We start from the raw sequence: 57,186 nt of genomic DNA on the forward strand, positions 1-57,186 counted from the left end.
TAGTTGTCCTGGGCGAACTTCACCAGATTCTGGTACTTGACCGTATCCAGGTAGGCAATCACGGCTTCCAGCGCCGCTTCTTCCGAGGAGCGCTTGAAATCGTAGTAACGGGAAAGCTTGGCGTAACCCAGGCGGGCCACCTCGTCGCGGGTGGCGAAGCCGTCGAAGAGCATCTGGGTGATGCTGAAGCGGGTGGCGTCGCGGCTGTAATCACCGAAATCTACCAGCGGGGTCTCGCGGTCTTCCCTGCCCCACTCGGAATACAGGTCAGCGCTGGGGAAGTAACCACCGCGCGCACCGCGCTCCGCTTCGCGGCTGGCTTCAAAGTTGTACCAGTCCGCGTTGACCCTGGGGCTGCGCATGACCCCACGGGTAACGGCAGTGTTGAAATCGCCAACGATGCCGGTTTCTGCGGGCGCCTCGCTTTGTCCCCATACGCCCGTAGCAAGCCCCATGGTGGCTGCCAGAACAGCCACCCTCATACGATTCAGTTTCATTCTAATATCCTGTAATTGCCCCGATTCACCAGCCAGGCATGGGTAATAGGCGTGGCTGTACTAATTTCGCACACAAGTTGTTCAGTTTAATATAAGTTGGATGCCCCTTTAGACGTGCTAAAGGTCAGTAAATCTATGAACTACGTCACATTTTGAACTCCCGAACCCACTTCTCCCGGCTGATTTCGGGCTGCCCTGACCTTTTGTATCCTATAAAGTAGTCTAATATTCTCACGCGTCCAGCCCACATTACAGGCGCTGACAGGAAGTCACTTACCCCATCTGAGGCCTTGGTGTTGGCATTGATCGTGCAGGCAAGATATTTCCCACGACCGGTTCTTGCGCTGCTGGCATCCCTTCTCGCCGCCACGCTGGTCTGGGGACAGCTCGACTTCGACCGGATGCGCAGTATTGCCCAGCAGCGCTATGGCACTTCCACCGTAGCGCTGGTGGACGAATGGCACGCCACCATAGACGCCATGCAGTCCATGCCCGAAGCGCAGAAACTGAAAACCGCCAATGACTTTTTCAACCGGCGCATCCGCTGGGTACAGGACCCGGAAGCCTGGGGCCAGGCGGATTACTGGGCAACACCGCTGGAGACCATGGGCAACGGCATGGGCGACTGCGAGGATTTCGCGATTGCCAAGTACACCATGCTCATACTCGGTGGCGTAGACGTCGACCGCCTGCGCATCACCTACGTCAAGGCCCAGATGGGCGGGCCCCAGAGCAGCATTCACGCCGCGCACATGGTGCTGGCCTACTACCCGACACCGAGCGCGGTTCCCGAGATTCTCGACAACCTGATAACCGATATCTACCCGGCCACCAAACGCACTGACCTGACCCCGGTTTACGGCTTTAACAGCAAGGGCCTCTGGGTTGGCGGCAGGGCGGCGCCCGCCACCACCGACCCCGGTGCCAAACTCTCCCGCTGGCGGGACCTGCTGCAGCGCGCGGCCGCCGAAGGGCTGGGTTAAACGATGAGAAACGGAGCCTGAACATGTCTCTACATTCAAAACTCTGGCTGGCGATCATCGGCCTTCTGCTGATTGTTTTCAGTGGCAGCTTCCTGGTGTCCACACTTTCGGCAAAGTCCTATTTACAGCAGCAGATTACGATGAAAAATGCCGACAACGCCGCAGCTCTCGCGCTCTCCCTGACCCAGCAGGGGGCGGACGACGTACTGCTGGAACTGACCCTGTCGGCGCAGTTTGACACCGGCTTCTATGAACTCATCGAGCTGCGCGACCCCGAGGGCAAACTGAAAATCCTGCGCCAGGATGAACATCCCGTCGAAGGCGTACCCGTATGGTTCATGTCCCTGTTCCCGATCAACGTCGAGGACGGCGTGGCCAGCGTGCAGTCCGGCTGGCAACAGGTCGGCACCCTCACCCTGCGCAGCCACTCGAAATTTGCCTATCAGCGGCTGTGGGAAAGCGCGCAGATTCTCGCCGCCATTTTTCTCGCCGCGATGATCGTCTCCGGGCTGATCGGTGGCCAGGTGCTGAAACGCATCCTCAAACCCCTGGATGACGTCGTCAACCAGGCGCGCGCCATCGGCGAGCGCCGCTTCATCAGCATCCCGGAGCCGAGCACCCTGGAATTCAGGCAGGTGGTGCAGGCGATGAACGAGCTCTCCGCGCGCATCAAGCAAATGCTCTCACAGGAGGCCAAGCGCCTGCAGAAATGGCAGCAGGAAGCCCACGTGGACAAGGTAACCGGCCTGAACAACCGCGAACCGTTCATGAAATCAGTAGAAGCTGCACTGGAAAGCGACGACGTCAACGCCACCGGCAGTCTCAGCCTGATACGCCTGACCCGGCTGGCGGAACTCAACCAGCTGTTCGGCCGCGCCACCATGGACAGCGTACTGCGGGCGATCGGCCAGGAACTCAACCGCATTACCATGGCCCACAGCCGCTGGGCCGCCTCGCGCCTGAACGGTTCGGACTTCGCCGTACTGGCGCCCCGTGCCATGGACCCGCTGGATGCCGCCACCCAGGCCCGCGACGCCATTCGCGGGGTACTCGAAAAACACAGTATCGATGACCGGGAAATCCTGCTGCCGACGGCGACCACGATTTACGCCCACGGCGATACCATCCGCAAGATCCTGACGCGCCTGGACGGCGCGCTGCTGTCCAATGAACGCGAAGGCGCCACCAGCATCAGCATCGCCTACGAAGGTGATATCCAGGTGCAGCCGATACGCCAGCAGCTGGAGGACTGGCGTGGCATCCTGACCCAGTCCTTCCGCGAGCGTAATTTCTACCTGGAGTTTTTCCCCCTCGTGGGCCTGAACAACCAGCTGATCCACCAGGAAGGCCTGGCGCGACTCAACTGGAAAGGTAACCATCTCGCGGCCGGGCTCTTCCTGCCCTGGATCAACCGGCTGGAACTGTCCGCCGATCTCGACAAGCAGGTCGTGGAACTCGCCCTGCAGGCCATCCAGTCGCAGGACCAGCCGGTCTGTATCAACCTGTCGGTGGCCGCGGTGGTGGAAGCGGACTTTGTCCCCTGGCTCAACGACCGCCTGGCCGTCAACCGCGACAATGCCCAGCGGCTCTGGCTGGAAGTCCCGGAGGCCATGGCCTTCCGCCATCTCGAGATGTTCAAGCTGCTGTGCACACGGATCAGGAGCCACGGCTGCAAGATTGGTATCGAGCACGTCGGGCACCAGTTAGCCGACCTCGGCAAACTCCACGATATCGGTGTCGACTACCTGAAGATCGATGCCAGCTTCGTGCGTGACCTCGATGCCAACGTGGCCAACCAGACCCTGCTGCGCACCCTGTGCACTGTTGGCCACTCTATCGGCCTGGAGGTCTACGCCGAGGGCGTGCGCTCAGAGGCCGAAAAAGCCAGCCTGCGGGAAGTGGGCGTAGACGGCCTGTCGGGACCGGGCGTCAGTCGCGGCTGATAACACCGCTCGCCTGACTGGAAAGCGAGACCGGATTCGGAACCGGTCTCGTCGAGCTGGCGAAATCGATTAATCGTCGCCCAGCAGGTTGAGGCTGCCCGCGCTGCCGCGGCGCAGTTTCTGGCGCTTGAGAATCTTTTCCTGCGCGGACCCGGGCAATTCGGTGAACAGGAAAACCCCCTTGTCGATCAGCAGGTCCACCACGTCCTCGAGTACACGGATAAAATCCTGGTCGGTGTCTGCCAGCGAGTCATCTGCACTGGCATGACCCAGCAGGGTTACCAGCTCCACTGAGCCCGCCGGCAATTCCTCATCAAAGTCCGCAGCCCACTCCAGGCTCACCGCGACCACCTCTCCCTGGCTGTTGCGTTTCACAAACGGCATGTGTGTTCTCCCTTCGAACGCTGCAATCCATGGTTTCCCGACTGCGATTCAAGTTCCGGCTACTGACACCGGAAAGCAAAAATCCCCGCCACCTTCCGGTGACGGGGATTGATCATACCGCGTAAGCGACTCAATCGGTAATCAGCTGACCGCTGTCCAGCATCTGCTGGATAACTGCGCTGAGTTCGTCCGAGCCCACCAGGTCCACACCTTCGAGGGTAATGGTCTGGTCGACCAGGTCGACGTCGCTGGCCTCGCCGGTGAAAGCGCCGGTGGAGCTGACTTCGATCACCGTGTTGGCACCGTCATAGGTGACATGCAGGTAGCTGGAGATATCCGCATCTGCCGCCTCCTCGCCCACCAGCAGGTCGCGCAGGTCGAGGCTGTCGTTGCCGGACTCGCCGAAGCCGCTGATGGTGACATCCTCCGGTGCCTCGCCGCCCTCGCTGAGCGAGAAGGCGAAGACATCGTCGCCCTCGCTGGCCAGCAGCGGAGTCGGGTCATCGACATGCTCGTCGAATTCAGTGACGCCAGCGTGCTCCATGATCATGTCCTTGACGTGCTGCATGGCGTCCGCTTCGGCAACCGGCGTGTAGCCGTTTTCCAGCAGGATACTCTGCAGTTCTTCTTCGGACACGGTCGCCAGGTCGAAGCTCTCGTCAGAGAAGGCCTCGTGGATACCCTGGGTGATCACGATGCCATTGTAGGCATCGCCATCGCTGTCGAGGGACTGCAGGAACACGGCCATGTTCTCCACGTACTCGTCGTTGAGGTCGCTCAGGCCGACACCGGCGATTTCCTGGAGGAATACCTTGCCGTCGCTCATGGCCTCCGCGGAGAAGGTTCCAATGATCACCGCACCAACGGTAAAGGTGATCATGTCGCCCAGGCGATAGGCGAAACTGCCGTTCTGGTCGGTCATTCCCGACAGGCCGGAGCTGGTGTAATAGCCCATCCCTTCGACAATGCCGTCAACGACCACACCGGTGACGATGTCATCGCCATTCTGGTCGATGCCGATCGTGATGGTGCCAGACGCGGCATCGCCGTCGCCATCGGTACCCGTTACCGGTACCTCCAGGGCGATGTCACTTGGCGTGAACTCGCTGAAGCCCTGCAGGGACACACCGAAGTTCTTGCCGCTGGCATCACCACCGACAGCGATAATCTCGACTTCGTGGTAATTGTCTGGCGTGCTCACCGTAAACGGCTGGTTCACGAAGGTCGCGACATCCCAGTTCCCCCCGTACTGGACCCCATCGACCCACACGGTGAAACTTGCATCACCAGGCTGCAGGTTGTTATCCACACTCGCACCGGGGATGGTGAAGGTGAAATTGTTGATGGAGGTCGGCTCGGGAGTACCGTTAAAACTGGTGCTGTCCACGCTGCCAAACGTCGTCGAGTTCGTATAGAACTGGAGCAAGAGACTTTCACCGGTGTTAATGGACTGGCCGGTGCCCACCCCGTATTCGGAAGTATCAGTATTCACAGTACTTCCGGGAGCGGAAATCACCACGTCTACATCGCTCGCACCACCACCGAGATCGGGAATACCGAAATAGACCTTGTTGCCTCCGGATACAGCCCCACTGCCCGAGGTGAAGTTCACGTTGTCGCCCTGGATCGAGAAGACATCGTCGGCAACCGCGACATCATAGGTACCGTCGTTATTCAGGGTGACGGTCATCGCCACGTTACTGTCGCCATCGACGGCCTGGATCAGGGTATCGCTAACCACATCCCAGCTCAGTGGGCTGAAGCCGGTCGTGAACAGTACCTGGTCACCGCCAATCGTGAGCACGGGCGCACCATCGGTGACATTGAACGAGAAGCCGCTGAGGTTGGCCCCGTCGGCACCCGGGTTGTCGAAGTTGAGCAGAATACCGCTCAATGTATTCTCACCCGGTGCGAGGATGACCTGGTCCGGGTTGAAATCTTCCGGCGTGTCATCATTGATCGCCACGGTGAAGCTCTGGCTGGCATCGAAGCTGCCATCCGCATCCTCAACCCGTACCGTTACAGCGAAAGTCGGGGTGTTGGTCTCGACATCATCTGCATTTACGTCGGCATGGTGACGTACCGGCTGCAGCAACTCCATGGTGTAGTCCGCATCCGTATTGGTCACGTCACCGTCCAGAATGGTGATGGTAAAGACCCTGTCGGCATTCGTCAGGTTGCCAGGATCTGCCGCATCCGCGCGATAACCGGTCAACACACCGCCCTTGCCGTTGTCGTCCCAGCGCGTGAGAACGGCTACGCCATCCAGTGTGACCAGGCCGGTCGCGCCAGTGGAAAGCGTGACACTCGAAACCGGGATATCGCCCATCGTGTACGTCACCGTACCGGACAGTGTGGGGTCGACATCACCATCACCGCCCGGGTTACCGTTGGCACCGACGATGTCATCCTCGTCAGCCACCAGGTCAGACGGATCATTGACCGTCACACCCGAATCCGTCACGGTAATCGTGTGCGAATCTGTCGCCACGTCACCGTCGGTATCGGTGACGGTCGCAGTGAAGGTGAATGTGCCATCAGCGGAGGTGTTGGGCGCCGGGTCGAAGCTCCAGCTGGCATTGCTGCCATCCCAGGCGATCGTCAGCGCGCCGATTACCACACCACCGGAGGTGACGTCCTCGGTGACCGAGGCCGGCGCCGCGCCCAGCGCGAAGCTGATCACAGTCATGGCGTCGTCGCCGCCAACCGTGACCGACAGGGTCGCATCCTGGTCCGCGCCTTCCACGATGGTGATGGCTGCGCCGATCGCAGCATCGACTTCGCCCACTGTATCGAGGTTGTCCGCACCGGCGTCCGCCTCGGCAATCGCCAGGGAAGGCACATCGTCGATGACCGCCAGGTTCACCGTGCCGGTGACAAATTCGCTGTCGCCCGGCTGTTCAGAGGCGATCACGGTCACGTTGCCCAGCGCAATGGTCTGCTCGCCATCGTTGCCAAACAGGTTGTCGAAGTTCTCCGACAGCACCATCTGCACTGTCACCTGGCCGGTGGTTTCCGCCGCAATCGAGGCCGGCGCCACCAGGTTCAGGGTCACTGCCAGCACACCGCCAACCGTACCCGTGATCTGGGTATCGGTGACGCGGGTCCAGACAATGTCGTTGCCCGCTTCGATGCCATTGAGGTCCGTGAGCAGGTTGCCCAGCGGGGCATCCTGGAAGCGGAACGTGGTCAGCGGGTCGGTACCGGCAGTGAAGTCCAGGGTATCCGAGGTGGTCAGCGGTTCCTTGACCGTATCCGAACCGTCGGCCAGGTCGTCCTCGTCCAGGGTCAGGGTAATTGAATTGCCGCCCTGCGGAGCGACATCCTGGGTCACCGTCACGGTGTGGCTGTCGCTCGCCACGTCGCCGTCGGCGTCCGTCACCGTCGCGGTGAAGGTGAAGGTGCCGTCAGCGGAGGTGTTGGGCGCCGGGTCGAAGCTCCAGTTGGCGGTGCTGCCATTCCAGGCGATCGTCAGCGCGCCGATCACTTCGCCACCGGAGGTGACGTCCTCGGTGACCGAGGCCGGCGCCGCGCCCAGCGCGAAGCTGATCTCGGTCATGGCGTCGTCGCCGCCAACCGTGACCGACAGGGTCGCATCCTGGTCCGCGCCTTCGACGATGGTGATGGCGGCGCCGATCGCAGCCGCGTCCTCGCGCACCGTATCGAGGTTGTCCGCACCGGCGTCCGCCTCGGCAATCGCCACGGAGGGCACATCGTCGATGACCGCCAGGTTCACCGTGCCGGTGGCAAATTCGCTGTCGCCCGGCTGTTCAGAGGCGATCACGGTCACGTTGCCCAGCGCAATGGTCTGCTCGCCATCGTTGCCAAACAGGTTGTCGAAGTTCTCCGACAGCACCATCTGCACTGTCACCTGGCCGGTGGTTTCCGCCGCAATCGAGGCCGGCGCCACCAGGTTCAGGGTCACTGCCAGCACACCGCCAACCGTACCCGTGATCTGGGTATCGGTGACGCGGGTCCAGACAATGTCGTTGCCCGCTTCGATGCCATTGAGGTCCGTGAGCAGGTTGCCCAGCGGGGCATCCTGGAAGCGGAACGTGGTCAGCGGGTCGGTACCGGCAGTGAAGTCCAGGGTATCTGAGGTGGTCAGCGGTTCCTTGACCGTATCCGAACCGTCGGCCAGGTCGTCCTCATCCAGGGTCAGGGTAATCGAATTGCCGCCCTGCGGAGCGACATCCTGGGTCACCGTCACGGTGTGGCTGTCGCTCGCCACGTCGCCATCGGCGTCCGTCACCGTCGCGGTGAAGGTGAAGGTGCCGTCAGCGGAGGTGTTGGGCGCCGGGTCGAAGCTCCAGCTGGCGGTGCTGCCATTCCAGGCGATCGTCAGCGCGCCGATCACTTCGCCACCGGAGGTGACGTCCTCGGTGACCGAGGCCGGCGCGGCGCCCAGCGCGAAGCTGATCTCGGTCATTGAGTCGTCGCCGCCAACCGTGACGGACAGGGTGCCATTCTGGTCCGCGCCTTCGACGATAGTGAGCGCGGCGCCGATCGCAGCCGCGTCCTCGCGCACCGTATCGAGGTTGTCGAAACCGGCATCGGCTTCAACGATGGTGATCGAGGGGACGTCGTCGAGCATGCCGAGGCTGACAAGCCCGGTGGCGGTGGAACCATCGATATCCGTGGCAACCACATTCACCGAACCCAGCGCCAGCGTGGTCTCGATGTTGTCGCCATACAGGTTCATCAGGTTGTCGGTCAGGGTCATCCGCACATCGGCGGTACCCGCGGGCACGTTGATGTTTTCCAGGTCCAGCGTGACCGCTTCCTGGGTCAGGCCCGCGTCGAGGTAACCCTTGATCTGGGTCGCGCTCTCGTAGTTCCACCAGATTTCCTGGCCAGCCAGGGTGTCCGTACTGGTCTCCAGGTTGGTCAGGACAGTGGAGAAAGCGATCGAGGCGAATGGATCGGAACCCGCCACGAAGGCCAGGCTCTGTACCGTGGTCACAGGAACAGCCGGGCTGGAGCCGTCCGGCAGGTCGTCCTCGTCCAGGTTCAGCACCACACCCGCGGAGTTCCCGGGAGGCGTGCCATCGTTGACTGTGACGGTGTGTGTATCGACCGCCACATCGCCGTCCGCATCGGTCACGGTGGCAACCATCTGGAAGCTGTCGTCGAGGTCGTTATCCACCGCGATCGGGTCGAAGGACCAGGTCACCGCGCCAGTGCCGCCATCATAGGTGACGGTCAGTGCGCCCAGGTCCTGCACGCCGTTGTTCACGGTGGCCGACTGCTGATCGTCCACGCCATCCAGGTTGAAGGCGATCGGCTGGCTCAGGCTGCCGGTGGTCAGGGTAATAACCAGCGTGCCACCCTGGTCCGCCCCCTCGACCACGGCGATCGAACCGGTTATCGGGCTCACCGCATCCTCGGCAACCGCAGCCGGATCGGCAAGGCCGAAATCGACCGAGGGGCCATCATCGGAGAAGTTGAAGGCGTACACCACGCCACCTTCCTGGCCGGTATCCACACCGGAGGCGAGGTCGACTGTTTCGCTGTCATTGTCGCCCTCGGAATCGAAGACGGTCTGGGTCAGGTTGATCTGGTAGAACACTGAACTCTCGCCTTCCCCAACGCCTTCGCCGGTCAGTGACACGACCTCGTCGAAGTTGTCCGGCGCATCCGGGTGGGCGATAGAGCCGATGCCGGTCTGGGTCAGGGTGACAATGCCGGTGGCGCCATCGACGGCGATGGTGAAGTAGACGTTCGCGCCGACACGCCCCTCGATCACACCGCCGTTGTTGTACAGGCTGATCTGCTGGCCGGCGTCGGCACCGGGGCCGTAGGCTACGAACAGGCCGGACTCGACACCCACGCTGCCGTCAGCGGGCAGGTCACTGCCGCCGGTCGCCAGGCTGACAGAGTAAACGACACTACCGGGGCCATCGGCGCCGAATATCACGTCGTCTTCAGCACCGCCCACGCTGCCGTCAATGTCGTTGGCAAAGAAGGCGCTGAAATCGGCGCTGGACTGGCGGTCGGCGTCAGTATCTTCGGGATTGTCATCCTGTCCGGAGGTTTCGTCCACGATCAGGGTCGGGAATTCACCTTCGAAGATTTCGCTGTTGTTGAGCGCCTCGCCCAGGGCACTGAGCTGTGCATCGGGCACGTCGTCGATCAGGGTAACGGTGTGGACGGCCGAAGCGGTATCGCCCTGGACATCACTGACAACAATCTGGACACCCGCGACAATGGTATCGAGACCGGCCACATCACCGGGCTCACCGCTGGTAACCAGGGTGTTTGACACAGTGCCGGTGAGGGTCGCTGTGTAATTTATCGTGTACTCTCCAGCCGCGTTGGGGCCGGAAATACCGGTAAAGGTGATCACTAGGGGGCCGAGGATCACCGAGTTGCCAGTGAGTGCGGCGTTATCGACAATCGTCACCGGGGCGCCCACTTGCAGTGCTCCGGCAACAATGGCGCCCGCCTGGATGGTAATGGCATCCAGGCCGTCCTCGGCGGTAACGGTGAAGGAACCGTCGCGGGCCAGGAAGTCCGCCTTGTTCGGCAGGAGCGACCGGCCAGTGGGCAGGAACTGCTCGTCACCTTCCGACGCACTGCCCTCGACACCGATGGCGCCGGGTTCCGGGGGCGGCGGCGGCGGGGGCGGGGGCGGCGGCGGGGGTGGCGGCGCATCGTCATCGATGATGGTCACCACGCCCTGCTGATCGGCAATGGTCGCGTTGTTCGCGTTGCTCAGGTTGAGGAACATGTTCTCATCGGGCTCATCTTCCGCGTCATCGAGCGTGACCACGGTAATGATGAGTTCGGTCTGGCCGGGCGCAAAGGTCAATGTGCCGGATGTCCCCAGGTAGTCGCCGTTGACTTCAATTGCGGTGCCATCGGCACTGACAAAATCAACGGTAACCGTTTCTTCCACAGCGCGGGACAGGCTAACCGTGACCTCGGCAGTCTCGCCCTCGAAAACGACGTCGTCGCCAATACTGATGGTGGGTTCTTCATAATCGTCGATGATTTCGACAATGCCCTGCCCATCGGCGATGCCGGCGTTGACCGGGTTGCTCAGGTTGACGTTGAAGAATTCGGTACCTTCGCGCAGGTTGTCCACGTTGGTAGTGAAGGTGATCTGGATTTCAGTGGTACCGGGCGGGAAAGTCACCGTATTGGTGTCGGGGTCGTAGTCACCGCCGACTACCGTGGCGGTGCCGTCCTCGCTTTCAAAGGTAACGGATACGGGCTGGTCCCAGGGCTTGTCCAGGCTGATGGTAACCGTGGCGGTCTCGCCTTCGATAACGATATCGTCGCCGATGCTGATGAGCGGCGGCACGGGTTCTACCACCGGGTTGCCGGTGACCACAACGGTAACCACAGCAACGTCGCCCTGGGAGCCGTCCGGATTGATGGCGAAGTAGGTAAAGGTATCGGTACCGGTGAACCCGGGATTCGGGGTGTAGGTCACCGTATCGTCATCGTTGAGCACCGCGATGCCGTTGCTGGGCTGGGTGATGGAAATGACATCCTCGCCCTCGGCAAAGATGTCATTCTGCTCGATATTGATGGTAACCGGCGTGCCTTCCTCGGTCTCGGCGCTGTCGTCGATAGCGTCGACCGAAGGCAGGGCCTCCTCGAAGGGGGCAACGAGTTCCGTACCCTGGCTTCCGAGCACGCCGCTGAATTCAGAGGTGTTTTCCACAATGCGGCCGAGGCGGATAAAACTGTGTCCGTCATCGGAGAGGCCGGGGGCGGTGCCGGGACCGGCTGCGGTCGGTGCGAGGACATTGCCGAGGTCTTCGCCACTTTCCAGCGCGGCCAGCACCTTGTCTACGGTCTCATCCTGGACCGCGCTTTCGTCGGCGCCCGGTGCGCGGTCGGCAACCATATCGGCGGTCAGCAGCAGTTCCGGAACGTCAGTGACAATCATCGGATTGCCATCGGACATGGACAGTTCAACCCTGGCCCCGTCCGGGGTCACCACGGTTTCCCCTTCCAGCAGTATATCGCCCTGTTGCAGTTCCCGGAGTTCTCCATCAGCGTTGCGGGCATAGGCTTTGCCTGTCACCGCTACCACTGTCGCTATCGCAGTACCTTCCATTGTCTTTCTCCCTACTGGTTCGCCACTTGCCGCGGCGGATTCTGATTGTTGTGAAACTTGGGAGTCTTGATACTAGAACTGCTGCCGGCTACGCACATTGTACCTTTGGACAGGTTTTGCACAGGAATCAGCCAGAAAGCGTGACCCGCCTCACAATTTTGTCGAATAGCGCCCGGAGCGGCCCCGGGGACATGCGCATCACGCTTCCAGCTGGAGCTGTCGCGTCAGCCGGTCCCAGCGGGCTGGTCCGGAACCTCAGTTGACGGTGGTGTAGGTGGGAATATTGTTCATCGCCAGGGCCAGCTGCACGCGATCGCGCACCCCGAGCTTTTCGAAAATCGCGGACAGGTGCGCTTTTACCGTGCGCTCGGTGATCTTCAGCGTGGCAGCGATCTCGCGATTGCTGGCTCCGTGAGCCACCTGTTCCGCGACCATCAGCTCCCGCGAGGTCAGTTCATTCAGCTCGTTGTCGACGGCGACCGGCGGCGGCACCACGCGCAATGACAGCGCCAGGTAACGCTGCATCAGCTCCGGCGGCATCCAGAATCCACCGTGCTCGACGACCAGGGCGATTTCCCGCAGCTGTTCCGGCGCTGCTTCCACGTGGCAGTATCCCCGCGCGCCTTCATTCAGCAACTGGAAAGCCTCCGCCTCCCCCGGCGTCGCCGCCATGATGACTACCGGCCAGCCAAACGCGACCGCGGCACGCACCTCGGCTATGCGCTGTGCCGGCGGCGTGGCGGCCAGGTCCAGCCAGACAATGCCCCGGGGCCCCGCAGTGGAAGCGCCAATGGACGATACTGCTGCGGCAAAACCGGCACGCGGGAACGCCTGGCGCCAGCGCTCCCGCAGTTCGCCACGAGGGCTAACGAATAGCTGTTCCATCAACGCTCCGACAATGCGTACTGCTTGGCCCTGAGCACCGGCTTCATCAGGTAGGCCAGAATGGTTTTCTTGCCGGTCAGGATATCCACTTCCACGGTCATCCCGGGGATGATGGGCTTGTCATCGGCGAGCCCCGCCTCATAGGTACGCACCAGCACTTCGTAGAAGGGATTGCCCTCCTCGTCCATCACCGTGTCCGCCCCGATATGCTCCACTTCCCCGTCGAGGCCGCCATACACCACGAAGTCGTAGGCGGTGAATTTCACCAGCGCTTTCTGCCCAGGCACCAGGAAGGCAATGTCCTTGGGACGGATGCGCACCTCCAGCAGCAGGGTATCGTCCGAGGGCACTACCTCGACGATTTCCTTGCCCGGTAGAACCACGCCGCCGATGGTGTGGAAGTACAACTGCTTGATGGTGCCGTTCACCGGCGAGCGCACCTCGGTCTGCTTGACCCGGTCGGAAAGCCCGGTGCCCGCTTCGCGCAGGCCGTTAATGCGGGTGATGGTTTCGGTGAGTTGCTCGCGCATATCGTTGACGAACTGCAGGTCGACTTCCGACACCTTGCGCTGGGCTTCCTGGATTGCCGACTGCAACCGGTTGATTTGCGCGGCGGCCTGCTTGCGCTCCCCGCTCAGTCGGTTGACCTCGCGCTCCAGGCGCAGTATTTCCACTTCCGAGACAGCACCGGACGCAACCATGGGGCGAGTCAGGTTCATTTCCTGCTGCGCCAGTTGCAGGGAGCGTGCCGCCTGGGCCTCGCGCGCCTGCACCTCGCTCAACTCCTCCCTGCGCTGGCTGAGTTGCTCCGTAGCAATCTGCTGCTCCAGGTTCCACTGTTCGAGGCTGGAATCGTAGAGCGCCTTTTCCTGGGCGATAATACCGGGGACGTATTGCTCCATGTCCGGGTCGGGTTCGAAGGGTGTTTTATCTGCCAGGGCGCGCAACCGCTGCGCCTTGACCGTGAGCGCGCGATACTCGGTCTGGTTCTCGCGCAGCGAAGACTGGGAGCGCGTCTGGTCCAGGCTCACCAGCAGCTGGCCTTTCCTGACCTTGTCGCCCTCCTTCACAAGAATTTCGGTGACCTGGCCGCCGTCCTGGGACTGGATGACTTGCACCTGTTGCGAGGGAATCACCTTGCCCTGCCCGCGGGTAACTTCATCGATACGCGCAAAAGCGGCCCACACCAACAGGCAGACGACTGTCAGCGCAACCACGTAGAGCAGTGCCCGCGCGCGCAGGGGCTGCTGTTCGATATAGGCGTGGTGGGCGTCCTGCCGCCATTCGACCGGCGAGGTATCAACCTCCTTCATCCAAGGCGCAAAAAGTGCATCGACCATGCGCCGGCCGAACCAGCGGCGAGGCCTGGGCTGGTCGACCAGTTCCGGCGGCAGTTGCTTGTTCATTTGGCTTTGCCTATGCGACCCTGCTGCAGGGCCTGGATAACACTGTCACGCGGCCCATCCGCCACCAGTTTGCCGTTGTCGACGACGATAATACGGTCGACCAGTTCCAGCAGCGCATTACGGTGGGTTACCACCAGCCAGGTGCGGCCTTCGACAAACCCTTTCAGGTGCTGCTTGACCGCGACCTCCGTCGAGTGATCCATCGAACCGGTGGGTTCGTCCATCAGCAGGATCGGCGGTTCATGCACGATCGCACGAGCCAGCGCCACCGATTTGCGCTGGCCGCCGGACAGCGATTCACCGCGCTCCCCGATCTGCATGTCGAAACCCTGGGGGTGGCGGTTCACGTATTCGGACAGGTTGGCGATTTCCACAGCCCGTACCAGCGCGCTGTCACTGACATGCGGGTTAGCCAGGGTCAGGTTCTCGCGCAGGCTGCCGAAGAACAGGGTGACGTCCTGCGGCACGTAGCCCACCCGGGAGCGCAGTTCACTGGGGTCGAGCTGGCGCAGGTCGATGCCGTCGATCATGATCGCCCCCCCGGTGGGCTGGTACAGGCCCATGGCGAGCTTGAGCAGGGTCGATTTGCCTGACCCCACCCGCCCCATGATCGCCACCTTCTCGCCCGGGCTGATCTTGAAGGAGACATCGGAGAGCGACTCCAGCCCGCCGTTCGGGTAGCCGAAGGAAACGTTCCTGAACTCGATCTCGCCCTTGAACATCTCCCGCGAAAGGAACTGGGCGCCATCCGGCCGCTCCAGCGGCTTGGCCATCACGTCATCGAGCGTTTTCAGGGCAATCTCTGCGTTGTGATACTGGGTAATCAGGCCGGCGAGCTGGCCGAAGGGGGCCATGACCCGGCTGGTCAGCATCGAGCAGGCAATCAGGCCACCCATACTGAGATCGCCGTTGGTGATCAGGTAGACGCCGGTAATCACCACGAACAGGGTGGCCAGCTGCTGGCCGGACTGGGTCACGTTGACTGTCGACGTGGACAGCATGCGCAACTGGATGCCCACCCGGGCGAGAAAGGCGGTGGTCTCCTCCCAGCGCCGCTGGGTGCGCGATTCTGCGCCCATGGCCTTGATGGTATCCAGACCCACCAGGGATTCGATCAGCGTGGAGTTGCGCAGCGCACCGGCGCGATAGGTGGTTTCCGCCAGCTCCTTGAGTTTGCCCTGAATGGACAGGGCAAAGCCGATGACCAGCAGCAGGCAGAGGAAAATCGGGATCAGCACCGGCCAGGCGATCCAGCCGATCACCAGGATAAATATAAGGGCAAAGGGAATGTCGATAATGGTAGTGATCGAGGCGGAGGTAATGAAGTCCCGCACGGTCTCGAAGGAGCGCAGGGTTACTGCGTAGGAACCGACGGACACCGGCCGGTGTTCCAGGCGGATTCCCAGCACCCGTTCCATGATGCGCGCGGAGAGCCTGATATCCACCCGGCGACTGGCCAGGTCGAGAAAGTACCCGCGCATGCTGCGCAGGGAGATGTCGGCGACGATGATCACGATCACCCCCGCCGCCAGCATCCACAGGGTCTCAACGGCGTAGTTGGGCACCACCCGGTCATAGACATTCATCGTGAACAGCGGCAGTGCGAGGGCGAAAATGTTGATGAAAAACGCCGCCAGCAGGACATCCCGGTAAATGGGCATGTTGGCGCGAATCGCATCCCAGAACCAGTGGCCGCGCTCGGTCGTACCGGTGCGCGGTGCCCGCGCGTCAAAGCGAAAGCGCGGTCGGCAGACAATCGCGTGCCCGGAGTAGGCGCTGCGCAGCTGTTCCAGGGGCACATCCACAACCGCGTCATTGAGTTCCGGATAGATTATCCGCGCGGTGGTCCCGTCCTCCTCCCAGCCCATCAGCAGGCAGGCCCGCTCGCCCTTCAGCAACAGCACGGCGGGCAGCAAGGCAGGCGAGATGTCGGCTATGTCGCGGGGCATCAGGCGGCTGCTGAGCCCCACCCGGCTGGCCGCGCGCTCGAACAGCGAGGGAGTGAGCCTGCCGTCGCTGATCGGCAGGCCGCTGACCAACGCTTCCGCAGTCGACGTCGTGCCGTGGTAGCGGCACAGCGCCAACAGGCACTGCAGGAGCGGGTCTTCCGCGCGGTTTACGGTATTCATCGCCTGTCGAGTATCTCGTTTGTGTCCTTCGTTTCAGGGGGGGCCGGTGGGGACATACACCCCCGCGAACAGAACACTGCCCCACCCGGACCTCCAGAATAGGCCGGGACAAGGAAATAAACTATGCTGGTTATGTGCTTTCCGTCACAAAGCCGGCGCAAGACCGGGGCGAGACAGTGTGCGACGCGCCCCGCTGGAAGGATTTTTCCCAGGCCAATTCTGCCAGGTAAGGCAATGCTGCCGCCTGCAGGCGGTGGGCTCAATAGAGTTGAAGGCACATTCTGTGAAGCAGTTCACATCCCGGGACGAATATAGACGATACAGGGTTATCTGGCACTAACATAGAGAGAAATACCCGGACGGCACACAGATGCCGGGCAAGGATAATTTAGGCAAATGATGGACCACGCAAGCTCGAGAGGATACGGACATGGGTGACAAGGCCATATTCGAGGTCAGGGACCTGGATCCCGGCACCAGTAGCGCTGAAGTCAAGGATGGCAAGAAATACATGGGGATCGAACGCCGCAAGCAGAATCGCCGCAGCGGCATGGATCGGCGTACTGATGTTCGCTACGAACCGGGCAAGGACGACCGGCGCAAGGACCACGGGCGTCGCCACGACGACAACGGCCCGCAGTTCTGGTAACCCTCAGCGGGGAGACTCACGCAGCGCGTGCGCTGTAAACAGCACCGCACTCAGCAACAACACCGCGCCGCCCTGGTGGGCGGCCGCCAGCCAAACCGGCACATGCAACAGCAAGGTACTGATCCCCAGGCAGACCTGCAGCCACAGTGCCGCCAGCATCAACCCGAGTCCAAGCAACGCACGTGGGCTGACTCCCTTGCGCCAGGCCTGGAAGGCGAATCCATGCAGCAGGGCAAACAGGGTGTAGGCGAATATCCGGTGGTTGAACTGGATCGTCGTTATATCCTCGAACGCCGCCAGCCAGGCCGGGTCTGTGGCGTAGAGTCCGGGCGGCACAAATGAGCTGCCCATCAGTGGCCAGGTGCTGAAGGCGAAACCGGCCCGGGTACCCGCAACCAGCCCGCCACTCAGGATCATCAGGTAAACAAGGCCGGCCATTGCCGCGCCCGCGCGCGCCGGACGCCCGGCACCGCGCCGCGGGAACAGCAGGTCCAGCGCCACCCAGAGCAGCGCCCCATAGATCAGCACCGCCAGGCCGAGGTGCGCGGTCAGGCGGTACTGGCTGACCCGCGGGTTATCCACCAGCCCGCTCTTGACCATGAACCAGCCGAGCAGGCCCTGCATGCCGCCGAGCACGAACAGCATCCAGAGTTTGGGCATGACGCCCGCCCGGACCCAGCCGCGGAAGGCGAAAAACACCATGGGGAAGAAAAACAGCACGCCGATCATGCGGCCGAGCAGCCGGTGCAGGTACTCGAACATGAAAATGGCCTTGAAGCCGTCCAGGTCCATGCCCCGGTTGACCTTCTGGTATTCCGGGAACTGCTTGTACTTGCTGAAGGTTTCCTGCCAGGCCTCCTCGGTGATGGGAGGTATGGCTCCCATCAGCGGTTTCCACTCCACCATCGACAGGCCCGAGTTGGTCAGGCGGGTCACACCGCCGAGAATGATCATCCCGAAGACTACGGCGGCACAGAGCAATAGCCAGGTGGCGATGGCGCGGTCGTGGCCGCGGTCCCTGTCCCTGGTCAGCGGCATGTGTTTACCCTCACTGCGCGGTTCCTGTTGTAATCCTGCTTCATTATTGACTGGCTCCAGACCGGGTCTCCCGGGCAACTCGCGGGAGCGCAACTCTACCAGAAGGCAGCGGCGAGGTCAGGCGCTGGCGAGTCAGGGACGCTTGGCGTAGACTGCGCCCCCTCCCACCACAGAACCTTGCACCATGCCACTGTTTCGACTTGACCGCGCCAGCCTGCACTACGGCCCCCAGGTGCTTCTCGACGGTGTCGACCTGCAACTGGGCCGCGGCGAGCGCCTCGGCCTGCTCGGCCGCAACGGCGCCGGTAAAAGCACCCTGATGCGGATCATCGCCGGCGAACAGTCGCTCGACAGCGGCGAGCGCTGGCTGCGCCCGGGCGTGAAGATCGCCCGCCTGGAACAGGACCTGCCGGAAGCCGGCGAGCAAAGTGTGTTCGAGGTCGTCGCCAGCGGCCTGGCCGAGGCCGGCACCCTGCTGGCCCGCTACCACGAACTGGTCCGCGGCGAGGACATGGCGGCGCTGGCCGCGGTCCAGCAGCAGCTGGAGGCCGTGGACGGCTGGAACCTGCAGACCCGGGTGGAAACCACCCTCAGCCAGTTACAGCTGCCCGCGGACACCCCGATGTCCGAACTCTCCGGCGGCTGGCGCCGGCGGGTCGCTCTGGCCCGGGCCCTGGTCAGCGACCCGGACATCCTCCTCCTCGACGAACCCACCAACCACCTCGACCTGCCGACCATCAGCTGGCTGGAGTCCCAGATCGCAACTTTCCGCGGTTCTGTCGTGCTGATCACCCACGACCGGCGCTTCCTGCAGAACGTGGTCAACCACATCGCCGAACTGGACCGCGGCAAGCTGCGCCTGTGGCGTGGTGATTACCGCGGCTACCTGAACTTCCGCGAGGAAGCGCTGGCCGCCGAACAACGCGCCAACGAACTGTTCGACAAGAAGCTCTCCGAGGAGGAGGCCTGGATCCGCCAGGGCATCAAGGCCCGGCGCACCCGCAATGAAGGTCGCGTAAGGGCCCTGAAAGCGCTGCGCGAGGAGCGCAGCCAGCGGCGCGAAGTCCAGGGGCGGGCCAACTTCAATATCGACGACGCCGACCGCTCCGGCAAACTGGTCGCCGAGGTGGAGCATGTCAGCCAGCGCTTCGGCGATCGCGACATCCTGCGCGACTTCTCGACCATCATCCAGCGCGGTGATCGCATCGGCATTGTCGGCCCCAACGGCGCCGGCAAATCGACCCTGGTGAAAATCCTGCTGGGTGAACTCACGCCGGACAGCGGCAAAGTCACCCTGGGCACCAAACTGGAAATCGCCTACTCCGACCAGCTGCGCGGCCAGCTCGACCCGGAGAAAAACCTGATCGACAACATCTGCGGCGGCCAGGACTTCATCGAGATCGGCGGCAAGCGCCGCCACGCCATCAGCTACCTCGGGGATTTCCTGTTCAGTCCCGAGCGCGCCCGCACGCCGGCGAAAGCGCTCTCCGGGGGCGAGCAGAACCGGGCCATCCTGGCGCGCCTGTTCAGCAAGCCCGCCAACCTGCTGGTGCTGGACGAACCCACCAATGACCTCGACATCGAGACCCTCGAGCTGCTGGAGGAAATCCTGCTGGATTTCGCCGGCACGGTATTATTGGTCAGCCACGACCGCGAATTCATGGACAACGTGGTCACCAGCCTGCTGGTCATTCGCGGCGACGGCACGGTCGAGGAACAGGCCGGCAGCTACAGCGACTGGGAGGCCCGCGGCGGTCGCCTCAGCCCCCCCGCCCGCGAGTCGGGCAAAAGTGGCGGCAAGCCGGCGGAGACTGCGCCAATACCGGAAAAGGACGCCGCCGCCAAGGCCCCCGCGGCCAAACCGCGCAAGCTGTCCTACAAGGACCAGCGTGAGCTGGAAGCGCTGCCGGCAAAAATTGAAACCCTGGAAACCCGGATCGGAGAGCTGGAGACCCGCGTCTCAGACCCCGGCTTTTACCAGGGCGAGCGCGCGGAAATAGAAAAAACCACAGCCGAGCTGGCGCGACTGCACGGGGAACTGGAGAGCGCCTTCGAGCGCTGGTCCGAGCTCGAAGGCGAGTAGGCGCCGCGCCGGGTCAATCGCCGAGAACGGCGGCGACAGAAGCTGCCAGATATTCCACGTTGCCCGCGTTCACCCCGGCCACATTGATACGCGACGAGTCGAGCATGTAGACGCTGTGCTCGCGGCGCAGTCGCTGGGCCTGCTCCGCGCTCAGGCCGAGGAAGGAAAACATGCCCTTTTCCCTTTCGATAAAGGCGTAGTCGCGGCCGGTCGCGGATTCCAGGGCGCTGCGCAGGGACACCCGCAGGCCGTTGATACGCGTACACATCCCCTCCAGTTCGGCCCGCCAGGCAGACTCCAGTCGCGTATCAGCGAGGATTCGCCCGCCGATCAGGGCGCCGTGGGCCGGCGGCATGGAGTAGCAACGGCGCGCCGCCGCGAGTGCGTGTCCGGTGCTGTTGGCGGCGTGGCTGGCATCCTCGCAGACGAACAGCACGGCGCCGGTGCGCTCGCGGTAGAGCCCCATATTCTTCGAGCTCGAAGCCGCGATGATCACTTCCGGCAGGCGCTCCACCAGCAGGCGCAGGCCCGCCGCATCGTTTTCCAGGCCGTCGCCGAGCCCCTGGTAGGCGATATCCACCATTGGGGTAAAACCCTGCAAGTCCGCCATGCGGGCGATTTCCGCCCACTGCGCCAGGGACAGGTCGGCGCCGCAGGGATTATGGCAGCAGCCGTGCAACAGCACGACGTCACCGGGCCGGGCCTTTTTCAGGTCCGCCGTCATCGCGTCGAAGTCGACGTCGTGGCTGGCGGGGTCGTAATAGCGGTAAGTGGCGAACTCCAGCCCGACACTGCCGAGCAGGGGAATGTGCACCGGCCAGGTGGGGTCGCTGACCCAGACCCGCGCCCCGGGTGACGCCGCGCGCACCACTTCCGAACCCAGGCGCAGCGCGCCACAACCGCCCGGTGTCTGTACCGTGCTGACGCGTCCCTCTGCCAGGACGCGGCTATCCCCGCCGAGCAGCAGCCTGCGCATGCCCGTGTTATAGGCCTCGTCTCCCGCTGGCGGCATATACACCTTGGTCTGCTCTTCCGCGACCAGCGCCTGCTGGGCCTCGCGCACCGCGGCAAATACCGGGCACAGGCCATCCTCGTCCATGTAGACGCCCAGGGTCAGGTCAACTTTTTCGGGATTGCTATCGGCACGTGCCTCGGCGGCCAGTCCCAGGACCGGGTCGGTCGGCAGCGCTTGCAAATGTTCCAGCATGGTATTTACCTCGTATCAGATTTCCGCGAGCAGGGCTGTCAGGAATTGCCAGAAGGGTGCGACAGTATCAATTTTCAGGCGCTCGGTGGGGGAATGCGCGCCGCGTATGGTAGGCCCGAATGAGAGGATATCCAAATCCGGTTTGGCGCCCTTGAGAATGCCGCATTCGAGGCCCGCGTGAATGGCCTTCACCGCAGGCACCGAGGCGAACAGGCGTTCGTGCAGCGCGCTGGCCCGGGCCAGCAGGGCGCTGTCGAAATCCGGTTTCCAGCCGGGGTAGCCCACGGTTTCCTCGACGTCGAGGGCAAAGGCACGGGTCAGCGCCATCAGGGTATGGCGCAGGGGAAGGGACTGGCCGGCGTCGAAAAAGCGGAAGCTGGTCTCGACGAACAGCGTGCCCTGCGTCAGTTGCAGCACCGCGAGGTTGATACTGAGGTCCACCAGTTCAGCCCGCTGCTCCAGGTTGTAGGCCTGTGCGCCGTGGGGCAGCGCGGCAATCAGGTCCAGCACCTGGCGCGAATCGCGCGCCTCCAGCGCGCTGTCCGTGGCGACCGCCTGCAGCGTGAGTTCCAGCTGCGCATCCACCGCGGGCAGGTAGTCCAGCCAGCGCTGGCGAATTACGGGCAGGCGCTGTGCCAGCGCCTCCGCCTGTTCCGGTGAACAGGAAAAGCTCACCCTGCCCTCACGGGGGATCACGTTATGCGCGAGGCCCGCGTCGAAAGCCTGCAGGCGCAGTCCCTGGACATCCTCCAGGCATTCGCCGAGCAGTTTGATTGCATTGCCCAGTTGTTCGTGGATCTGGATGCCGGAATGCCCGCCGCTCAAGCCACCGATACGCAATTCCCAGCTGCCGGCGCCGCTGTCCACCGGGGCGGTGCTGTAGGATTTGGTAAACTCCATCCCGGCACCGCCCGCGCAACCCACATAGAGCTCGTTCCAGTCCTCGGTATCGAGGTTGAGCATCAGCGAGCCGCTGAGCATGCCGGCGTCGAGGTTGAGGGCACCACCAAGGCCGGTTTCCTCGTCGACCGTAAACAGCAGTTCCAGGGGCGGGTGATCCACGCCGGAGGCCGTCATCAGCGCCGCGGCGGCAGCGCAGCCGATACCGTTATCCGCGCCCAGGGTCGTGCCGGTCGCACCCAGCCAGCCATCGCGCACCGCCAGTTGCAGGGGATCGACCAGGAAATCGTGGGGGCTGTCGGCCTTCTTTACCGTGACCATGTCCAGGTGGTTCTGGATCACCACCGTGGGGTGCCCCTCGCGGCCCGGGCTGGCGGGCACCCGGACCAGCAGATTGCCGGCCTCATCACAGGTATGGCCAAAACCCCGGGCATCGGCCTGGCCTATCAGGTAATCGCGTACCGCTGCCTCGTGCTTCGAGGGCCGGGGAATCTGGGTAATGCGGTAGAAGTGTTCCCAGAGGTCGGCGGGCTGCTGTGGGTAATCGTGTGGTTTCATCGGTCGCTCGGGAAGCCTGGAAGCTCGGCAAAGTGGCAGAGTCGGGAGCCGCGCATTATAGCGCCGCGGGTGATATTTCACATAAATCGCAGGCATTTTTTACGCCCAATCGCCCAGGGCGAAGCCTAGACTGGAAGCGAGTCGATACACCTCCCCATAGTCAATTCGGGTGACCGCAGTATGAAGCGTAAAGACGATGGCAAGACCAGCCTGGTGGAGTTCCTGTCCAGCATCAGGTTTTCGCGCAAATCCAGCCGGACGGATGAAGGTGCCGGCCTGGGGCAGTTCGCCGCATTCGACCAGCAGGTGTGCCCGGCGCGCCTGCGCAACCACGAAGACCAGTTCCTGGTGCGCAGCGCCAACTGATCCGCCCCACCATCGCGGGTGATCGTATTCGCCCGCGCGCAACACCGGCGTGGTAGAATCCGGGCCCGCAGCATACCTCTGCCTGGATTCCTGCCATGAGCGATTCCCGCGATACCATCTACGCCAACCCCCTGCAAACTGCCGGCCTGTTCAGCTTTGACGCCCGGGTTGCCGAGGTATTCCCGGACATGATCCAGCGCTCGGTACCGGGCTATACCAATATCGTCGCCATGACCGGACTACTGGCCCAGCGTTTCGCCACACCCGGCAGCAATCTCTACGACCTCGGCTGCTCCCTCGGCGCCTCCTCCCTGGCAATGCGCAGGAATATCGACAGCGACGACTGCCGGATCATCGGCGTGGACAATTCGCCGGCGATGCTCGCACGCTGCCGGGAAATCGTCGATGCGGATGATACGGCGACCCCGGTGGAACTGCTCTGCGCGGACCTCGCCGACGTGGCTATCGAGAACGCCTCGGTGGTAGTGCTCAACTTCACCCTGCAGTTCGTACCGCAGGGCCAGCGCAACGCCGTGATCGAGCGCATCTACCAGGGCCTGCGCCCCGGAGGCATCCTGGTGCTCTCGGAGAAGGTGGTTTTCGAGAATCCGCACCTGGATGCGCTCAACATCGAGCTGCACCACGAGTTCAAGCGCGCCAACGGCTACAGCGACCTGGAAATCGCGCAAAAGCGCGCCGCGCTGGAAAACGTGCTGGTTCCCGAAAGCCTCGCTCACCACAAACAGCGCATGCAGGGCGCGGGCTTCGGCGCCTGCGATGTCTGGTTCCAGTGCTTCAACTTCGCGTCCATGATCGCCCTGAAATGATCGACTACCAGCCCCTGATCGACAGCTGGCGGGACACCGCGCTGGCCGCGTGGGCGGAGCGCCTGCCAGGGCAACTGCAGCGCGGCATGTCCCTCGAGCGCTACGGCGACCTGCCGCGCTGGCTCAGGGTGCTGGACGCCCTGCCGGATATCCCGGTGACCACGACCGACATGGCTACTTCCAGGGTCGGCGCGCATACCAGCCCCCCCCTGCCCGCCGCGGAGCGCGAGCACCTCAGGGAAACGCTGATGGGACTGCACCCCTGGCGCAAGGGCCCCTTCGACCTGTTCGGCGTACACATCGACACCGAGTGGCGTTCGGACTGGAAATGGGACCGCCTCGTCAAGGACATTGCCCCACTCGAAGGCCGCCGGGTATTGGACGTGGGTTGCGGCAATGGCTACCACTGCTGGCGGATGACCGGCGCCGGCGCGGCCGAGGTCATCGGCATCGACCCGACCCCGCTGTTCGTGGTGCAATTCTGGGCCCTGCAGCGCTACCTGCGCCAGCCGGACACCTGGGTGCTGCCCTTGGGCATCGAAGCCGTACCCGAGAAGCTGCAGGCCTTCGACAGCGTTTTTTCCATGGGCGTCCTCTATCACCGGCGCTCGCCGATGGACCACCTGATCGCCCTGCGCGACTGCCTGCGCCCGGGTGGCCAGCTGGTACTGGAAACCCTGGTCATAGAGGGCAGCGCCGGCGCAGTGCTGGTTCCCGAGGGGCGCTATGCGCGTATGGGCAACGTATGGTTCCTGCCCAGCTGCGACACCCTGCTCAGCTGGTTGCGCAAGGTCGGATTTTGCCATCCGCGGGTGATCTCGGACGCCGTCACCGGCACCGATGAGCAGCGCGCCACGGACTGGATGACCTTCCACTCCCTGGCCCAGTTCCTCGACCCCGACGACAGGAGCCGGACCATCGAGGGTTATCCCGCGCCGCGACGCGCCGTGGTCCTGGCGGAAACCCCGGGGGCGTGAACTCTCCCCTAATCTGACTGTACTCGCCTGTGGGCCGGGGCTAAACTTGTCCGCGCCCACACGCATATCGCGGGAGCCCGACGCCTGGCGGGCCACGCCACCGCACTACCCGACAAGGAGCTCGAATTGGCTTCCCGATTGCAACAGCAGCTCGCGGCACTGGTCGCGCCACAACATCAACACCTTTTGCGCGATATCTGCCGCGGTATTGAAAAGGAGAGCCTGCGGGTCAGCCCCGCGGGGCGGCTGGCGCAGACCCCGCACCCGCAGGTGCTCGGTTCCGCCCTGACCCACAACTGGATCACCACCGACTTCTCCGAGGCGTTGCTGGAATTCATCACCCCGGTCAACAACGTGGTCGGCCAGAGCCTGCAGAAACTCGAGGACATCCACCGCTTCGTCTACAGCCAGCTGGGCGAGGAGATGCTGTGGACCACTTCCATGCCCTGCGTCATGGGTATCGACGATGAAATCCCGGTTGCGCTCTACGGCTCATCGAATGTCGCCCGGATGAAAACCACCTATCGCCACGGCCTGAGCCATCGTTACGGCCGGGTGATGCAGACCATCGCCGGTATTCACTACAATTTTTCCATGCCGCTGGAGTTCTGGGACCAGGCCTGGGCGGCGGACGGCCACCAGCAGGAACTGGTGGACTACATTACCGAGCGCTACCTCGGCCTGATCCGCAATTTCCGTCGCCACGTATGGCTGCTGGTCTACCTGTTCGGCGCCTCTCCGGCACTCTGCGCCAGCTTCCTCCGCGGTCGCGACAACCACAACCTGGAACAATTCGACAACAGCGGCAAAACGCTCTACCTGCCCCACGCGACCTCACTGCGCATGGGCGACCTCGGCTACAACAGCGCCGCGCAGAAAAACCTCCGCGTCTGCTATAACTCGCTGGCCAGCTACGTGGAAGCACTGCGCAGCGCCATCATGCGCCCGCACCCCGACTACGCCGCGTTTTCCCATGGGGAAAACGGCGAATACCAGCAGTTGAACGACAGCCTGCTGCAAATCGAAAACGAGTTCTACAGCCCGATTCGGCCCAAGCGCGTGACCCGTTCCGGCGAGACCCCGCTGCACGCACTCACCGAACGCGGTATCGAATACATCGAAGTCCGCTGTATCGACGTCAGCCCCTTTAGCCCCCTGGGCATCGACAGCGAGCAGATCAGGTTCATGGATTGCTTCCTGCTGCACTGCCTGTTATCCGACAGCCCGGCCTGCGATGAACACGAGCAGGACAGCATCGCCGCAAACCTGGCGTCCGTGGTGAACCGCGGCCGGGAGCCCGGACTGCAGTTGCAGCGCAATGGCGGGGAAGTCCCGTTCAGCACATGGGCGGAACAGCTCATAGGTGAGATAGCCGGGGTAGCGGAGGCCTTTGACAGGGCCCAGGGCTGCCGGGATTACAGCGCCAGTGTAGAGCTGCAACGACAGAAAATTGCCGACCCGGAGCGCACACCTTCGGCCAGGGTGCTGCGGGAGATGCGCGAGCAGGACCAGTCCTTCTTCCAGTTCGGGCTTGGCTACAGCACCCGCTGGGCCGAGCAGTTCCGCGCGAAGCCCCTGCCCCGCGACAAGCAAGCGGTCTTCCAGCACGAGGCGCAGCGCTCCCTGCAGGCGCAGCGGGACATCGAGGCCGCCGACCAGGTCAGCTTCGAGCAGTACCTCGCCGATTTCTACGGCCAGTACGACTCGCTGCCGGTGAATTGAATTATCTCGCGCACTTCCACCTGGCCTGGCCGGACCCGGGACTAATTGCCGGCGCCCTCGAGGGCGACTATCGCAAGGGTCCCCTGCGCGGCGAACTGCCCGCCCCGGTGGAACGCGGGATACGCCTGCACCGGGCGGTTGACGCCTATACCGACAGTCACCCGCTGATTGAGACGCTGCGCCGCCAGTTCCCCGACGGCCTGCGCCGCTACGCCGGCATCCTGATAGACCTCAGCTTCGACCACTTCCTGTGCCGGCACTGGCAGCGCTTTAACGACCTGCCCCGCGCCAGCTTTAACCAGTTGGTATACCGGGAACTGGCCGGCGCGCAGGCCGATCTCAGCCCACCGGCCCGGCGCATGGCGCAACGGATGAGCGACATCGACCTGCTGGATCACTACGCCCGCTGGGACACCATTCCCGCCAGCGCGGCGCGCATTGGCGAGCGACTGAAGCGCGGCAACCCCTTCCTCGACGCCGAACGGGACCTGGCGCCACACCGGGACGCCATCGAACAGGCGTTCCTGGCGTTCTACCCGCAACTGTTCGAATTCGCCCGCAGTCATCACCTGCCTTGAACTTCTGTACTCGCGCAGGCTCCAATACCCGGCATTGCGCCAGCTATCGGTCGCGCCCACTGCGCCGCGGCGGGCAGATGCGTTAAACTGGACGGCGACCCGGGGCGACAGGATTGCCCGGACCCTGACCCGACAATCAAAAAATGCGGACCACCCGACACTCCGCCAAGGAACAAGCTACATGCTCAAGGCTCTCTCCCCCCGCACGGTTTTCGCTGGACTGGTTGCCCTCGCAGCCGTTTCCATGCTGTTCGCCGTGTTTTACCTGCAACGGCACCTGAACCTGCCACCCTGTCCGCTGTGCATGACCCAGCGGGTGTTTGTGGTCGGCTGGGGGCTGATCGCGCTGATTGCGGTGATCCATAACCCGGCGGGCGTGGGGAGACGGATATATGGCGCACTCTGCGCCATCAGTGCCGTACTCGGCGGAGCGGTGGCGGCGCGCCATGTCTGGTTGCAGTACCTGCCGGAAGACCAGGTCCCCGCCTGCGGCCCGAGCCTGGAATACATGCTGCAAACCCTGCCATTCAGCGAGACCCTGGAACTGGTGCTGATGGGGGACGGCAACTGTGCCGACGTGCAGTGGACCTTCCTCGGGCTCAGCATTCCCGAACAGACACTCGCCGTTTTCGTCGTGGCGGCCCTTGTCAGCCTGTGGCAAACTCTGCGGAGCTACCCGCCGAGGACCTGAAATGCCGCAAAGCCATCGCGACACGACGCAGCAGTTTGACGATGTAGAGGATTTACTCGGCCGCTGGCTGAAGGAACGTCGCGTACTGCTGGCGCGCTACACCCAGGTGGCGACCATTGTGAGCGCTCAGCTCAGCCTGGACGGCCTGGCGCGCAGCCAGCGCGAGTTCTGTGAAGTGCTGGTGGATTACATTTCCGCGGGGCATTTCGAGGTCTACCTGAAACTGCTCGACGAGGCGGAAAGCTACGGGGACGGCAGCGACGCCCTGGCCGTTGCACTGATACCGGCGATTACCGATACCACGGAATTCATACTCGCCTACGAAGAGAAATACGCGCCGGACTTCGATGACACGATCAACCTGGATCGCGACCTGTCCGCGCTGGGTGAGATGCTGGAATCGCGCTTCACCCTGGAAGACCAGCTGATCGCCGGCCTGCACAACAGCCACCGGCGCCAGTCAGGTAACTGACGCCGGGGCTACAGCCTTACTTGCCGGCAGCGTCGTCCGCGCCTTCAGCTTTTTCCTGGCTGGGGATAGACACCAGCTCGACATCAAACACCAGCGCCGCGTTGGGGCCGATCATCTGGCCTGCACCGCCTGCGCCATAGCCGAGTTCCGGCGGAATGAACAGCTTCCACTTGGAACCCACCGGCATCAGTTGCAGGGCTTCGGTCCAGCCGGGAATGACCTGGCCGACACCAAAAGTCACGGTCTCACCGCGCTTGTAGGATGAATCGAATTCGGTGCCATCGATCAGCGTACCGGTGTAGTGAACCTCGACCGTGTCATCGGGACCGGGAACCGGGCCTTCACCCGCTTCGACGATTTCATACTGCAGGCCGCTGTCGGTGACGACAACGCCTTCGCGGGCCTTGTTCTGCTCGAGGAACTCGGTGGCAGCGGCGAGATTCGTATCCGCCAGCGCCTTTTGCTCGGCCTGCTGCTTGGCAATCATGTTTTCCTGGAAGGCCTGGATTTCGGCGGCGATCTCTTCGTCGGTCAGGCGTCCATCCTGCCCGGACACGCCGTCGCGGAAACCAGCAGTGAAAGCATCGATATCCACATTCATGCCGTCGGTACTCATGCGAGCACCCAGGTTATAGGCGATGCCGTAGCTCAGGCGTTGTTCGGAGGACTCCAGTGCAACCGGTGCTGCTGATTGCGCGTCTCCACCCGTTGACGACTGCTGGTTACATGCCTGCAGCCCCAATACGCCGACGAGGGCAAGCGGCAAAGCTAACTTCTTCATAGAATCAGTTCCATTATTGATTGCAAATGTGTGAATTTGGCCTTCCGCCAAATACTGCGATAAGCCCCGGCCTTGTCTGCCCGGGACACGATGCCGTAGCGCCGCGTGCACGGCCGACAGGACCAGCCTCCGCAAACGCGCCTCAGTGTACTATCCGTCCGAAGCGGTTGCTACCCCGCCCCGGCACTCAACAACGGGCCATTCGGCGCTGGTTATGACCACAACGGCAGCGTAAAATTCGCCGCCTCATGATTATTCTTCGCGACATCGAACTCCGCCGGGGCAGCAAACTCCTGTTGCAGGAAGCCGACCTCACCATCCAGCCAGGGCAGCGCATCGCCCTGATCGGCGCCAATGGTTCCGGCAAATCCAGCCTGCTCGCACTCCTGCTCGGCCAGCTGCCCCCGGATACCGGCGACATCGAGGGGCTGGAGGGGCTGCGACTGGCGCACATGGCACAGGAGGTGGAAACGACCCACCTGCCCGCAGCCGAATATGTGTGGCGGGGCGACAGCCAGCTCGCTAGACTCAGCGATGAACTGCAAGCGGCGGAAGCCAGCGGCGCCTTCGAGACCGCGGCGGCACTGCATTCACAGCTCGAAGCCATCGACGGCTACGATGGACCGCGCCGCGCGGAAGTCCTGCTCGACGGTCTCGGCTTTGCCCCCGGCGCGGGGCAGCGGCCGGTCAGCGACTTTTCCGGCGGCTGGCGCATCCGCCTGAACCTGGCCCGCGCCCTGATGGCGCCCTCCGACCTGTTGCTGCTCGACGAACCGACCAACCACCTCGACCTCGATGCCACCGTGTGGCTGCAGCAGTGGCTGCAGCAATACGCCGGCACCCTGCTGATGATCTCCCACGACCGCGATTTCATCGACGCCACCTGCGAGCGCATCGTACATATCGAGGGCCGGCAGCTGGTGAGTTACCGCGGCAACTACAGCGAGTTCGAGACCCAGCGCGCCGAGCGCTTCGCCCAGCAGCAGGCCGCCTTCGACAAGCAGCAACGGCGCATCGCGGAGATCGACAGTTTCGTCCGGCGCTTCCGCTACAAGGCCAGCAAGGCCAAGCAGGCACAGAGCCGGCTCAAGGAACTGGAACGCATGCAGGCGGTGGCCCCGGCGCACTTCGACTCCAGCTTCGATTTCAGTTTTCCCCCGCCGGAAAAAACCAGCGATCCGCTGCTGCAACTCAGCCAGGCGACCCTCGGCTACAGCGGCAGCCCGATCCTCAGCGGGGTCGACGTCATCCTCCGGCCGGGCAGCCGGATCGGCCTGCTGGGCCGCAACGGCGCCGGCAAGTCCACCCTGCTGAAATCCCTGGTCGGCGAACTCCCCCTGCTGGGGGGCAGCCGCACACCGGGCGAGCACTGCCATATCGGTTATTTCGACCAGCAACAGATGGAGGCACTGGACCTCGACGCCAGTCCCCTGCTGATGCTGCAGCGCCTGCGACCCCAGGCTCGCGAGCAGGAAATCCTCAACTTCCTCGGCGGTTTCGATTTCCGCGGCGAGGTCACCAGCAGCGCCGTGCGCCCGCTGTCCGGCGGTGAAAAAGCCCGCCTGGCGCTGTCGATGGTGGTCTGGCAGCGCCCCAACCTGCTGGTACTCGACGAACCCACCAACCACCTCGACCTGGAGATGCGCCACGCCATCGAACTGGCCCTGCAGGATTATCCCGGCGCCGTGGTACTGGTCAGCCATGACCGGCACCTGCTGCGCAACACCATCGACGACCTGCTGCTGGTTCACGATGGCCGGGTCGAAGAATACCGCGACGACCTCTCCGCCTATGAAAAATGGGTGGCCTCGCGCTTCCGCGGCACCCAGCCTGCTGCCGAGACAGCGGCACCGGAGTCCTCGCGCAAGGCCCAGCGCCAGCAGGCGGCGGCGGATCGCGAGCGCCTGCGGCCCCTGAAAAAATCCATCGCGAATACCGAACAGGCCATGGAAAAACTCCAGGCAACGCTCGCCGCGCTGCAGGAACGCCTCGGTGACACCGATCTCTACAGCGAAGGCCGCAAGGAGGAACTGGCCAGCCTGTTGCGGCAAGAGGGCGAACTGCGCCAGCAGCTGGAGCAGCTCGAGGAGCAGTGGCTGGAAATGCAGGATGAACTGGAGGCCCTGAGCACCGCAACCAGCGCCAACTGAGCAAGATTCGGGTTGCCGGTGGTCTTCCCTGCGCCGGAAAATAGCTCCACCTACTCCCATTACGGTACAGCAGCGTGGCAATGAGTGATTACCAGCGGGTAGAGAAAGCCATCGACTACCTCGCGACCCACTGTGAACAGCAGCCCTCCCTCGATCAGGTTGCGGCTCACCTGAACCTGAGCCCCTTTCACTTCCAGCGCCTGTTCAGCCGCTGGGCGGGCACCACCCCCAAGCGCTTCCTGCAGGCACTCACTGTCGAGCGCGGCAAGGCGTTGCTGCAACAATCCCGCAACCTGGCAGAGACATCCGCCGCGCTCGGCCTGTCCGGCAGTTCCCGCCTGCACGATCACTTTGTGCAACTGGAAGCCCTCACCCCCGGGGAACTGCGTGCCGGCGGCGCCAATCTCACCGTCCGTTACGGCGTGCAGGACAGCCCCTTCGGCCCACTGTTCCTGGCGGTAACGGAGCGCGGTATCTGCAAGGCGGGGTTTGCCGACCACACGCCGCCCGAGCAGCAACTGCTGGAACTGTCGCGCAGCCAGCCGCATGCGGTATTGACCGAGGACCCGGCGTACACGGCGCAACTGGCGCGCACGCTGTTCAATCCCGCCCCCCGCCACGCGCAGCCCATCTCACTGCAGGTCAGCGGCACCAATTTCCAGATTGCGGTCTGGCGGGCATTGCTGGAAATTCCCGAAGGCTGCCTGCAAAGTTATGGCGACCTCGCCAGGCGCATTGGCCGGCAGGGCGCTGAACGCGCCGTGGGAAACGCCGTCGGCGCCAATCCCGTCGCCTATTTCATTCCCTGCCACCGGGTGATTCGCGAGAGCGGCGCGCTGGGCGGCTACCGCTGGGGTACCAGCCGCAAACGGGTAGTCCTGGCCTGGGAGCAGGCGCGCACTCCGGAGCCTGCTGCATAACAGGGCGAGCAACCGATCACTGTGCGGGCGCACCCTGCAGCAAACGCAGTTTCTGCGGCCGTGAGAGGCGCTTGATCGCCGCCTCGCGCTGCAGCGCCGCGCTGCGATTAGCAGCGGGCTCACGCCAGACACAGCGCACCGGCCGCCGCCCGCGGGTATAGCGGGGGCCGCCGGCGAGTTCCCCGTTGTGCTGTAACAGGCGCCGCTCGGGGTCGCGGGCGATACCGGTATACAGGGTACCGTCCGCACATTCGAGGATGTACACCCACCACCCGGGCTCACCCATTCAACTCCCTCCGCAAGCCGCCGCCTGTTGCCTGCCGCCGATCATTGCCCATTTTCCCGCATACATATAGCCCCGGGTTAGCCGGCTATTCCGAAAAACTCTAGCCCCTCGCTTGTACCAGCACCGGCCGGTGGTATCATGGCCTGCTTCAAACAGTGCGGCCTGCCGGCCGCGGAGCAAGCGGAGAGCAACATGTCAGACAATATCGTACACGTCAGCGATGCAACCTTTGACGCCGAAGTCCTCAGTTCAGACCTGCCGGTACTGGTGGATTTCTGGGCAGAGTGGTGCGGCCCCTGCAAAATGATTGCACCGGTACTGGACGAAATCGCCGATGAGTACGCGGGCAAACTGAAAGTGGTCAAGGTCGACGTCGACGCCAACCCCGAAATTCCGCCGAAGTTCGGCATTCGCGGCATCCCCACCCTGATCATCTTCAAGGGCGGCAGCGCCGAGGCCACCAAAGTGGGTGCCCTGTCCAAAACCCAACTCGCGGATTTCGTCAAAGAGGTCGTTTGACCCGTCCTTCCTTTCGCCGGCCGCGCCTGGCCGGCGAATACCAGCTTTTTCGCTGCGCCTGGTTCACTGCGGACGTGGCGAAAAATCTCCAGGAAAAAACTTCGGAAACACCCCTGGCGCAGCTGCAAAACCGGCACAGCAAGCGGTTCCGCCCCGTCATTGCCGGGGTCCGGCCAAAATCCGGAATTGCGGAAATGATGAAATTACCGGTAGACGGCCCCCTGAGGGCGTGCTAAATTCGCCGAAGTTGCACACCCCTGTGCACCGATAATAACACTGTACTCCAAAGAAACAGCTTCACCCTGCCGGCAGGTGCTCGTGCGCCGCGCCAGTTGAATATTTCCCCTGCAAATCCGGAACCACATCCGAAACCTATATATCTATGAATCTTACCGACCTGAAAACCAAATCCACCCAGGAACTGATCGATCTCGCAAGGGAAGGCGGCCTCGAAAACATGGCCCGCTCCCGCAAGCAGGACATCATCTTCGCCATCCTGAAACGCCACGCGAAAAGTGGCGAAGACATTTACGGCGATGGTGTACTGGAGATTCTCCAGGACGGATTCGGATTCCTGAGAAGCGCGGACAGCTCCTACCTTGCAGGGCCCGACGACATCTATGTGTCACCCAGCCAGATTCGCCGCTTCAACCTGCGCACCGGCGACACCATCTCCGGCAAGATCCGTCCGCCCAAGGACAGCGAGCGCTATTTCGCACTGCTCAAGGTCGGTGAAGTCAACTTCAACCGCCCGGAAAACTCCAAGAGCAAGATCCTCTTCGAAAACCTGACGCCGCTGTTCCCCAACGAGCGCCTGGTACTGGAAAAAGGCAACGGCTCTACCGAAGACCTCACCGGCCGCATCATCGACCTCGTCGCACCCATCGGCAAGGGCCAGCGCGGCCTGCTGGTGGCACCGCCCAAGGCGGGCAAGACCATCATGATGCAGAACATCGCCCAGGCGATCATCACCAACAACCCCGAGTGCTACGTGATCGTCCTGCTGATCGACGAGCGCCCGGAGGAAGTGACCGAGATGCAGCGCTCCGTCGGCATCCGCGGCGCCGAGGTAGTGGCATCCACCTTCGACGAACCGCCCTCGCGCCACGTGCAGGTCGCGGACATGGTCATCGAAAAGGCCAAGCGCCTGGTCGAACACAAGAAAGACGTGGTGATCCTGCTGGACTCCATCACCCGCCTCGCGCGCGCCTACAACACCGTTATCCCCTCCTCCGGCAAGGTACTGACCGGTGGTGTGGACGCCCACGCCCTGGAACGCCCCAAGCGCTTCTTCGGCGCGGCGCGGAACATCGAGGAAGGCGGCAGCCTGTCGATCATCGCAACCGCGCTGATCAACACGGGTTCCAAGATGGACGAGGTGATCTACGAGGAATTCAAGGGCACCGGTAACATGGAATTGCACCTCGACCGCAAGGTAGCGGAAAAACGCGTCTACCCGGCGATCAACATCCGCTCTTCCGGTACCCGTCGCGAGGAACTGCTCACCGGCGAGGAGGAACTGCAACGTATGTGGATCCTGCGCAAGCTGCTGCACGGTATGGAAGACCTGCCCGCGATCGAGTTCCTGATCGACAAGCTCAAGGACACGAAGACCAACGACGAGTTCTTCATGTCGATGAAGCGGAAGTAAGTATTCCGTTTTCTCTTCGGGGCAATCCTGTTCAGGATTTCCCCAACAGGGTGGAAGACTTTTGGTTTGGGTCTTCGATGTTGATCGACTCCGATAGCCGGCTTGCTGGCCAGCCCTGCCCTCGCCGGGTACGCCAAAAAGCGCACGTCCGTGTGCAGGCTCGGCCGCGGACATCCATGTCCGCGGACGCCCCGTCGAGGACAGGGCTGGCCTGCAATCCTCCCACCGAGTGAATTTCAGCTTAAAGTTCCTGATCACAATGCGTGACATCTTTGTCTGCTCTGAAAGTGCCTGCATTTTCTGGTTTTCGGTTTTTGTCGCCATGGTTGGCACTGGGCTGGTGAGGTTGCGCTACAGGGCCATACGAAAACGTCCGAGGCCATGGATGGCCGAAGCCGAGCTGCCATGGATGGCGCTTTTGCGTTTTTCGGATGGCCCTGTAGCGTGACCTCGCCGGACGCAATCACCCATACTCCCAGCCCGATATTTGCAGCAGCGCCCCACTAGCTGTACTGTCACCGCATCCAACCACAGGTGGAACCAAGTGAAATACCGCGACCTCAGAGACTTCATCGCCGAACTGGAAAAACGCGGCGACCTGGTACGCATCAAGACCGAAGTCGACCCCAACCTGGAGATGACAGAAATCGCCGACCGCACCCTGCGCGCCGGCGGCCCCGCCCTGCTGTTCGAAAATCCCAAAGGCCACAAGGTACCCGTGCTCGCCAACCTGTTCGGCACGGAGCAGCGCGTCGCGCTGGGTATGGGCGCGGAGTCCACCGAGGCGCTCAGCGAGATCGGCGAACTGCTGGCCTACCTGCGCCAGCCGGATCCGCCCAAAGGGATGCGCGACCTGATGGACAAGGCGCCGGCGCTCAAGCAGGTGCTGAACATGGCGCCGAAGCTGGTGCGCAATCCGCCCTGCCAGTACCACGCGCGGCAGGGCGACGAGGTGGACCTGTACCAACTGCCGATCCAGACCTGCTGGCCCGGTGATGCGGGGCCATTGGTGACCTGGCCGCTGGTGATCACCCGGGGGCCAGAGAAAGAACGCCAGAACCTCGGGATATACCGCATGCAGTTGATCGGCAGGAACAAGCTGATCATGCGCTGGCTGTCGCACCGCGGCGGCGCGCTGGATTTTCGCGACTGGCAGAAGAAACATCCGGGAGAACCCTACCCGGTGGCGGTGGCGCTGGGCGCCGATCCGGCGACCACGCTGGGGGCGGTGACGCCGGTGCCGGATACGCTGTCCGAATACGCTTTCGCCGGCTTGCTGCGCGGCGACAGGACCGAGGTCGCGGAATGTTTTACCGCGCGCTGTCGCGACCACGGACTGCAGGTGCCGGCCACGGCGGAGTACATTCTCGAGGGTTACCTCGCGCCGGGTGAAATGGCCGACGAGGGTCCTTTCGGCGATCACACCGGTTACTACAACGAGGTGGAGCGCTTTCCTGTGTTCACGGTGGAAGCGATTACCCACCGGGAAGACCCGATCTATCACAGCACCTACACCGGGCGGCCGCCGGACGAGCCGGCTATTCTCGGGCTTGCCCTGAACGAGGTGGTGGTGCCACTGCTGAAAAAACAGTTCCCGGAGATCGTCGATTTCTACCTGCCGCCGGAAGGCTGTTCCTACCGCATGGCGGTAGTCACCATGCGCAAGGAATATCCCGGTCACGCCAAGCGGGTGATGCTCGGTGTGTGGTCCTTCCTGCGCCAGTTCATGTACACCAAGTTCGTGATCGTCACCGATGACGACGTCAATGCCCGCGACTGGAAGGATGTGATCTGGGCGATCACCACGCGTATGGACCCGCGCCGCGACTGCGTGTTTATCGACAATACGCCGATCGATTACCTGGACTTCGCCTCGCCGGTTTCCGGCCTCGGTTCAAAGCTGGGTTTCGACGCCACCTCCAAGTGGCCGGGAGAAACCGACCGCGAATGGGGCGAGCCGATCGTGATGGACGCGAGGGTAAAGCGGCGGGTCGACGAGATATGGAATGAATTCGGCATCCCGGACGCCGACTGAATCCGCCCGCCAGGGTCCGGATTGAGGCTGCCGTCGCGCGCTTCACGGCAGCGGGCACAGCAGCGATTTTCCCCCTGGTCAGGCCTTCCGGGACGGTAGTGTCGCCGCCTGGGGCAGCGGCAGTTCCGGCAGGCCCGGTTCCTGCAGTTCGAGGCCTTCACGGTAGTAAGCGCCTGCTACCCGCGGTTCGCCGAGCGCCAGCAGCAGGCGCCCCAGTTCGGCGCAGACTTCAGGGGTGATTTTCAGTTCGTGGGCGGCTTCGAAATAGTCGCGCGCCTTGCCCCACAGCTTGTTGCGCGCCGCCAGCCTGCCCAGGCACACCTGCAATTCCGGGTCCTCGTGATGCTCCGGCAGCCAGCGTTCGGCATGCGCCAGCTGAGCTGCGATGTCGCCGCTGTCAACAAACGCATACTGGCGAACCAGCTGGCTGTCCCACTGCTGTTTCAGCGCCCGCCGGATCACCTTGTCCGCGCCGCTGTGGAAACCCTCCTGGATCAGCAGCTGAACATAACAGCGCAGCACATCGCCATCCTGCTTCAGGGCTGCGGGCACTTGCGCCCAGGCCTGGCGCAGGGTTTCCCCGCTACCGTCGGCGTCGCTGCCGGCGCTGCCGGTCAGCAATCCGGTATAGACTTCGCGCTCCAGTCTCGCCAGTTCATCCGCGGGCAGGACCCGGTACTTTTTCAGGTCCGGCAGTAACTGCACGAGTGCCGGCCAGTCCTTCAGGCCGACATAAGCCTGGTGCAACAGGTCCAGCACATGGGGATGGCGTCCGGCATTGCGCCGGGCACGCACCAGCGTTGCCAGCGCTTCCTCGTACTGGCCGGAACGCAGGCGCAGTTCGGCATGGGTGAGCTCCACCGCTATGCCTGCCTCGGACTCCGCCTCTTCGGCTGCCCCCAGGTATTCGCGCACCCGGTCGGTTTCACCGAGACGGTAGCTGGCGCGCGCCGCCATCAGGTAATTCGGCAGCGGCGCTTCACTGGCTGCAGCGCCACGCAATAACTGCTTGCGCGCGCGCTCCCAGTTGCCCTCGGTATAGCTGATCAGCCCGCGGGTGGTCAGGCGCGAAGCGGCGCGTGTACGCCGGGTATCGATCCAGCCCGCCAGTGAGGCCTGCCCGCCCACCAGGCGTCGCACCAGGCGCAGCACCAGGTAGAACAGCAGGGTAAACAGGACCACCAGCAGTATCCCGACCCACAGGCTGGTTTCCACCGTGTAATTGCCATAGGCGACGAGTACATAGCCGGGGTCTCCCTCGATTACCGCGACCAGTCCGACGCCCGCAAGCAGGGCCAGGAGAATCAGCAGGAATACTCTGCGCATGAATTACTCCGCGTCTGCCGCGGCGGGAAGCTGGCGAATGACCCCATCCAGTTCCCGCACCGATCGTGACAGGTCGGGCATCTCCACCGCCACGACCTCCTGCTGCAGGACACTGATCTCCCGGTCCATCGCCGCCGCAGCCGCTTCATCGGTATCGGCGAATTGCGCCACCCAGTGGCGGGCGCGCTCGAGACTCTCGTGGTACAGCACCTGGTTGCCATTCAGCAGGGCGACCTGTGACTGTTCGAGCAGCATGCGCAGGTTCTGCCGCACCAGGCCTTCCCACTGCGGGTCCATCAGGGCCTGCATCGGGACATCCCGACGCCGGATGACAATGTACTGCGACAGCTTCTCCACCGCCTGTTCGTAACCCCGGCGCAGGCGAACTTTCCAGTCGTCGGCGGGCTCGACCGCAGAACCCTGGACTATCTCGGGCGCTTCGAAAATTTTCAGTTTGCCGGCCTGCTCAATGAGCGCCGAGAGCCTCAGGTAGATGCCCTCGACATCGACCCGGGGTACGGCATTCAGGGCGGCGATTTCCGCCGCCACGGCGGCGCGCACTCCGTGCAGCCCGGGATCCTGCAGTTCGCGCAGGATGTTATCCGCACTTTGCAGCAGTGCAACGGCGGATTGCGGGTCGCGTGCCATCAGCACCCGCTGGTTGGCCAGGCGGAGCAGGTACTGGGCCTCCGCGCGCAACCAGCTGTCCTTGTCATTGGCGGTGAAACTGTCCAGCAGCTGCTGTTGTTGTTCGAGACGCTGGGCAAAGCCACTCATCGCGGTTTCGCGCCCCGCGGCGGCACTCTCCAGCTTGCCGACCGACTGCTGCAGCGATGCCTGCAACCGGGTCTCCGCCGCGGCAATGTCCTGCCGCTCGGTTTGCGCGGCGTTTTCCAGGCTGGTGAGCCGCTGTTGCAGGACCTGCTCCCGGGCCTGGCCCTGCATCACGATCCACGACCCGGCGGCGCCGAGGGCGACGGCCAGCAACAGTGCCAGCCAGCCGATAAAGCCCCCGGAACGCTTTGCCTGAGGGGCAGGCGCGGCAGCAGCGGGAGCGCTCACAGTGGCGCCGGGGACAGTGGGTGACGGGGCCGGCGTCTCGCTTTGCGCCGCCGGGCTGACAGCGCCTGCGCTGTCACTGGCGGCTTGTGTGTCAGGATCACTGTTATTTTCCTTGTCACTCACTCACTTGTCTCCGGCTCGCCATCGCCGCAATGCTTCCAGCATCGCCGCATCGGAGGCGTTGTCCGCGGTCATCACCCGCGGAAACCCCGCCTGTTGCGCCAGCGCCGCCACTCGCGGTGACGGCACTATCAGCTCAATGTCTCTAAACTTAGTGGTTTCTGCAGCGCTAAGCAACGACAGCATGTTCTCCAGTCCTTCACCGCTGCTGATCAATACCACATTGATACTTTCCTGCCCCAGGGTCGCGGCCAATTGCCCCGGCACCAGTGTCGGGCAATAGCGCCGGTAGCAGGGTAACTCGTCCACCTGGGCACCGCGCTGCGCGAGTACTTCGGCTATCTTGCCGCGGCCGCCGATGCCCTTGACGATAAGGACGCGATCGCCCGCCACCTGCTGCAGGGATTCCATCGCGAGCAGGCCCTCGCTGTCCATCTGCAGTGGCGGGCTGATGGGGTCGAGGCCGAACTCGCGCAACAGGGTAGCCGTGGTGACACCTACGCCATACCAGGCTAGCCCCACCGGTAACTGCGGCCAGTAGTTGCCAATCAGTTCCATACCGAAGTGCACCGCGTTGGCGCTGACAAAAATGACGTGCTGGTAGCGGTCGAGGTCGATCACGGCCTGGCGCGCTTGTGGCGCCAGCTCCGGCAGCGGCTCCAGGGTGAGAAGCGGCTGGTGCACCGCGCGCAGGCCCGCCCCGGCCAGGGCCTCGAGCAATGCGTCAGCCTGCCCCGCGGGACGGGTGACCAGTACGCCGGGCTCAGTTGCCATGGAGCGCCGCGAGAATTTCGTCGGCCCCCTGGGCCAGCAGTGCTTCGGCGACGCGGACACCGAGTTCCTCCGCTGCGGCGGTCGTACCAGTGGCTTCCGCGCGCAGGATTTCACTGCCGTCAGCGCGGCCCACCAGGCCGCGCAGGCGCAGTTCGCCACTGGACAGGAGTTCGGCATAGCAGGCTATCGGCACCTCGCAACTGCCCTGCAAGCGCCGGTTCATCGCCCGCTCGGCAGTTACCCGGGTGGCCGTCGGTGCGTGGTGCAGGGGCGCCAGCAGTTGCAGCAATTCGCGGTCATCCTCGCGCAGTTCTATACCCACGGCACCCTGGCCACCGGCGGGCAGGGATTCCTCCGGGCTGATTTGCGCCGCGATACGCGACTCCAGCCCAAGCCGCTTGAGGCCCGCACTGGCCAGGATGATGGCGTCGTACTCGCCGTCGTCGAGCTTGCGCAGGCGCGTGTTGACGTTGCCGCGCAGGAACTTGACCTGCAGGTCCGGGTGCCGGGCGCGCAACTGGCACTCGCGGCGCAGGCTGGAGGTTCCCACCACGGCACCCGCCGGCATTGCAGCGAGGCTGGCGTAGTGGTTGCTGACGAAGGCGTCGGTGGGGTCTTCCCGCTCGCAGATCACACCGAGGCACAGGCCCGGGGGAAACTCCATGGGCACGTCTTTCATCGAATGCACCGCGATATCCGCGCTGTGCTCCAGCAGTGCGGTCTCCAGTTCCTTGACGAACAGCCCCTTGCCGCCGACCTTGGCCAGCGGGACGTCGAGCAACTGGTCGCCGCGCGAGGTCATACCCAGCAGTTCCACCGCCAGCCCGGGGTGGGCCCGCTGCAACGCATCGCGCACGAATTCCGCCTGCCACAGGGCCAGCGGGCTCTCCCGGGTGGCGATAACCAGTTTGCGCTGCTGCATGTGCGATGTCCTCGGATGGCCTGCAAATCGAAAGCGGCGCCATCATACCACTCGACGCGGCTGCCTTCAGCGCTGTCCCAGCCGGCGCTTTACCTGGGTCAGCAAGCGCCGGCTCACCAGCGGCGCGGTAGCGGTGCCCTCCAGCAGTACCCGCCACTGGCCGTCGTCTGTCCGCTCCAGCCCGCGCACGAAGGCCACCCCGACCAGGGCATTGCGGTGCACGCGCAGGAAGCGCTCACCGAACTCTTCCTCGAGGTCCTTGAGGGTATCCGGAAGTAACAGTTCGCCGCGGTCGGAAATCGCAGTGACGTATTTCTGTTCGGCGACGAAACAGCGCACCTGGTCCACCGGCAGGGTTTCCAGGCCGCGATGGGTATGGCAGCTGATCACACTGCGGCAGCTGTCCTGGTCGCTGCGCAGGCTGGCCAGTTGCAGGCGATTCACCCGCCCCGCCGCCGCCAGCGCTTTTTCCAGCTCCGCCTCGCGCACCGGTTTGAGCAGATAGGCTACCGCGTGGTTTTCCAGGGCCTGCATCGCATACTCGTCGTAGGCAGTGCAGAAGATGATGGCCGGCGGCTCGGCCAGTTCGGCACTGCGCGCGGCGACCTCGATGCCGTCGAGACCGGGCATGCGGATATCCAGCAACAGCAGGTCCGGCTCGGCATCCCGCAGCGCAGCCAGCGCGGCTTCCCCGTCGTGCGCTTCGATGGCCTGGTCTTGCGGCCGCAGGCGCGCCAGCAGGCGGATGAGGCGCTGCCGCGCCAGGGGCTCGTCGTCGACGACCAGGATCTTCACGGCCGCACCACCGGGGAATATTCGAGCTCCACGCGAAAGCGGTCGTCCTCGCGCACGGCCCGAAGAGCCGCGTCGGCGCCAAACGTGGCGCGCAAGCGTTCGGCGATATTTGCCAGGGCCATGCGGTTGCCGGCGGCGCCATCAGTATTTCCGGCGACCGGGTTCTCAACAACGACCCGGACCCGGTCGTCCTGGCGCGCCAGGGCAATACGGATACAGCCCCCCGCGGGAATCCGGGCGACACCGTGATAGACCGCGTTTTCGACCAGCGGCTGCAAGAGCAGGCTGGGCATCAGCGCATCGACAACATCGCCCTCCACCTGCCAGTCCACCTGCAAGCGCTCGCCCAGGCGCAATTCCTCGATGTCCAGGTAGATCTGGCACAGGCGCAATTCGTCGGCCACGGTGGTATCGCTCTCCGCCTCCTTGAGACTGGCGCGAAACAGCTCCGCAAGGTCCTCCACGGAGCGCTCCGCTTTCACCGGCTGCGAGTCAATCAGGCTGGCGATGGTATTGAGGGTATTGAAGAGGAAATGCGGGCGGATGCGCGCCCGCAGGGAATCCAGCCTGGACTGTATTTCCAGTTTTTCCTGGTGGCGCAGCTGTTGCTGGAGATAGAAATACCTGAGGGCTATACCGGCGCAGACCGTGGCCAGCAGGATATTGCGCAGCAGCCACCAGCCACCCAGGCCGAAACCCTGCAACCAGGGCAGCCAGCGAATACTGGCAAGGCTGACCAGCGCGGTCACCAGGGCGACCACCGCCATGCTGGCGACCGTGACCAGCGCCACTGAAAAACGGCTGAAACTGCGCCGTGCAAGACACAGCACCATCGCGCTACCCAGGCTGATCCACTGCACGATCAGCGAGGTGGTGGCGAGCAAGCCCCAGTCGAACCGGGGCAGGCCGCTCTCGGCCAGGACATAGGCCAGCACCAACAGCTCGGACAGCAGCACCAGCATGAACACCGGCCGCGGACCGCACAGATCGGGAATGAAAAAGTCGCCGGTGGCAGTCTCGCCGCCCCGCCGTTTATCCTTATGCGGAGACCCCATGTATTCGTTTCCGCGCCCACATAGCTGATATACTTGCACCCCTTTCCGGCCCGGACAAGCCCAAAAAGTCACCGTCCAGCGGCCAGCGATCAACAACAGGATTTCAAATGAGTAAAGACGGGCAGACCAGCAAACTCTGGGGCGGCCGGTTCAGCGAGGCTACCGACAGTTTCGTCCAGCGCTTCACCGCATCCGTGACCTTTGACCAGCGCATGGCAATGGAGGATATCCGCGGCTCCCTGGCCCACGCGGCGATGCTCTGCAAGGTCGGGGTTCTCAGCGGCGAGGAGCTGGCGCAGATCGAGGAGGGCCTGGCCCAGGTCCGCGGTGAAATCGAGCGCGGTGAATTCCAGTGGTCCGTGGAACTGGAAGACGTGCACATGAACATCGAGGCCCGCCTCACCCAGCTGATCGGCATCACCGGCAAGAAGCTGCACACCGGACGCTCGCGCAACGACCAGGTAGCGACGGACATCCGCCTCTACCTGCGCGGCGCCTGCGACGCCATCGGCACCGAGCTCACCCGCCTGCAATCCGGCGTCGTGTCGCTGGCGGCACAGCACAGCGACACCATCATGCCCGGCTTCACCCACCTGCAGACCGCGCAGCCGGTGACCTTCGGCCATCACCTGCTGGCCTGGAACGAAATGCTCGAACGCGATCACGGCCGCCTGCTCGACTGCCGCGCGCGGATGAACCAGTCACCGCTGGGCGCCGCGGCGCTGGCCGGCACAACCTACCCGATCGACCGGGCGCATACCGCGGCGGCCCTGGATTTCGAGCGCCCGACGGAAAACTCCCTGGACTCGGTCTCCGACCGCGACTTCGCCATCGAATTCTGCGCCTTTGGCGCGCTGCTGCTGACGCACCTGTCGCGGATGTCGGAGGAACTGGTGATCTGGACTTCCGCGCAATTCAAATTCATCGACCTGCCGGATCGCTTCTGCACCGGTTCCTCCATCATGCCGCAGAAGAAAAACCCCGACGTACCGGAACTGGTGCGCGGCAAGGTCGGTCGGGTCAACGGGCACCTCGTCGCCCTGCTCACCCTGATGAAAAGCCAGCCGCTGGCCTACAACAAGGACAACCAGGAAGACAAGGAGCCGCTGTTCGACACCGTTGATACCGTGCTCGACTGCCTGCGCGCCTTCGCCGACATGGTGCCGGCGATCCAGCCCCGCCAGGCGGAGATGCGCGAGGCGGCGCGCAGCGGGTTCTCCACCGCCACCGACCTCGCCGACTACCTGGTGCGCAAGGGCCTGCCCTTCCGCGACGCCCACGAGGTGGTGGGCAAGGCAGTGGGCCACGGCGTGGCGCACGATTGCGACCTCGCGGAAATGGACCTCGACACGCTGCGCGGTTTCAGTGACCTGATTGGCGAAGATGTCTACGACGTGCTGACCCTGGAGGGCAGCGTCGCCGCGCGCAATCACCTCGGCGGCACGGCGCCGCAACAGGTGCTGGCGGCGGCGGAGCGGGCGCGGCAGCGCCTGCAGGCACGCTAGTCCCGGGAGCTGCCGCCGGCAGCGCCGCCGGGCCGGTAGCGCAGGCCCAGCTGGAAGGTGACGTCGGGGGCAGTTTCCACCCGGATGTCCTCAACAACACTGAACTCCAGCGCCCAATCAGGCGCTGGTCGCCAGCGCACCCCGCCACTCAACATCACACTGTCGTCACCCAGTGCGGGAATTTCGCTGTCCGCGACTGCCGCGTGGGAATCGAGCTGCCCGAGGAGTGCCCAGGCGGGAGCCAGCCGCCACTCCAGGCCGAGGCCGGCAAACCACAGGTCGCGCTGCTGGATGCGCTCGATCATGGCGCTGTTTCCCGCGTAGAGGTAGCCCCCCTGGCCGTACCAGTGGAGCATGCCCGCGCTCCCCAGCACTCCATCCACCTGCACTGCCAGGTAGATGTCATCGCTGCCGCTGCCGAGAAATTCGTCGTCATCAGCCAGGCTGAATTTGTAGCCCAGTGACAGCAGCGCGCCCAGATTTTCGCCGGCAATGAGCTGTCGGCTGACCGACAGCGTGGGATCACCCGGGCCGGCAGCGTCGTCCTCGAGGAGAAACCCGCCCTGCCCCTGGTAGCCATAGAGCAACTCATCGCGCGGCGCGACGGAGCGCCCGCCGTCGCTCATGCCCCAGAAGTCGTGCCAGCCATCAATGCTGCTGTCGAGGAAGCCGCCGCTGTGGCGCAGCCACGGCAATTCCAGCCGCAGGTCCCAGTCGCGATAGAAGCCGTATTGCAGCGTTAGCGCCAGGCGGTCTGTCTCGCCGTCGAGATGCAGTCGCTCGCCGCCGTGTCCGTCATCGATATAGTGGCTGGCGATGGCGCCGAAAAGGCCCAGTTCCAACTGCCCTTCCGGGAGGACCAGGGCAGCGCGTTGCACGGGCAGGCCAAACAGGCCGGATACCGGCCCCAGATCCCTGACATACAGGGGTTCGGCCGCCAGCGGACACGCCATACACCCCAGCGTGACCAGCAGTACGCGCGCGCGCCCGTTCATAGCCAGCGGAACTCGACGCCACCCTGGGTTTGCATTTCCAGCACCACGAAGGGGCGGAACAGTGTGCCGTCACGGGTGTTGCGCCAGTCGCCCGCGGTCTCGTCGAACTCGAAGTGGTAACCGCCGGAACGTGTGGCCAGCCACAACTGCTGTACCGGCGGCTGGCGGCTGAACACCATGCTGGTGCCGTTCTCGAAGGTCACGTTGAGTACGCCGCCTCCGGTCTCGTAATCGAGATCGCTGTCCAGCGCGTCCAGCGCCTCCTCGATGGCCGTGTAGACCGCTTCCACCCGCTCGTCGTAGGTGCTGTTGTCACTCACCGATTCTACCCCCTGCTTAACAAGGTGATGATCATAAGGGCTGCTCGCACCGCTGACTACCGGCGGGTATAATCGCCGCTTTGTCATTTCCGGGAGCCCGCATGCGCACGCTCATTCCACTGATGCTTCTGATCCCGCTCGCCGGTTGCGGCCAGACCGGGGCACTGTACATGCCGGGAGAGGCGCCCAGCGCACAGGTACCGGGCGAGGAAACGCCGAGCCTGGAAACCCTGGAAGCCGAAAACACGGAAGCTCTCGACGTGGAGAACGTTGGCGCACCCGAGACTACCGACCAGCAGGATTGAACCCCGACCATGGACTGTTTTAGTTATCGCGGCGCTGAACTTTACGCCGAGGACACGCCGGTTGAAGCCATCGTGGAACGCTTTGGCACACCCTGTTACATCTACTCCCGCAAGGCGCTGGAAACCGCGCTGGCGGAATACCAGTCGGCGCTCGCCGGCTGCGACCACCTGGTCTGCTATGCAGTGAAGGCCAATTCCAACCTGGCCGTGCTGGATATCCTGGCCCGCCAGGGCGCCGGTTTCGACATCGTTTCCCGCGGCGAGTTGGAGCGCGTCATCGCCGCCGGCGGTGACCCGGCAAAGGTGGTGTTCTCCGGTGTCGGCAAGCGTCCGGAGGAAATGGCCTTTGCCCTCGAACAGGACATTGCCTGCTTCAACGTCGAATCCGCTGCTGAACTGGAAGTGCTGGCCGCGGTGGCAGCAGAAATGGGCAAGGTTGCGCCGGTGTCGGTGCGGGTCAACCCGGATGTGGACGCCAAAACGCACCCCTACATTTCCACTGGCCTCAAGGAAAACAAGTTCGGGGTCACCGTGGAAGAGGCGCGCCAGGTCTACCGCCGGGCGGCGCAACTGGACAGCATCGCGGTGGTGGGTATCGACTGCCATATTGGTTCCCAGCTCACCGAGATCAGCCCCTTCATCGATGCCCTGCGCCGCCTGCTGGCCCTGGTGGACGAACTCGCCGGGGACGGTATCGAACTGCGGCACCTCGATCTCGGCGGCGGTCTCGGCGTCCGCTACGCGGATGAAACCCCGCCTGCGGTGGCCGATTACATCGCGGCAATTCGCCGGGAACTCGGTGAGCGCCAGGTCAAGCTGGTGTTCGAACCGGGCCGCTCGATCGCCGCCAACGCCGGCCTGCTGGTAACCCGGGTGGAATACCTGAAGCCCACGCCGGCGCACAATTTCGCCCTGGTCGACGCCGCCATGAACGACCTCCTGCGCCCCTCGCTGTACCAGGCGTGGATGGATATCCAGCCGGTCCGGCACAGGGACGGCAGCGAGGACGCCAGCTGGGACGTGGTCGGCCCGGTGTGCGAGACCGGGGATTTCCTCGGCAAGGCGCGGCAACTGCGACTCGAAGCGGGCGACCTGCTCGCGGTGTCCGGCGCCGGCGCCTACGGCTTTACCATGAGCTCCAATTACAACAGCCGCCCCCGCGCGCCGGAAATCATCGTCGATGGCGCGTCGATCCACTGTGCCCGCGAACGCGAAACCATCGCCGATCTCATGCGCGGTGAACACCGGCTACCCGACTGAGCGCGACCATGTTGCTGAAATTCACCAAAATGCACGGGGCGGGCAACGACTTTGTCGTTATCGACCTGGTCACCCAGCGCTGCAAACTGCGCTCCCAGGACATCCGCAAGCTCGCGGACCGTCACCTCGGGGTGGGCTGCGACCAGGTGCTGATCGTCGAGCCGCCGGGCAGTCCCGATGTCGATTTCCGCTACCGCATCTTCAATGCCGATGGCAAGGAAGTGGAACAGTGCGGCAACGGCGCACGCTGTTTCGCCCGTTTTGTGCGTGAGAAAAAACTCACCCGCAAGCGGGTGATCTCGGTGGAAACCAGCGCCGGGGTGATTGAACTGCGCGTGCGCGACAACCACCAGGTCGAAGTGGACATGGGCGTGCCGATTTTCGAACCCGGCCGGGTGCCCTTTCAGGCCGGGGAACGCGCGGATAGCTATCCCCTGAAAATCAACGACGACACACTGGAATTCGGCGTCCTGTCCATGGGCAATCCGCACGCCGTACTGACCGTGGACAATGTCGATACCGTCGATATCCAGCGCCTGGGACCGCTCATCGAGAACCACCCGCGCTTCCCGCGCCGGGTCAATGCCGGATTCATGCAGCTGGTCTCGGAGAGTGAGATCCGCCTGCGGGTGTTCGAGCGTGGCGCCGGGGAAACCCTCGCCTGCGGTACCGGGGCCTGCGCCGCGGTCGTGCACGGTATTTCCCGCGGTTGGCTCAAAGGTACCGTGACAGTCCACCTCCCGGGCGGTAAGCTTTCCATATCCTGGGCAGGCGAAGGACAATCGGTGAAGATGACCGGCCCCACTGCCCTTGTCTTCGAGGGGACGATAAAAATCTGAGGGCTGCGAACCAGCACTCATCACACCATTGGAGTGGACGATGGCAGCAGGAAACGAGCAGGCCCAGGCCACTGACGCGATGTCAGGCCTGAACGAAGAGACCGTGCGCGAGTACCTCAAGGAAAACCCGGATTTTCTCCAGCGCAATCCGGACATGCTCGACCACCTGCACATCTCCCACGCCTCCGGTAGCGCCATCTCCCTGGTGGAGAAACAGGTCAGTGTGTTGCGCGAGCGCAACGTGGAAATGCGCCACCGGCTCAGCCACCTGACCGCCAACGCGCGGGAAAACGATCGCCTCTACGCCCACACCCGCGCCACGGTGCTGGCCATGCTAGACGCCCGGGACATCGCCGGCCTCAATGGCGCCTTCAACCGGGCGATGAAAAATGACTTCAAGGTCGAGCACGCCAGCCTGATCCTGTTCGGTGATCCGCCGGGTGCCGACGGATGCCGCCTGGACACCCTGGAGCGCGCGCGCATCGAGGTCGGCGCCCTGATCCGCAGCCACAAACCGGTCTGCGGGGTGCTGCGCGAGGAGGAACTGCGCTACCTCTTTCCCAACGCCGAAGGCGTGGGCTCAGCGGCCCTGATGCCGCTGGTGGACGGCGAGGAAATGGGCCTGATCGCGGTCGGCAGTTCCGATCCACACCGCTACACCACCAGTACCGGCACCCTGTTCCTGGCGCACCTTGCCGATATCATCGTACGGTTGCTGCCCAGGCTGCAGCGCTGCGACTGACATGTCCCCGGCGCTGCAGCAATCCCGCGACGCCTTTCTCGACTACCTGCGGGATGTACGCCAGGTTTCGCCACATACCCGGGAGGGCTACCGCCGGGACCTGCAATCCCTGCAGTCCCACTGTGAGCAACTCGGCCGCGACCGGCCCGGCGCCATCATCGAAGCTGACATTCGCAGCTGGGTGAGCCAGATGCACCGGCGCGGCGTCGCCGCGACCAGCATCCAGCGCGCGCTGTCAGCCGCCCGTTCCTGGTTCAATTACCTGGGCCGCAGCGAGGGCGAGAAACACAATCCCGCAGCCGCGGTCCAGGCGCCGCGCAAGCCGCGCAAGCTGCCGAAAACCCTCGATGCGGACCAGGTGGACCGCTATCTCGAATTCAACCGCAAGGACCCACTCGCCCTGCGCGACCGGGCGATTGCGGAACTCTTCTACTCCTCCGGGTTGCGCCTGGCGGAGCTCACGGCGATCAATATCGATGACCTCGACCGCCACTCCCAGTTGGTGACCGTGACCGGCAAGGGCCGCAAGACCCGCACGGTACCCGTTGGCCGCACCGCCCTGGGCGCTATCGATGACTGGCTCGCGGTGCGCAATCCCGCGGCGGATGACCCCGACGCGGCGCGGGCACTGTTCCTCAGCCACCGCGGCGCGCGCATCAGCCGCCGCAGTGTGCAGGATCGCCTGCGCATCCAGGGCCTGCGCTCCGGGATGCACCAGAATGTACACCCCCACATGCTGCGCCATTCCTTTGCCAGCCACATGCTGGAATCCTCGGGCGACCTGCGGGCAGTGCAGGAAATGCTCGGGCACGCAAACATCTCCACCACCCAGATCTACACCCACCTGGACTTCCAGCACCTGGCCAAAGTCTACGACAGCGCCCACCCGCGGGCCCGGCGCAAGGGCGGCAAGTAATGGGTATACGGGTCATCACCTTCGACCTGGACAACACGCTGTGGGACGTCGACCCGGTGCTGTTGCGCGCGGAACAGGCCCAGCGCGAGTGGTTGCTGCAACACCGCCCCGGCGCGATCGACGCTTACGACCACCAGCGCCTGTGGGAATTCAAGCAGTCAGTCTGGCGCCGCCATCCGGGCCTGTTGCACGATGTTTCCGCCATGCGCCGGCAGATGTTACTGGAATTGCAACTGGCGGCGGGCTTCTCCACCAGCGAGGCCCAGGCGGGTTCCGAGCAGGCCTTTGCGATTTTCCTGGAGGAACGCCAGCGGGTTGAGCTGTATGCGGAGGCCCTGGACATTCTCAGGGCGCTCGCCGGGCGCTATACCCTGGGCGCCCTGACTAACGGCAACGCGGACGTCTTCAAGACCGATGCCGCCGAGTATTTCGATTTCGCCTTCCTGGCGGAACAGGTCGGCGCCAGCAAACCGGCGCCGGACATGTTCCTGGCCGCGCTGGAAACCAGCGGGGTAAATGCGGAAGAAGTAGTACATGTGGGCGACAACCCCGAACACGACATCGCCGGGGCCCGGGCCATGGGCATGTACACGGTCTGGATCAACACCCAGGGCGAAGACTGGCCGGGCGGCCGGCGCGCAGACCGTGAAATCACCTCACTGACCGAGCTTCCCGCGGCCATAGACAGCCTCGACAGTCGCGACGCCGTAACCTGAATCCCGATTCCGCGCCTGTTCAGCCCCGAACGGCCAGGCCAGCCCGGCTAGATGGCGTTCTCACCGGTCTCGCCGGTGCGGATACGCACGACCTGCTCAAGAGGCATGACGAAAATCTTGCCGTCGCCGATCTTGCCACTGTTGGCGGTCTCGGTAATGGCCTCGATGACCTTGTCCACATCCTCGTCGGCGAGCGCTATTTCCAGCTTCACCTTGGGCAGGAAATCCACGACGTATTCAGCGCCTCGGTACAACTCGGTATGCCCCTTCTGGCGGCCAAAGCCCTTGACCTCGGTGACGGACATGCCCTGCACACCGATCTGGGACAGCGCGGCGCGCACGTCATCCAGTTTGAAGGGTTTGATGATGGCGGTAACCAGTTTCATTTATTGATCTCCTTGCTTGAGGCGCCCTCATCATAGGGGGAAACCCACGGAGAGTAAATTCACCTGGTTTGCGACAATTGATCGCCTGAAAAAAAAGGGGGCCAAAAGGCCCCCAAGTACACGCATTTAACAATGCGCCCGCAAGATGGTTCAGATACCGCTGCCTTTGGACCCGGTGAACTCGGGGTAGGCTTCCATGCCGCACTCGGCAACGTCCACCCCTTCGTACTCTTCCTCTTCGCCGACACGGATGCCCATGACTGCCTTGAGAATGCCCCAGACGATCAGGCTGGTGACGAATACCCAGACGAAGATGACCAGTGCGCCGACCAGCTGACCCATGAAGGTCGCATCGCTGTCGGACAGCAGTACCGCGAAGATACCCCACAGACCGACCACGCCGTGCACGGAGATGGCACCGACCGGATCGTCGATTTTCAGCTTGTCCAGGGTCACGATGGAGAACACCACGATCACACCACCGATAGCGCCGATGATGGTCGCCAGCAGCGGCGAGGGATCGGCCGGTTCTGCAGTAATGGCTACCAGGCCAGCCAGGGCGCCGTTCAGGGCCATGGTCAGGTCGGCCTTGCCGAACATGATGCGCGCCACGATCAGGGCGGAGAGCAGGCCGCCAGCTGCAGCAGCATTGGTGTTCAGGAATACGCTGGCCACTTCGTTGGCCACCGCGATACCGGACAGCTGCAGGGTGGAGCCACCGTTGAAGCCGAACCAGCCCATCCACAGAATGAAGGTGCCGAGGGTTGCCAGCGGCAGGTTGGCGCCGGGGATGGCGTTGACCTGGCCTTCGGGACCGTATTTGCCTTTACGTGCGCCCAGCAGGAGCACACCCGCCAGCGCCGCAGCGGCACCCGCCAGGTGGACGATACCGGAACCAGCATAGTCGCTGTAGCTCAGCTCACCGATGAAGGGAACGGCGTTGCCACCCCAGGTCCAGCTGCCTTCCATCGGGTAGATGAAGCCAGTCATGACGACCGCGAACAGCAGGAAGGCCCAGAGCTTCATACGCTCGGCCACGGCGCCGGAAACGATCGACATCGCAGTCGCGACGAACACGACCTGGAAGAAGAAGTCCGATGCACTGGAGTAAGGCAGGGACGCGTCTTCAGCGCCTGCGCGATAGGCTTCCTGGGCCGCCAGGACACCGGCGATTGCGTCGTCACCCATGGACGCGACGCTGTCGGTGCCGGACAGGAAGAAACCGCCACCATACATGAATTCGTACCCGCAAATCAGGTACATGGTACAGGCCACTGCAAACAGGGAGATGTTCTTCAGCAGAATTTCCGTGGTGTTCTTGGCACGGACCAGACCAGCCTCCAGCATTGCGAAGCCCGCTGCCATCCACATCACCAATGCACCGGTCACCAGGAAATAAAAGGTGTCCACGGCGTACTGGAGTTCAAAAATATTGTTTTCCATAGGAATAGCTCTCTAATCAGTCGTATAGGGTTTAGATAGCGTCTTCGCCAGTCTCACCAGTGCGGATACGTACCACCTGCTCCAGCGGTGAAACGAACACCTTACCGTCACCAATCTTGCCGGTATTGGCGGCCTTGGTAATCGCTTCGATGGTCTGGTCTACAGAACCGTCAGCCACTGCCACCTCAATTTTTACCTTGGGCAGGAAGTCGACGACGTATTCGGCACCACGGTACAGCTCGGTGTGCCCTTTCTGGCGACCAAAACCCTTTACTTCAGTTACGGTGATACCCTGTACGCCGATCTCCGACAGCGCTTCTCGCACGTCGTCCAGCTTGAAGGGCTTCACAATAGCCGTTATCAGTTTCATGTAGTTCTCCTGGTGTCAGCGTCAGGGCGCCTCGCGGCGCCCGTAGTCAGGTTCTTAAGTGTTGATTACATGCTCTTGGAGACGGTGAACACGACGGTGTCGTCGCCCCAGTCAGTACCGAACACTTCTTCGTCGTCCAGATCGGTGCCTACCCAGGCCAGTGACCAGTCAACGGCCAGCCAGGAAGCAGATACGCCGATGGAGTAATCGGTGTAGTCGGTAGCGCCGTCAGAGAGGAAGCCCTCTTCGTCCAGGTCGTTGTAACCAACGTGGAAATCGACGGTGAACATGCCGAGGCCGAGGCTGTAGCCGGCCTGGTAGTACATGAAGTTGCCAGTCTCACCGTAGTAATCGTCGGAGTAGGCCAGGCCCAGGCTGAAGTCCCACAGGGACAGGCTGCCATAGATCTCCTGGTAGTCGCCTTCTGCGCCGTCGTCACCGGGGTAGTCGTAGTAGACATAGCCGACGTCGATGCCGATGTTGTCGTTGATGGGTACCGCCCAGCCGACGTAGTAGTCCAGCTCGAGGGAGCCGTCAAAACCGTCGTTGCTGTCGAAATCAACAGAGGAGCCCCAGGTGCCGACGTAGATACCGTTGTCAAAGCCGAGATCGAAACCGCCCTGGATGGCGGGGGATTCGTCTGACTGGGAAATACCACGGAATTTGTAATCGGTGGTCAGTGCGACGTTACCGCTGATCTCAACAGCTTGTGCAGAAGCCGCGGCGCCAGCAAGCAATGCGGTAGCGATGGCGGCGGGAAGTGCTTTTTTCAACATGTTGTCATTCTCCATGAGTTGAACCAGGTGTCAGAAATGTATTGCAACGTCTAATTACTTTGTGGGCACAGAATGCGCGCTATACAAATCTGCCCGACTAAGTGCAGGGCATGTGCCAGATGGCCTTATTTTCTTTAATATCAATAGCCTATGATATAAATACTCATAAACTGCACATTTCTTGCGCACCATTAACGCACCACCCATGCACCACTATGGAATATATCACCATTTTGGTGCGCCAAAATGGCGCGTTATATTAGTCATGGCTAGGTACCCCCTCGTGCGGGTTTGCGGCAGCGGGCGTTTCTGATCTTCGCCTGGCGGCGCAAATACCCTAGAATCCGCTTTTGAACAGGTTCAGACAGGTCCTCGCAATGGCTGTAAAACCACCTCCGGCTCCCTGGGACTTACTCCAGCAAATGAGCCAGCTGGCCAGTGAATCCGGGCTCAAGGGCGAAGTCGACAAGGGCGTGCGCAGCCTCGCCCAGTCCGCACTGGGCAAACTCGACCTTGTCAGCCGGGAAGAATTTGACGCCCAGAGCGAGGTACTGCGCCGCACCCGGGCCCGGGTCGAGGAGCTGGAAGCGGAACTGGAGGCACTGGGCAAGCAACTCGATCAGCTCGCGGACAGGGATTGATTTAACCGCAGCGCTACGCTCACGGACGAGCCATGGAACTTTCTGTACTGCACAGCCGCGCAATCTCCGGACTCAGCGCGCCACCGGTGCGCGTCGAAACCCATCTCTCCAACGGACTGCCGGCATTCAATATCGTCGGTATGCCCGCCACCGCCGTACGCGAGAGCAAGGACCGCGTACGCAGTGCCATCCTCAACTCCTGGTTTGAATTTCCCGACCGGCGGATCACCGTCAACCTCGCGCCCGCCGACCTGCCCAAGGAGGGCGGCCGTTTCGACCTGCCGATCGCCCTCAGCATCCTGGTTGCCTCGGGCCAGTTGCAGGCGCCGCAACTCGCAGAGCTCGAGTTCCTCGGCGAACTCGCGCTCGATGGCAGCCTGCAGCAGGTGCCCGGCGTGGTCTGCGCCGCACTGGCCGCGGCGGCCTGCGGCAGGACCCTGGTCATCCCCCGGGACAGTGCCGCGCATGCCTGCCGGATACCCGAAGCTACAGTCCTCGCGGCACCTGACCTGCTGACCCTGTGCGCCCACCTCAACGGCAGCCAGGCTTTGCCCGAGCCACCTCGCGCTCCCCCCAGGGCGACCCCCTCCTACCCCGACCTCAGTGAGGTCGTCGGCCAGCACGCGGCGCGGCGGGCACTGGAGATCGCCGCAGCCGGGGCCCACAATCTCCTGCTGGTGGGTCCACCGGGGACCGGCAAGACCCTGCTCGCCAGCCGCCTGCCCGGTATCCTGCCGCCACCCAGCCGCGAAGAGTCCCTGGTGGCACTCGCGCTGCGCGACTTCGACGGCTGCACAGCACCTGAAGATACCCTGCAGCGACCGTTTCGCGCGCCCCACCACAGCGCCAGCCCCGCCGCACTGATCGGGGGCGGCAGCCACCCGAGGCCCGGAGAAATCTCCCTGGCCCACGGCGGCGTGCTGTTCCTGGACGAGCTACCGGAATTCAGCCGGATGTGTCTGGAAGCACTGCGCGAGCCACTGGAATCAGGCGAAGTCACCATCTCCCGGGCCCGCCACAAGTTGCGCTATCCCGCCGGTTTCCAACTGGTGGCGGCCATGAATCCCTGCCCCTGCGGTTACCTGGGCGACAGCCAGCGGCACTGCCGTTGCACGCCGGAACAGATCCAGCGCTACCAGGGAAGGCTGTCCGGGCCGCTGCTGGACCGTATCGACCTGCACGTCAGTGTGCCGCGGGTGGCGCCCGGCCTGTTGCTGCAAAACACGTGTACCGGCGAACCCTCCTCGGCGGTGCGCAGCCGCGTCGCGCAGTCCCGCCAGCGGCAGCTGGAACGCCAGTCCTGCCTGAATTCGCAACTGTCCCCGAAGCGGCTCTTCGACTACTGCGTACTGGACGCCGATACACGCCTGCTGCTGGAAAAATCCGCGGAAGAACTGCACCTGTCGGGCCGGGCCCTGCACCGGATCCTGCGAGTGACGCGGACCATCGCCGACCTCGAAGGCGCCCCAACCATCAACAGCGCTCACCTCGCCGAAGCCCTGGCCTATCGCGGACATTAATATCCAAGCCGGGTAACTGCCGCTATCATCCCTGTGGATCGCCGCAATCTGACCCGCGGGCGGACCGGCAGCACGCAGCCCAGGCAGGGCCCCCGTGCGAACATCCAGCCGCTGCCAGTTGGGCGCGGCACAGGGCAAGGCGCAGGAGAAACAGCATGATGCAGGCAGTGAGCGATGTTCTGGCCAGCGTGGGCAATTACGGCTCACTGATTGCCAGTATCGTCGCGGTGATGTTCGGCGGCATGATCGTGGTCTACCTCCTGTACCGCCTGTTGCATTCAGTCATCAAGCCCAAGGGTACCTTCGCCCGGGTGATGAAAGTGTTTTTCGGTGCGCTCTACGTACTGATTCTTGTCGTCACGGTCCTGCTGGCCGCCGAACGGGTAGGCCTGCCGGTCAAGGGACTCGGCGCGATCGCCATTCTCGCGGTAATTGTCGGGGCGGTCATTGTGTTCTTCCTGTTGCCCTTCCTGCCCAGGGTGCCCTTCATGCCCGGGCACATGGTGGAGATTCGCGGTGAGCTCGGCATCGTCGAAGCGGTCACCGCCTACCAGGTAGTACTGCGCACCTTTGACGGCCAGACGCTCTACCTGCCCACCCCGCTGGTGATGGCGGGGCCGATCCGCAATTTCACGGACCAGCCCCGGCGGCGGATTGCACTGGAGGTCGAACTGCAACCCGGCGGCGACCTGCGCCGCGGCCGGGCGGTATTGGCGCAATTGATGAAGACCAATCCGAAGGTCCTCGATGAGCCGCCACCTATGGTCTATATCACCGGCATTTCAGCGGAAAAGGTCGGTGTTGTAGCCTATTGCTGGGTAGCGACCGCAGACTGGCTGGCGACCCGCGATGCGCTGTGGGAGTCGATCAACCAGGCTTTCCAGCAGGAAACCTCGGTACAACTGGCAGTACCCCGGTTGTTCGTCAGCGGAAACAACGGCTAGGGTCGCCGTGGCACAGCAACTGTTTGGCACCGGGCTTCGCTACCTGCCCCATGTCGCCGACGGGGAAATCCTGCACATGGGCCTCTCCCGGCCGGAGAATGCACCGTGGTTCGAAACGGACAGCGACATCGGCCGCTACCATCGCCACAAGTTGCAACTGCGCAGCGAACGCGGTGACGCGGTCTACCGTACCAGTCCGGAGTCACTGCCGGCGCAACAGGAACTGGCCGCGGTACTGCGCCAGTACCTGCTGGGCGAGCAGGCTGCTAACTACAGCGCTCAGGACAACCTGCTGCATTGCCTACCCGGCGATTTCCATGCGCCCCTGGCGGCGGATGAAATCCTCTGGAACTGCTCCCTGTTGGTTGCGGATGACCTGGTGCTGATGCAGGAGCGTGCGGGACAGTACCATCTCACAGCAGCCAGCCTGTGCAGCCCGAGCCACTGGTCCCTCGCAGAGAAATTCGGACTTCCGCTGCGGGACATCCACGACCCGATACCCGGCTTCCACGCGCGACTAACACCGCGGGTGGAGCGGTTTTTTTCCGGGCTTCGCGCGGGGCCGCCCTTCGTACGATTCAACTGGTCCCTGCAGGCCGGAGACGCGCTGGCCCAGTTTCCCGGGGAGGAATCACCGGCAGCGGCGGATACGGAGTTGTATTACCGGGTCGAGCGGCAGAGCCTGAAGCGCCTGCCGGAAAGCGGGGCGATTGTATTCACCATCCGGGTTTACCTGCATCCGCTGG

The 57,186-nt window shown here is 63.4% G+C and carries 50 protein-coding genes (2 of these 50 running past the window's edge); 27 read left to right on the forward strand and 23 right to left on the reverse strand.

Annotated features, from left to right (window positions below; translation table 11 throughout):
- Positions 1-497 carry the 5' end (the start) of a TolC family outer membrane protein gene (locus ACNKU3_RS09890; protein ID WP_418259289.1) on the reverse strand. 1,381 nt of this gene lie to the left of the window's left edge, so 497 of the gene's 1,878 nt are visible here — the first part of the coding sequence; its start codon is at positions 495-497; its stop codon lies beyond the left edge, outside the window.
- A gap of 293 nt (positions 498-790) precedes the next feature.
- On the opposite strand from ACNKU3_RS09890, the gene ACNKU3_RS09895 reads away from it, so the two are divergent.
- Complete coding sequence (locus ACNKU3_RS09895) at positions 791-1,480, forward strand: transglutaminase-like cysteine peptidase (protein WP_418259290.1); 690 nt, start codon at positions 791-793, stop codon at positions 1,478-1,480.
- Between the two features lie 23 nt (positions 1,481-1,503).
- Positions 1,504-3,423 (forward strand): EAL domain-containing protein, encoded by a 1,920-nt coding sequence (locus tag ACNKU3_RS09900; protein WP_418259291.1) that lies wholly within the window; start codon positions 1,504-1,506, stop codon positions 3,421-3,423.
- Positions 3,424-3,492: 69 nt separating this feature from the next.
- Here ACNKU3_RS09900 and ACNKU3_RS09905 read toward each other — a convergent pair whose 3' ends face one another.
- The 5 genes from ACNKU3_RS09905 to ACNKU3_RS09925 form a co-directional block, all read right to left on the reverse strand.
- On the reverse strand, positions 3,493-3,807 hold the full coding sequence (locus ACNKU3_RS09905; RefSeq protein WP_418259292.1) for a hypothetical protein: 315 nt from the start codon (positions 3,805-3,807) through the stop codon (positions 3,493-3,495).
- Positions 3,808-3,937: 130 nt separating this feature from the next.
- On the reverse strand, positions 3,938-11,878 hold the full coding sequence (locus tag ACNKU3_RS09910) for a retention module-containing protein (RefSeq protein WP_418259293.1): 7,941 nt from the start codon (positions 11,876-11,878) through the stop codon (positions 3,938-3,940).
- 255 nt (positions 11,879-12,133) lie between these two features.
- Positions 12,134-12,763, reverse strand: coding sequence for a response regulator transcription factor (locus tag ACNKU3_RS09915; protein ID WP_418259294.1), 630 nt, complete (start codon positions 12,761-12,763; stop codon positions 12,134-12,136).
- Complete coding sequence (locus tag ACNKU3_RS09920; protein ID WP_418259295.1) at positions 12,763-14,169, reverse strand: HlyD family type I secretion periplasmic adaptor subunit; 1,407 nt, start codon at positions 14,167-14,169, stop codon at positions 12,763-12,765. Before ACNKU3_RS09920 ends, ACNKU3_RS09915 begins: the two co-directional genes overlap by 1 nt.
- The gene (locus ACNKU3_RS09925; RefSeq protein ID WP_418259296.1) at positions 14,166-16,298 is read right to left on the reverse strand and encodes a type I secretion system permease/ATPase; all 2,133 of its coding nucleotides are present in this window, start codon (positions 16,296-16,298) and stop codon (positions 14,166-14,168) included. Before ACNKU3_RS09925 ends, ACNKU3_RS09920 begins: the two co-directional genes overlap by 4 nt.
- A 430-nt stretch (positions 16,299-16,728) precedes the next feature.
- Here ACNKU3_RS09925 and ACNKU3_RS09930 point away from each other — a divergent pair, with 430 nt between their 5' ends.
- A complete protein-coding gene (locus tag ACNKU3_RS09930) occupies positions 16,729-16,947 on the forward strand; it encodes a hypothetical protein (protein WP_418259297.1) in 219 nt (72 codons plus the stop codon).
- Positions 16,948-16,950: 3 nt separating this feature from the next.
- Here ACNKU3_RS09930 and ACNKU3_RS09935 read toward each other — a convergent pair whose 3' ends face one another.
- Positions 16,951-17,985, reverse strand: a complete 1,035-nt coding sequence (locus ACNKU3_RS09935) for a COX15/CtaA family protein (protein ID WP_418259298.1) — start codon at positions 17,983-17,985, stop codon at positions 16,951-16,953.
- Positions 17,986-18,169: 184 nt separating this feature from the next.
- Here ACNKU3_RS09935 and ACNKU3_RS09940 point away from each other — a divergent pair, with 184 nt between their 5' ends.
- Positions 18,170-20,068 carry an ATP-binding cassette domain-containing protein gene (locus ACNKU3_RS09940; protein ID WP_418259299.1) on the forward strand — a complete coding sequence of 633 codons (1,899 nt, stop codon included), beginning with the start codon at positions 18,170-18,172 and terminating at the stop codon, positions 20,066-20,068.
- Positions 20,069-20,081: 13 nt separating this feature from the next.
- Here the strand turns inward: ACNKU3_RS09940 and ACNKU3_RS09945 are convergent, their stop codons facing one another.
- Both ACNKU3_RS09945 and pepD read right to left on the reverse strand, forming a co-directional pair.
- The gene (locus ACNKU3_RS09945) at positions 20,082-21,275 is read right to left on the reverse strand and encodes an aromatic amino acid transaminase (RefSeq protein WP_418259300.1); all 1,194 of its coding nucleotides are present in this window, start codon (positions 21,273-21,275) and stop codon (positions 20,082-20,084) included.
- 15 nt (positions 21,276-21,290) lie between these two features.
- Positions 21,291-22,733 carry a beta-Ala-His dipeptidase gene (gene pepD, locus ACNKU3_RS09950; RefSeq protein WP_418259301.1) on the reverse strand — a complete coding sequence of 481 codons (1,443 nt, stop codon included), beginning with the start codon at positions 22,731-22,733 and terminating at the stop codon, positions 21,291-21,293.
- A 180-nt stretch (positions 22,734-22,913) separates the two neighbouring features.
- Between pepD and ACNKU3_RS09955 the strand changes: the two genes are divergently transcribed.
- From ACNKU3_RS09955 to ACNKU3_RS09985, 7 genes are all read left to right on the forward strand, one after another.
- Positions 22,914-23,099, forward strand: coding sequence for a hypothetical protein (locus ACNKU3_RS09955; RefSeq protein ID WP_418259302.1), 186 nt, complete (start codon positions 22,914-22,916; stop codon positions 23,097-23,099).
- Positions 23,100-23,194: 95 nt separating this feature from the next.
- The gene (cmoA, locus tag ACNKU3_RS09960; RefSeq protein ID WP_418259303.1) at positions 23,195-23,926 is read left to right on the forward strand and encodes a carboxy-S-adenosyl-L-methionine synthase CmoA; all 732 of its coding nucleotides are present in this window, start codon (positions 23,195-23,197) and stop codon (positions 23,924-23,926) included.
- A complete protein-coding gene (cmoB, locus tag ACNKU3_RS09965) occupies positions 23,923-24,903 on the forward strand; it encodes a tRNA 5-methoxyuridine(34)/uridine 5-oxyacetic acid(34) synthase CmoB (protein WP_418259304.1) in 981 nt (326 codons plus the stop codon). The genes cmoA and cmoB overlap by 4 nt, the downstream gene beginning before the upstream one ends.
- 126 nt (positions 24,904-25,029) lie before the next feature.
- Positions 25,030-26,625 (forward strand): glutamate--cysteine ligase, encoded by a 1,596-nt coding sequence (gene gshA, locus ACNKU3_RS09970; RefSeq protein ID WP_418259305.1) that lies wholly within the window; start codon positions 25,030-25,032, stop codon positions 26,623-26,625.
- Positions 26,622-27,203 (forward strand): ACP phosphodiesterase, encoded by a 582-nt coding sequence (locus tag ACNKU3_RS09975; protein ID WP_418259306.1) that lies wholly within the window; start codon positions 26,622-26,624, stop codon positions 27,201-27,203. Before gshA ends, ACNKU3_RS09975 begins: the two co-directional genes overlap by 4 nt.
- A gap of 181 nt (positions 27,204-27,384) precedes the next feature.
- A complete protein-coding gene (locus ACNKU3_RS09980) occupies positions 27,385-27,894 on the forward strand; it encodes a disulfide bond formation protein B (RefSeq protein ID WP_418259307.1) in 510 nt (169 codons plus the stop codon).
- Position 27,895: 1 nt separating this feature from the next.
- Entirely contained in the window at positions 27,896-28,366 is a 471-nt protein-coding gene (locus ACNKU3_RS09985; protein WP_418259308.1) for an Rsd/AlgQ family anti-sigma factor, read from the forward strand.
- Between the two features lie 16 nt (positions 28,367-28,382).
- Here ACNKU3_RS09985 and ACNKU3_RS09990 read toward each other — a convergent pair whose 3' ends face one another.
- Positions 28,383-29,147, reverse strand: a complete 765-nt coding sequence (locus ACNKU3_RS09990) for an FKBP-type peptidyl-prolyl cis-trans isomerase (protein ID WP_418259309.1) — start codon at positions 29,145-29,147, stop codon at positions 28,383-28,385.
- Positions 29,148-29,395: 248 nt separating this feature from the next.
- On the opposite strand from ACNKU3_RS09990, the gene ACNKU3_RS09995 reads away from it, so the two are divergent.
- Complete coding sequence (locus ACNKU3_RS09995) at positions 29,396-31,297, forward strand: ABC-F family ATP-binding cassette domain-containing protein (RefSeq protein WP_418259310.1); 1,902 nt, start codon at positions 29,396-29,398, stop codon at positions 31,295-31,297.
- Between the two features lie 80 nt (positions 31,298-31,377).
- On the forward strand, positions 31,378-32,217 hold the full coding sequence (locus ACNKU3_RS10000; RefSeq protein WP_418259311.1) for a methylated-DNA--[protein]-cysteine S-methyltransferase: 840 nt from the start codon (positions 31,378-31,380) through the stop codon (positions 32,215-32,217).
- A 16-nt stretch (positions 32,218-32,233) separates the two neighbouring features.
- Here the strand turns inward: ACNKU3_RS10000 and ACNKU3_RS10005 are convergent, their stop codons facing one another.
- Entirely contained in the window at positions 32,234-32,503 is a 270-nt protein-coding gene (locus tag ACNKU3_RS10005) for a GIY-YIG nuclease family protein (RefSeq protein ID WP_418259312.1), read from the reverse strand.
- 192 nt (positions 32,504-32,695) lie between these two features.
- Between ACNKU3_RS10005 and trxA the strand changes: the two genes are divergently transcribed.
- From trxA to ubiD, 3 genes are all read left to right on the forward strand, one after another.
- Positions 32,696-33,022, forward strand: a complete 327-nt coding sequence (gene trxA, locus ACNKU3_RS10010; protein WP_418259313.1) for a thioredoxin TrxA — start codon at positions 32,696-32,698, stop codon at positions 33,020-33,022.
- A 382-nt stretch (positions 33,023-33,404) separates the two neighbouring features.
- Positions 33,405-34,673, forward strand: a complete 1,269-nt coding sequence (rho, locus tag ACNKU3_RS10015; protein WP_418259314.1) for a transcription termination factor Rho — start codon at positions 33,405-33,407, stop codon at positions 34,671-34,673.
- A 544-nt stretch (positions 34,674-35,217) separates the two neighbouring features.
- Positions 35,218-36,708: a 4-hydroxy-3-polyprenylbenzoate decarboxylase gene (gene ubiD, locus ACNKU3_RS10020; protein WP_418259315.1), complete on the forward strand. Its 1,491-nt coding sequence runs from the start codon at positions 35,218-35,220 to the stop codon at positions 36,706-36,708.
- A gap of 78 nt (positions 36,709-36,786) precedes the next feature.
- Here the strand turns inward: ubiD and ACNKU3_RS10025 are convergent, their stop codons facing one another.
- From ACNKU3_RS10025 to ACNKU3_RS10050, 6 genes are all read right to left on the reverse strand, one after another.
- Positions 36,787-38,034: a heme biosynthesis HemY N-terminal domain-containing protein gene (locus ACNKU3_RS10025; RefSeq protein ID WP_418259316.1), complete on the reverse strand. Its 1,248-nt coding sequence runs from the start codon at positions 38,032-38,034 to the stop codon at positions 36,787-36,789.
- A gap of 3 nt (positions 38,035-38,037) precedes the next feature.
- Positions 38,038-39,219, reverse strand: a complete 1,182-nt coding sequence (locus ACNKU3_RS10030) for a uroporphyrinogen-III C-methyltransferase (protein WP_418259317.1) — start codon at positions 39,217-39,219, stop codon at positions 38,038-38,040.
- Entirely contained in the window at positions 39,220-39,990 is a 771-nt protein-coding gene (locus ACNKU3_RS10035; protein ID WP_418259318.1) for a uroporphyrinogen-III synthase, read from the reverse strand.
- Positions 39,980-40,912, reverse strand: a complete 933-nt coding sequence (gene hemC / locus ACNKU3_RS10040; protein ID WP_418259319.1) for a hydroxymethylbilane synthase — start codon at positions 40,910-40,912, stop codon at positions 39,980-39,982. Before hemC ends, ACNKU3_RS10035 begins: the two co-directional genes overlap by 11 nt.
- A gap of 66 nt (positions 40,913-40,978) precedes the next feature.
- Positions 40,979-41,707: a LytR/AlgR family response regulator transcription factor gene (locus tag ACNKU3_RS10045; RefSeq protein WP_418259320.1), complete on the reverse strand. Its 729-nt coding sequence runs from the start codon at positions 41,705-41,707 to the stop codon at positions 40,979-40,981.
- On the reverse strand, positions 41,704-42,762 hold the full coding sequence (locus tag ACNKU3_RS10050) for a sensor histidine kinase (RefSeq protein WP_418259321.1): 1,059 nt from the start codon (positions 42,760-42,762) through the stop codon (positions 41,704-41,706). Before ACNKU3_RS10050 ends, ACNKU3_RS10045 begins: the two co-directional genes overlap by 4 nt.
- A 107-nt stretch (positions 42,763-42,869) precedes the next feature.
- Between ACNKU3_RS10050 and argH the strand changes: the two genes are divergently transcribed.
- Complete coding sequence (argH, locus tag ACNKU3_RS10055; protein WP_418259322.1) at positions 42,870-44,267, forward strand: argininosuccinate lyase; 1,398 nt, start codon at positions 42,870-42,872, stop codon at positions 44,265-44,267.
- Here the strand turns inward: argH and ACNKU3_RS10060 are convergent.
- On the reverse strand, positions 44,264-45,262 hold the full coding sequence (locus ACNKU3_RS10060; RefSeq protein WP_418259324.1) for a DUF3187 family protein: 999 nt from the start codon (positions 45,260-45,262) through the stop codon (positions 44,264-44,266). The two genes, argH and ACNKU3_RS10060, sit on opposite strands and share 4 nt — an antisense overlap.
- Entirely contained in the window at positions 45,259-45,582 is a 324-nt protein-coding gene (gene cyaY, locus ACNKU3_RS10065) for an iron donor protein CyaY (protein WP_418259325.1), read from the reverse strand. The genes ACNKU3_RS10060 and cyaY overlap by 4 nt, the downstream gene beginning before the upstream one ends.
- Positions 45,583-45,683: 101 nt before the next feature.
- Between cyaY and lptM the strand changes: the two genes are divergently transcribed.
- From lptM to ACNKU3_RS10095, 6 genes are read left to right on the forward strand one after another with little or no spacing between them, the layout of a single operon-like run.
- Positions 45,684-45,887 (forward strand): LPS translocon maturation chaperone LptM, encoded by a 204-nt coding sequence (gene lptM, locus ACNKU3_RS10070; protein ID WP_418259326.1) that lies wholly within the window; start codon positions 45,684-45,686, stop codon positions 45,885-45,887.
- Between the two features lie 9 nt (positions 45,888-45,896).
- Positions 45,897-47,147, forward strand: coding sequence for a diaminopimelate decarboxylase (gene lysA / locus ACNKU3_RS10075; protein WP_418259327.1), 1,251 nt, complete (start codon positions 45,897-45,899; stop codon positions 47,145-47,147).
- Positions 47,148-47,155: 8 nt separating this feature from the next.
- Positions 47,156-47,986, forward strand: a complete 831-nt coding sequence (gene dapF, locus ACNKU3_RS10080; RefSeq protein ID WP_418259328.1) for a diaminopimelate epimerase — start codon at positions 47,156-47,158, stop codon at positions 47,984-47,986.
- Between the two features lie 40 nt (positions 47,987-48,026).
- Positions 48,027-48,728 carry a DUF484 family protein gene (locus tag ACNKU3_RS10085; protein WP_418259329.1) on the forward strand — a complete coding sequence of 234 codons (702 nt, stop codon included), beginning with the start codon at positions 48,027-48,029 and terminating at the stop codon, positions 48,726-48,728.
- A 1-nt stretch (position 48,729) separates the two neighbouring features.
- The gene (xerC, locus tag ACNKU3_RS10090; RefSeq protein WP_418259330.1) at positions 48,730-49,644 is read left to right on the forward strand and encodes a tyrosine recombinase XerC; all 915 of its coding nucleotides are present in this window, start codon (positions 48,730-48,732) and stop codon (positions 49,642-49,644) included.
- Positions 49,644-50,360: an HAD family hydrolase gene (locus ACNKU3_RS10095; RefSeq protein ID WP_418259332.1), complete on the forward strand. Its 717-nt coding sequence runs from the start codon at positions 49,644-49,646 to the stop codon at positions 50,358-50,360. The genes xerC and ACNKU3_RS10095 overlap by 1 nt, the downstream gene beginning before the upstream one ends.
- Positions 50,361-50,407: 47 nt before the next feature.
- On the opposite strand, the gene glnK (ACNKU3_RS10100) is transcribed toward ACNKU3_RS10095, so the two are convergent.
- The 4 genes from glnK (ACNKU3_RS10100) to ACNKU3_RS10115 form a co-directional block, all read right to left on the reverse strand.
- Positions 50,408-50,746 (reverse strand): P-II family nitrogen regulator, encoded by a 339-nt coding sequence (gene glnK, locus ACNKU3_RS10100; RefSeq protein ID WP_418259333.1) that lies wholly within the window; start codon positions 50,744-50,746, stop codon positions 50,408-50,410.
- A 150-nt stretch (positions 50,747-50,896) separates the two neighbouring features.
- Positions 50,897-52,189 (reverse strand): ammonium transporter, encoded by a 1,293-nt coding sequence (locus ACNKU3_RS10105; RefSeq protein WP_418259334.1) that lies wholly within the window; start codon positions 52,187-52,189, stop codon positions 50,897-50,899.
- A gap of 31 nt (positions 52,190-52,220) precedes the next feature.
- Positions 52,221-52,559: a P-II family nitrogen regulator gene (gene glnK, locus ACNKU3_RS10110; protein WP_418259335.1), complete on the reverse strand. Its 339-nt coding sequence runs from the start codon at positions 52,557-52,559 to the stop codon at positions 52,221-52,223.
- Positions 52,560-52,624: 65 nt separating this feature from the next.
- On the reverse strand, positions 52,625-53,335 hold the full coding sequence (locus tag ACNKU3_RS10115; RefSeq protein WP_418259336.1) for a TorF family putative porin: 711 nt from the start codon (positions 53,333-53,335) through the stop codon (positions 52,625-52,627).
- Between the two features lie 377 nt (positions 53,336-53,712).
- Between ACNKU3_RS10115 and ACNKU3_RS10120 the strand changes: the two genes are divergently transcribed.
- The 4 genes from ACNKU3_RS10120 to ACNKU3_RS10135 all read left to right on the forward strand — a co-directional run.
- Positions 53,713-53,976, forward strand: a complete 264-nt coding sequence (locus ACNKU3_RS10120; protein WP_418259337.1) for an accessory factor UbiK family protein — start codon at positions 53,713-53,715, stop codon at positions 53,974-53,976.
- 32 nt (positions 53,977-54,008) lie between these two features.
- The gene (locus ACNKU3_RS10125; protein WP_418259338.1) at positions 54,009-55,496 is read left to right on the forward strand and encodes a YifB family Mg chelatase-like AAA ATPase; all 1,488 of its coding nucleotides are present in this window, start codon (positions 54,009-54,011) and stop codon (positions 55,494-55,496) included.
- Positions 55,497-55,651: 155 nt separating this feature from the next.
- On the forward strand, positions 55,652-56,440 hold the full coding sequence (locus ACNKU3_RS10130) for a mechanosensitive ion channel family protein (protein WP_418259339.1): 789 nt from the start codon (positions 55,652-55,654) through the stop codon (positions 56,438-56,440).
- Positions 56,441-56,447: 7 nt separating this feature from the next.
- Positions 56,448-57,186 carry the 5' portion of a heme-dependent oxidative N-demethylase family protein gene (locus ACNKU3_RS10135; protein WP_418259340.1) on the forward strand. The gene runs 131 nt beyond the window's last position, so 739 of the gene's 870 nt are visible here — the first part of the coding sequence; it begins with the start codon at positions 56,448-56,450; its stop codon lies beyond the right edge, outside the window.

The organism is Haliea sp. E17 (assembly GCF_048323675.1).
GTDB lineage: Bacteria > Pseudomonadota > Gammaproteobacteria > Pseudomonadales > Halieaceae > Mangrovimicrobium.

Bases quoted from the DNA above. Each gene is read 5' to 3' on its own strand.
- trxA (WP_418259313.1), top strand. From the start codon at position 32,696: ATGTCAGACAATATCGTACACGTCAGCGATGCAACCTTTGACGCCGAA.
- lysA (WP_418259327.1), top strand. From the start codon at position 45,897: ATGGACTGTTTTAGTTATCGCGGCGCTGAACTTTACGCCGAGGACACG.
- ACNKU3_RS09935 (WP_418259298.1), bottom strand. From the start codon at position 17,985: ATGCCGCTGACCAGGGACAGGGACCGCGGCCACGACCGCGCCATCGCC.
- ACNKU3_RS09910 (WP_418259293.1), bottom strand. From the start codon at position 11,878: ATGGAAGGTACTGCGATAGCGACAGTGGTAGCGGTGACAGGCAAAGCC.
- ACNKU3_RS10005 (WP_418259312.1), bottom strand. From the start codon at position 32,503: ATGGGTGAGCCCGGGTGGTGGGTGTACATCCTCGAATGTGCGGACGGT.
- ACNKU3_RS09990 (WP_418259309.1), bottom strand. From the start codon at position 29,147: ATGAAGAAGTTAGCTTTGCCGCTTGCCCTCGTCGGCGTATTGGGGCTG.
- hemC (WP_418259319.1), bottom strand. From the start codon at position 40,912: ATGCAGCAGCGCAAACTGGTTATCGCCACCCGGGAGAGCCCGCTGGCC.
- ACNKU3_RS10035 (WP_418259318.1), bottom strand. From the start codon at position 39,990: ATGGCAACTGAGCCCGGCGTACTGGTCACCCGTCCCGCGGGGCAGGCT.
- ACNKU3_RS10095 (WP_418259332.1), top strand. From the start codon at position 49,644: ATGGGTATACGGGTCATCACCTTCGACCTGGACAACACGCTGTGGGAC.
- ACNKU3_RS09930 (WP_418259297.1), top strand. From the start codon at position 16,729: ATGGGTGACAAGGCCATATTCGAGGTCAGGGACCTGGATCCCGGCACC.
- cmoB (WP_418259304.1), top strand. From the start codon at position 23,923: ATGATCGACTACCAGCCCCTGATCGACAGCTGGCGGGACACCGCGCTG.
- ACNKU3_RS09985 (WP_418259308.1), top strand. From the start codon at position 27,896: ATGCCGCAAAGCCATCGCGACACGACGCAGCAGTTTGACGATGTAGAG.
- ACNKU3_RS10130 (WP_418259339.1), top strand. From the start codon at position 55,652: ATGATGCAGGCAGTGAGCGATGTTCTGGCCAGCGTGGGCAATTACGGC.
- ACNKU3_RS09940 (WP_418259299.1), top strand. From the start codon at position 18,170: ATGCCACTGTTTCGACTTGACCGCGCCAGCCTGCACTACGGCCCCCAG.
- ACNKU3_RS09900 (WP_418259291.1), top strand. From the start codon at position 1,504: ATGTCTCTACATTCAAAACTCTGGCTGGCGATCATCGGCCTTCTGCTG.
- cmoA (WP_418259303.1), top strand. From the start codon at position 23,195: ATGAGCGATTCCCGCGATACCATCTACGCCAACCCCCTGCAAACTGCC.
- ACNKU3_RS10000 (WP_418259311.1), top strand. From the start codon at position 31,378: ATGAGTGATTACCAGCGGGTAGAGAAAGCCATCGACTACCTCGCGACC.
- glnK (WP_418259335.1), bottom strand. From the start codon at position 52,559: ATGAAACTGATAACGGCTATTGTGAAGCCCTTCAAGCTGGACGACGTG.
- ACNKU3_RS09955 (WP_418259302.1), top strand. From the start codon at position 22,914: ATGAAGCGTAAAGACGATGGCAAGACCAGCCTGGTGGAGTTCCTGTCC.
- ACNKU3_RS10105 (WP_418259334.1), bottom strand. From the start codon at position 52,189: ATGGAAAACAATATTTTTGAACTCCAGTACGCCGTGGACACCTTTTAT.
- ACNKU3_RS09905 (WP_418259292.1), bottom strand. From the start codon at position 3,807: ATGCCGTTTGTGAAACGCAACAGCCAGGGAGAGGTGGTCGCGGTGAGC.
- ACNKU3_RS09915 (WP_418259294.1), bottom strand. From the start codon at position 12,763: ATGGAACAGCTATTCGTTAGCCCTCGTGGCGAACTGCGGGAGCGCTGG.
- ACNKU3_RS10060 (WP_418259324.1), bottom strand. From the start codon at position 45,262: ATGAACGGGCGCGCGCGCGTACTGCTGGTCACGCTGGGGTGTATGGCG.
- ACNKU3_RS10120 (WP_418259337.1), top strand. From the start codon at position 53,713: ATGGCTGTAAAACCACCTCCGGCTCCCTGGGACTTACTCCAGCAAATG.
- argH (WP_418259322.1), top strand. From the start codon at position 42,870: ATGAGTAAAGACGGGCAGACCAGCAAACTCTGGGGCGGCCGGTTCAGC.
- xerC (WP_418259330.1), top strand. From the start codon at position 48,730: ATGTCCCCGGCGCTGCAGCAATCCCGCGACGCCTTTCTCGACTACCTG.
- ACNKU3_RS10025 (WP_418259316.1), bottom strand. From the start codon at position 38,034: ATGCGCAGAGTATTCCTGCTGATTCTCCTGGCCCTGCTTGCGGGCGTC.
- pepD (WP_418259301.1), bottom strand. From the start codon at position 22,733: ATGAAACCACACGATTACCCACAGCAGCCCGCCGACCTCTGGGAACAC.
- dapF (WP_418259328.1), top strand. From the start codon at position 47,156: ATGTTGCTGAAATTCACCAAAATGCACGGGGCGGGCAACGACTTTGTC.
- glnK (WP_418259333.1), bottom strand. From the start codon at position 50,746: ATGAAACTGGTTACCGCCATCATCAAACCCTTCAAACTGGATGACGTG.
- ACNKU3_RS10115 (WP_418259336.1), bottom strand. From the start codon at position 53,335: ATGTTGAAAAAAGCACTTCCCGCCGCCATCGCTACCGCATTGCTTGCT.
- ACNKU3_RS09920 (WP_418259295.1), bottom strand. From the start codon at position 14,169: ATGAACAAGCAACTGCCGCCGGAACTGGTCGACCAGCCCAGGCCTCGC.
- ACNKU3_RS10125 (WP_418259338.1), top strand. From the start codon at position 54,009: ATGGAACTTTCTGTACTGCACAGCCGCGCAATCTCCGGACTCAGCGCG.
- ACNKU3_RS09925 (WP_418259296.1), bottom strand. From the start codon at position 16,298: ATGAATACCGTAAACCGCGCGGAAGACCCGCTCCTGCAGTGCCTGTTG.
- ACNKU3_RS10050 (WP_418259321.1), bottom strand. From the start codon at position 42,762: ATGGGGTCTCCGCATAAGGATAAACGGCGGGGCGGCGAGACTGCCACC.
- ACNKU3_RS10085 (WP_418259329.1), top strand. From the start codon at position 48,027: ATGGCAGCAGGAAACGAGCAGGCCCAGGCCACTGACGCGATGTCAGGC.
- ACNKU3_RS09980 (WP_418259307.1), top strand. From the start codon at position 27,385: ATGCTCAAGGCTCTCTCCCCCCGCACGGTTTTCGCTGGACTGGTTGCC.
- ACNKU3_RS09995 (WP_418259310.1), top strand. From the start codon at position 29,396: ATGATTATTCTTCGCGACATCGAACTCCGCCGGGGCAGCAAACTCCTG.
- rho (WP_418259314.1), top strand. From the start codon at position 33,405: ATGAATCTTACCGACCTGAAAACCAAATCCACCCAGGAACTGATCGAT.
- lptM (WP_418259326.1), top strand. From the start codon at position 45,684: ATGCGCACGCTCATTCCACTGATGCTTCTGATCCCGCTCGCCGGTTGC.
- ACNKU3_RS09945 (WP_418259300.1), bottom strand. From the start codon at position 21,275: ATGCTGGAACATTTGCAAGCGCTGCCGACCGACCCGGTCCTGGGACTG.